The organism is Stenotrophomonas sp. TWI602 (assembly GCF_039674045.1).
Classification (GTDB): domain Bacteria; phylum Pseudomonadota; class Gammaproteobacteria; order Xanthomonadales; family Xanthomonadaceae; genus Stenotrophomonas.
This window is the reverse complement of the sequence record NZ_JBDJMT010000010.1, coordinates 1-57,671: the sequence shown is the minus strand read 5'-3', so window position 1 is coordinate 57,671 and position 57,671 is coordinate 1. Positions and strand designations below refer to the sequence as shown.

Annotated in this window: 48 protein-coding genes and 2 tRNA genes (1 of these 50 running past the window's edge); 25 read left to right on the top strand and 25 right to left on the bottom strand. The window is 67.1% G+C overall.

Annotated elements, in window-relative coordinates:
• The 9 genes from ccmC to ABE483_RS11325 all read left to right on the top strand — a co-directional run.
• Positions 1–486, top strand: partial view of a heme ABC transporter permease CcmC gene (ccmC, locus tag ABE483_RS11365; protein WP_346465968.1) — the 3' portion only. 279 nt of this gene lie to the left of the window's left edge; the window shows 486 of its 765 coding nt (coding positions 280–765); its start codon lies beyond the left edge, outside the window; the stop codon is at positions 484–486.
• Positions 483–668, top strand: coding sequence for a heme exporter protein CcmD (ccmD, locus tag ABE483_RS11360; RefSeq protein WP_313212254.1), 186 nt, complete (start codon positions 483–485; stop codon positions 666–668). The genes ccmC and ccmD overlap by 4 nt, the downstream gene beginning before the upstream one ends.
• Positions 665–1,126: a cytochrome c maturation protein CcmE gene (gene ccmE, locus ABE483_RS11355; RefSeq protein WP_121038127.1), complete on the top strand. Its 462-nt coding sequence runs from the start codon at positions 665–667 to the stop codon at positions 1,124–1,126. The genes ccmD and ccmE overlap by 4 nt, the downstream gene beginning before the upstream one ends.
• On the top strand, positions 1,127–3,040 hold the full coding sequence (locus ABE483_RS11350; RefSeq protein WP_313212256.1) for a heme lyase CcmF/NrfE family subunit: 1,914 nt from the start codon (positions 1,127–1,129) through the stop codon (positions 3,038–3,040).
• 9 nt (positions 3,041–3,049) lie between these two features.
• Positions 3,050–3,655 carry a DsbE family thiol:disulfide interchange protein gene (locus tag ABE483_RS11345; protein WP_313212257.1) on the top strand — a complete coding sequence of 202 codons (606 nt, stop codon included), beginning with the start codon at positions 3,050–3,052 and terminating at the stop codon, positions 3,653–3,655.
• A gap of 49 nt (positions 3,656–3,704) precedes the next feature.
• Positions 3,705–4,106, top strand: coding sequence for a cytochrome c-type biogenesis protein (locus ABE483_RS11340; protein WP_313212282.1), 402 nt, complete (start codon positions 3,705–3,707; stop codon positions 4,104–4,106).
• Positions 4,100–5,116 (top strand): tetratricopeptide repeat protein, encoded by a 1,017-nt coding sequence (locus ABE483_RS11335; protein ID WP_346464561.1) that lies wholly within the window; start codon positions 4,100–4,102, stop codon positions 5,114–5,116. The genes ABE483_RS11340 and ABE483_RS11335 overlap by 7 nt, the downstream gene beginning before the upstream one ends.
• Positions 5,117–5,189: 73 nt before the next feature.
• A complete protein-coding gene (locus tag ABE483_RS11330) occupies positions 5,190–6,302 on the top strand; it encodes a homoserine O-acetyltransferase (RefSeq protein ID WP_346464551.1) in 1,113 nt (370 codons plus the stop codon).
• An 8-nt stretch (positions 6,303–6,310) separates the two neighbouring features.
• A complete protein-coding gene (locus ABE483_RS11325; RefSeq protein ID WP_313212259.1) occupies positions 6,311–6,925 on the top strand; it encodes a cold shock and DUF1294 domain-containing protein in 615 nt (204 codons plus the stop codon).
• 52 nt (positions 6,926–6,977) lie between these two features.
• Here the strand turns inward: ABE483_RS11325 and cydC are convergent, their stop codons facing one another.
• On the bottom strand, positions 6,978–8,651 hold the full coding sequence (gene cydC, locus ABE483_RS11320; RefSeq protein ID WP_346481725.1) for a thiol reductant ABC exporter subunit CydC: 1,674 nt from the start codon (positions 8,649–8,651) through the stop codon (positions 6,978–6,980).
• Positions 8,648–10,378, bottom strand: coding sequence for a thiol reductant ABC exporter subunit CydD (gene cydD, locus ABE483_RS11315; protein WP_313212261.1), 1,731 nt, complete (start codon positions 10,376–10,378; stop codon positions 8,648–8,650). The genes cydC and cydD overlap by 4 nt, the downstream gene beginning before the upstream one ends.
• 226 nt (positions 10,379–10,604) lie before the next feature.
• Between cydD and ABE483_RS11310 the strand changes: the two genes are divergently transcribed.
• The 5 genes from ABE483_RS11310 (at position 10,605) to ABE483_RS11290 (ending at position 13,849) form a co-directional block, all read left to right on the top strand.
• The gene (locus ABE483_RS11310; protein ID WP_313212262.1) at positions 10,605–12,194 is read left to right on the top strand and encodes a cytochrome ubiquinol oxidase subunit I; all 1,590 of its coding nucleotides are present in this window, start codon (positions 10,605–10,607) and stop codon (positions 12,192–12,194) included.
• A gap of 15 nt (positions 12,195–12,209) precedes the next feature.
• Complete coding sequence (gene cydB / locus ABE483_RS11305; protein WP_313212263.1) at positions 12,210–13,364, top strand: cytochrome d ubiquinol oxidase subunit II; 1,155 nt, start codon at positions 12,210–12,212, stop codon at positions 13,362–13,364.
• A gap of 30 nt (positions 13,365–13,394) precedes the next feature.
• Positions 13,395–13,508: a cytochrome bd-I oxidase subunit CydX gene (gene cydX, locus ABE483_RS11300; protein ID WP_019182852.1), complete on the top strand. Its 114-nt coding sequence runs from the start codon at positions 13,395–13,397 to the stop codon at positions 13,506–13,508.
• A gap of 48 nt (positions 13,509–13,556) precedes the next feature.
• A tRNA-Pro gene (locus tag ABE483_RS11295) sits at positions 13,557–13,633 on the top strand.
• A gap of 139 nt (positions 13,634–13,772) precedes the next feature.
• A tRNA-Pro gene (locus tag ABE483_RS11290) sits at positions 13,773–13,849 on the top strand.
• Positions 13,850–13,879: 30 nt separating this feature from the next.
• Here the strand turns inward: ABE483_RS11290 and ABE483_RS11285 are convergent.
• Genes ABE483_RS11285 through ABE483_RS11255 form a run of 7 tightly spaced genes read right to left on the bottom strand, consistent with a single transcriptional unit; the run spans position 13,880 to position 26,774 of the window.
• Positions 13,880–14,275, bottom strand: a complete 396-nt coding sequence (locus tag ABE483_RS11285; RefSeq protein WP_346481724.1) for a hypothetical protein — start codon at positions 14,273–14,275, stop codon at positions 13,880–13,882.
• Entirely contained in the window at positions 14,268–14,786 is a 519-nt protein-coding gene (locus ABE483_RS11280; protein ID WP_346481723.1) for a hypothetical protein, read from the bottom strand. The genes ABE483_RS11285 and ABE483_RS11280 overlap by 8 nt, the downstream gene beginning before the upstream one ends.
• A 60-nt stretch (positions 14,787–14,846) precedes the next feature.
• Positions 14,847–15,278: a hypothetical protein gene (locus tag ABE483_RS11275; protein WP_313218882.1), complete on the bottom strand. Its 432-nt coding sequence runs from the start codon at positions 15,276–15,278 to the stop codon at positions 14,847–14,849.
• On the bottom strand, positions 15,271–15,699 hold the full coding sequence (locus ABE483_RS11270) for a hypothetical protein (RefSeq protein WP_346481722.1): 429 nt from the start codon (positions 15,697–15,699) through the stop codon (positions 15,271–15,273). Before ABE483_RS11270 ends, ABE483_RS11275 begins: the two co-directional genes overlap by 8 nt.
• Positions 15,700–15,713: 14 nt before the next feature.
• Positions 15,714–16,121: a hypothetical protein gene (locus ABE483_RS11265; RefSeq protein WP_019182850.1), complete on the bottom strand. Its 408-nt coding sequence runs from the start codon at positions 16,119–16,121 to the stop codon at positions 15,714–15,716.
• Positions 16,118–24,970, bottom strand: coding sequence for a hemagglutinin repeat-containing protein (locus ABE483_RS11260; RefSeq protein WP_346481721.1), 8,853 nt, complete (start codon positions 24,968–24,970; stop codon positions 16,118–16,120). Before ABE483_RS11260 ends, ABE483_RS11265 begins: the two co-directional genes overlap by 4 nt.
• 55 nt (positions 24,971–25,025) lie before the next feature.
• Positions 25,026–26,774, bottom strand: coding sequence for a ShlB/FhaC/HecB family hemolysin secretion/activation protein (locus tag ABE483_RS11255; RefSeq protein ID WP_346481720.1), 1,749 nt, complete (start codon positions 26,772–26,774; stop codon positions 25,026–25,028).
• A 466-nt stretch (positions 26,775–27,240) separates the two neighbouring features.
• Here ABE483_RS11255 and ABE483_RS11250 point away from each other — a divergent pair, with 466 nt between their 5' ends.
• The 5 genes from ABE483_RS11250 to pgaD all read left to right on the top strand — a co-directional run bounded on the left by ABE483_RS11250 (position 27,241) and on the right by pgaD (position 34,474).
• Positions 27,241–28,452 (top strand): MFS transporter, encoded by a 1,212-nt coding sequence (locus tag ABE483_RS11250; protein WP_070470219.1) that lies wholly within the window; start codon positions 27,241–27,243, stop codon positions 28,450–28,452.
• Between the two features lie 345 nt (positions 28,453–28,797).
• Positions 28,798–30,831 carry a poly-beta-1,6 N-acetyl-D-glucosamine export porin PgaA gene (pgaA, locus tag ABE483_RS11245; protein WP_346481719.1) on the top strand — a complete coding sequence of 678 codons (2,034 nt, stop codon included), beginning with the start codon at positions 28,798–28,800 and terminating at the stop codon, positions 30,829–30,831.
• A gap of 10 nt (positions 30,832–30,841) precedes the next feature.
• Positions 30,842–32,737 carry a poly-beta-1,6-N-acetyl-D-glucosamine N-deacetylase PgaB gene (gene pgaB, locus ABE483_RS11240; RefSeq protein WP_346481718.1) on the top strand — a complete coding sequence of 632 codons (1,896 nt, stop codon included), beginning with the start codon at positions 30,842–30,844 and terminating at the stop codon, positions 32,735–32,737.
• 7 nt (positions 32,738–32,744) lie between these two features.
• Entirely contained in the window at positions 32,745–33,992 is a 1,248-nt protein-coding gene (gene pgaC, locus ABE483_RS11235; RefSeq protein WP_313212276.1) for a poly-beta-1,6-N-acetyl-D-glucosamine synthase, read from the top strand.
• Positions 33,989–34,474: a poly-beta-1,6-N-acetyl-D-glucosamine biosynthesis protein PgaD gene (pgaD, locus tag ABE483_RS11230; RefSeq protein WP_346481717.1), complete on the top strand. Its 486-nt coding sequence runs from the start codon at positions 33,989–33,991 to the stop codon at positions 34,472–34,474. The genes pgaC and pgaD overlap by 4 nt, the downstream gene beginning before the upstream one ends.
• A 96-nt stretch (positions 34,475–34,570) precedes the next feature.
• On the opposite strand, the gene ABE483_RS11225 is transcribed toward pgaD, so the two are convergent.
• The 11 genes from ABE483_RS11225 to ABE483_RS11175 form a co-directional block, all read right to left on the bottom strand.
• Positions 34,571–35,833 (bottom strand): glutamate-5-semialdehyde dehydrogenase, encoded by a 1,263-nt coding sequence (locus ABE483_RS11225; RefSeq protein ID WP_346481716.1) that lies wholly within the window; start codon positions 35,831–35,833, stop codon positions 34,571–34,573.
• Between the two features lie 115 nt (positions 35,834–35,948).
• A complete protein-coding gene (gene proB / locus ABE483_RS11220; protein ID WP_121038175.1) occupies positions 35,949–37,097 on the bottom strand; it encodes a glutamate 5-kinase in 1,149 nt (382 codons plus the stop codon).
• Between the two features lie 13 nt (positions 37,098–37,110).
• Positions 37,111–37,371: a YciI family protein gene (locus tag ABE483_RS11215; protein ID WP_313218896.1), complete on the bottom strand. Its 261-nt coding sequence runs from the start codon at positions 37,369–37,371 to the stop codon at positions 37,111–37,113.
• A 69-nt stretch (positions 37,372–37,440) separates the two neighbouring features.
• Entirely contained in the window at positions 37,441–38,736 is a 1,296-nt protein-coding gene (gene argH, locus ABE483_RS11210) for an argininosuccinate lyase (protein ID WP_293981763.1), read from the bottom strand.
• A 75-nt stretch (positions 38,737–38,811) separates the two neighbouring features.
• Positions 38,812–39,765, bottom strand: coding sequence for an N-acetyl-gamma-glutamyl-phosphate reductase (argC, locus tag ABE483_RS11205; protein ID WP_346481715.1), 954 nt, complete (start codon positions 39,763–39,765; stop codon positions 38,812–38,814).
• Positions 39,762–40,361, bottom strand: a complete 600-nt coding sequence (locus tag ABE483_RS11200) for a GNAT family protein (RefSeq protein WP_259261505.1) — start codon at positions 40,359–40,361, stop codon at positions 39,762–39,764. The genes argC and ABE483_RS11200 overlap by 4 nt, the downstream gene beginning before the upstream one ends.
• Positions 40,362–40,366: 5 nt before the next feature.
• Positions 40,367–41,692: an acetylglutamate kinase gene (locus ABE483_RS11195; protein WP_313212351.1), complete on the bottom strand. Its 1,326-nt coding sequence runs from the start codon at positions 41,690–41,692 to the stop codon at positions 40,367–40,369.
• Positions 41,693–41,765: 73 nt separating this feature from the next.
• The gene (locus tag ABE483_RS11190) at positions 41,766–42,854 is read right to left on the bottom strand and encodes an acetylornithine deacetylase (RefSeq protein WP_313218901.1); all 1,089 of its coding nucleotides are present in this window, start codon (positions 42,852–42,854) and stop codon (positions 41,766–41,768) included.
• 198 nt (positions 42,855–43,052) lie between these two features.
• Complete coding sequence (locus tag ABE483_RS11185; RefSeq protein ID WP_313212353.1) at positions 43,053–44,246, bottom strand: argininosuccinate synthase; 1,194 nt, start codon at positions 44,244–44,246, stop codon at positions 43,053–43,055.
• Between the two features lie 80 nt (positions 44,247–44,326).
• Positions 44,327–45,337 (bottom strand): N-acetylornithine carbamoyltransferase, encoded by a 1,011-nt coding sequence (locus tag ABE483_RS11180; RefSeq protein WP_123730719.1) that lies wholly within the window; start codon positions 45,335–45,337, stop codon positions 44,327–44,329.
• A gap of 361 nt (positions 45,338–45,698) precedes the next feature.
• Complete coding sequence (locus ABE483_RS11175) at positions 45,699–46,271, bottom strand: hypothetical protein (protein ID WP_313212372.1); 573 nt, start codon at positions 46,269–46,271, stop codon at positions 45,699–45,701.
• 256 nt (positions 46,272–46,527) lie between these two features.
• Between ABE483_RS11175 and cysS the strand changes: the two genes are divergently transcribed.
• From cysS to ABE483_RS11160, 3 genes are all read left to right on the top strand, one after another.
• The gene (gene cysS / locus ABE483_RS11170; RefSeq protein ID WP_346481714.1) at positions 46,528–47,895 is read left to right on the top strand and encodes a cysteine--tRNA ligase; all 1,368 of its coding nucleotides are present in this window, start codon (positions 46,528–46,530) and stop codon (positions 47,893–47,895) included.
• A gap of 150 nt (positions 47,896–48,045) precedes the next feature.
• Positions 48,046–48,486 carry a SufE family protein gene (locus ABE483_RS11165; RefSeq protein ID WP_313212355.1) on the top strand — a complete coding sequence of 147 codons (441 nt, stop codon included), beginning with the start codon at positions 48,046–48,048 and terminating at the stop codon, positions 48,484–48,486.
• On the top strand, positions 48,483–49,736 hold the full coding sequence (locus tag ABE483_RS11160) for an MFS transporter (RefSeq protein ID WP_123730715.1): 1,254 nt from the start codon (positions 48,483–48,485) through the stop codon (positions 49,734–49,736). The genes ABE483_RS11165 and ABE483_RS11160 overlap by 4 nt, the downstream gene beginning before the upstream one ends.
• A gap of 296 nt (positions 49,737–50,032) precedes the next feature.
• Here ABE483_RS11160 and dksA read toward each other — a convergent pair whose 3' ends face one another.
• Complete coding sequence (gene dksA, locus ABE483_RS11155) at positions 50,033–51,304, bottom strand: RNA polymerase-binding protein DksA (protein ID WP_313218906.1); 1,272 nt, start codon at positions 51,302–51,304, stop codon at positions 50,033–50,035.
• Positions 51,305–51,576: 272 nt separating this feature from the next.
• Here dksA and yidD point away from each other — a divergent pair, with 272 nt between their 5' ends.
• From yidD to ABE483_RS11140, 3 genes are read left to right on the top strand one after another with little or no spacing between them, the layout of a single operon-like run.
• Positions 51,577–51,834: a membrane protein insertion efficiency factor YidD gene (yidD, locus tag ABE483_RS11150; protein WP_121038212.1), complete on the top strand. Its 258-nt coding sequence runs from the start codon at positions 51,577–51,579 to the stop codon at positions 51,832–51,834.
• Positions 51,835–53,181: a dihydroorotase gene (locus ABE483_RS11145; RefSeq protein WP_346463769.1), complete on the top strand. Its 1,347-nt coding sequence runs from the start codon at positions 51,835–51,837 to the stop codon at positions 53,179–53,181.
• The gene (locus ABE483_RS11140; RefSeq protein WP_346481713.1) at positions 53,181–54,026 is read left to right on the top strand and encodes a M23 family metallopeptidase; all 846 of its coding nucleotides are present in this window, start codon (positions 53,181–53,183) and stop codon (positions 54,024–54,026) included. The genes ABE483_RS11145 and ABE483_RS11140 overlap by 1 nt, the downstream gene beginning before the upstream one ends.
• A gap of 31 nt (positions 54,027–54,057) precedes the next feature.
• Here ABE483_RS11140 and ABE483_RS11135 read toward each other — a convergent pair whose 3' ends face one another.
• From ABE483_RS11135 to ABE483_RS11120, 4 genes are read right to left on the bottom strand one after another with little or no spacing between them, the layout of a single operon-like run.
• Positions 54,058–54,765, bottom strand: a complete 708-nt coding sequence (locus ABE483_RS11135; RefSeq protein WP_346481712.1) for a squalene/phytoene synthase family protein — start codon at positions 54,763–54,765, stop codon at positions 54,058–54,060.
• Positions 54,766–54,783: 18 nt separating this feature from the next.
• On the bottom strand, positions 54,784–55,467 hold the full coding sequence (locus ABE483_RS11130) for a phosphoglycolate phosphatase (protein WP_313212361.1): 684 nt from the start codon (positions 55,465–55,467) through the stop codon (positions 54,784–54,786).
• Entirely contained in the window at positions 55,460–56,191 is a 732-nt protein-coding gene (gene ubiG / locus ABE483_RS11125) for a bifunctional 2-polyprenyl-6-hydroxyphenol methylase/3-demethylubiquinol 3-O-methyltransferase UbiG (protein ID WP_346465980.1), read from the bottom strand. Before ubiG ends, ABE483_RS11130 begins: the two co-directional genes overlap by 8 nt.
• Before the next feature lie 16 nt (positions 56,192–56,207).
• On the bottom strand, positions 56,208–57,551 hold the full coding sequence (locus ABE483_RS11120; RefSeq protein ID WP_346463774.1) for a TRZ/ATZ family hydrolase: 1,344 nt from the start codon (positions 57,549–57,551) through the stop codon (positions 56,208–56,210).
• Between the last annotated feature and the right edge of the window lie 120 nt (positions 57,552–57,671).

Below are 57,671 nucleotides of genomic sequence, written 5' to 3'. Positions count from 1 at the left end.
ATCCTGGCGATGGCCTGTGCCCCGCTCGGCGCCGGCTTCACCCTGATCACCCTGCTCACCGGCAGCATCTGGGGCAAGCCGACCTGGGGCACCTGGTGGGACTGGGACCCGCGCATGACCACCGAGCTGATCCTGCTGTTCCTGTACCTGGGCGTGATCGGCCTGTACCACGCCATCGAGGACCGTCGCAGCGCCGCGCGCGCAGCGGGCCTGCTGTCCATCGTCGGGGTGAGCCTGCTGCCGGTGATCCGCTATTCCGTGGAATGGTGGGGCAGCCTGCACCAGGGCCAGACCATCCGCCTGTTCGGCGAGTCGACGCTGGATGCCAGCATGGCGCTGCCACTGTGGCTGATGGTGATCGGCACCAAGCTGTGGTTCGCCGGCTCGCTGCTGGCCAAGGCCCGCGCCGACAACCTGCTGCGCGAAGCCGGCAAGGCCTGGGTCGCCGCCGGCCCCCGTGCCCCACGGGAGGACAGCCGCCCATGACCCACCTGCCCTATGTGATTGCCGCCTATGCCGTGTTCGTGCTGGTGCTGGGCAGCGATGCCATCGGCTCCTGGCTGCGCCTGCGCTGGGCGCGCCGCCTGGCCGCGCGCCGCCAGCAGCGCCAGCAGGCCCGCGCTGCCGCCGGCAGCGCACCGCCGCTGGCACCGGAGCTGACCCGATGAATCCGGTCCGGCGTCGCCGCCTGCTCTGGGTGATGCTGCTCGTGCTGGCCTCCGGCCTGGCGACCGCGCTGGTCGCGATGGCCCTGCAGCGCAATATCGCCTACCTCTACACCCCCTCCGAAGTGCTGCGTGGCGATGCCGGCGATCACGCCCGGTTCCGTCTGGGCGGCATGGTGGTCAAAGGCTCGCTGCAGCGCGCACCCGGTTCGCTGGATGCGCACTTCGTGGTCACCGATGGTGACGCGACATTGCCGGTGATCACCTCGCGGATCCTGCCGGACCTATTCGCCGAGGGCACCGCCGTGGTCGCCACCGGACGCCTGCAGGACGGCCGTTTCGTTGCCGAAGAAGTGCTGGCCAAGCACGACGAGACCTACATGCCCAAGGAAGTGGCCGACAAGATGGGTCAGGCACATATCAAACACGATGTGCCCGTGCCGGCGCCGGAGACGTACTGAGTGCTGCCGGAACTGGGGCAGATCCTGCTGGTCACCGCACTGTTGATGGCCGTGCTGCAGACCGTGCTGCCGCTGTGGGGCGCCCATCGCGGCCGCGCCACGTGGATGGCGGTGGCGCGACCGGCGGCGTACGCGCAGCTGGCGCTCCTGCTTGGGGCATTCGGCGTGCTGACAGCGGCGTTCGTCACCCAGGATTTCTCGGTGCGCTATGTGGCGGAGAACTCCAACTCGCTGCTACCGCTGGCCTACCGCTATTCGGCGGTGTGGGGCGCGCATGAAGGCTCCCTGCTGCTGTGGGCGCTGGTGCTGGCGCTGTGGTGCGGCGCCGTGGCGCTGTGGTCCAAACGCCTGCCGGCCGAGGTGTCCGCCCGCGTGCTGGGCGTGCTCGGCATCATCAGCATCGGCTTCCTCGCCTTCCTGATCTTCACCTCCAACCCGTTCGCGCGGCTGCTCCCGGCGCCGCTGGAAGGGCGCGACCTCAATCCGCTGCTGCAGGATCCCGGGCTGATCATCCACCCGCCGATGCTGTACATCGGGTACGTGGGCTTTGCGGTGCCGTTCGCATTCGCGATCGCCGCCCTGCTGGAAGGCCGCGTGGATGCGCGCTGGCTGCGCTGGACGCGACCGTGGACCAACGTGGCCTGGGGCTTCCTGACCATCGGCATCGCACTGGGCAGCTGGTGGGCGTATTACGAACTGGGCTGGGGCGGCTGGTGGTTCTGGGATCCGGTCGAAAACGCCAGCTTCATGCCGTGGCTGGCCGGTGCGGCGCTGATCCACTCGCAGGCGGTCACTGAAAAGCGCGGCAGCTTCGCCAGCTGGACGCTGCTGCTGGCCATCGCCGCATTCGCGCTGTCACTGCTCGGCACCTTCCTGGTGCGCTCGGGCGTGCTGACCAGCGTGCATTCGTTCGCGGCCGATCCTTCGCGCGGCACCTTCATCCTGATTTTCCTGGCCCTGGTGATCGGCGGCGCGCTGCTGCTGTACGCGCTGCGGGCCGGCGCGCTGACCAGCGAGGATCCGCGCCGCGGCTTCCTGCCGACCTCGCGCGAGACCCTGCTGCTGGCCAACAACCTGCTGCTCGCCGCCGCCTGCGGCATGGTTCTGCTGGGCACGCTGTACCCGCTGCTGGCCGATGCCTTGGGCCTGGGCAAGGTCTCGGTCGGGCCGCCCTACTTCGGCACGCTGTTCGTGGTGCTGATGGCACCGCTGGTAGCACTGCTGCCGTTCGGGCCGCTGGTCAACTGGCAGCGCGACCAGGCCTCGCGGCGGTTGGCGATGCTGGCACCGTGGGCCGGGCTGGCCCTGCTGCTGGGCGTGATCGCGTACTTCATGGCGCCGCAGGGCGCGTTGAAGACCGCCGCCGGCGTGACCGGTGCGGCCTGGGTCGCGTTCGGTACCGGGCGTTTCGTCTGGACCCGCCTGCGCGGCAATGGCAGGTTCACTGCCGAGATGGTCGGCATGCTGCTGGCCCATGGTGGGGTGGCCGTGTTCCTGGCCGGCGCGCTGCTGGTCGAAGCCTTGAACGTGCAGCGCGAAGTCGCGCTCGCCCCCGGGCAGTCGCTGGTGGTGGGCACCTATGAAGTGCGCTTCGAAGGCGTGGACCATCAACAGGGCCCGAATTACGTCGCCGATCGCGGGCACCTGCGCGTGCTTCAGCACGACCGCGAACTGGCCCTGCTGCATCCGGAAAAACGCCTGTACGCCAGTGGCGGACAGGTGATGACCGAGGCCGGCATCCACGCCCGCCTCAACGGCGATGTTTACGTGGCACTCGGCGAGTCGCTGGGCAACAATGCATGGGCCGTGCGCGTGCACATCAAACCGTTCGTCCGCTGGATCTGGCTGGGCGCGCTGCTGATGGCACTGGGTGGCTTCGTCACCGCCGCCGATCGTCGTTTCCGTCGTCCCTAGGAGTTTCCCGTGTCCGATCCCCGCCCCGCCTCCCGTCCGCTGCCGCCCGTGGCCATCGTCATCGGGGTGCTGTTCTTCTTCGGGCTGTTGGGGCTGATGATCTACGGGGTGATGAAATCCGGTGCGCCGGACCGCGATGTCCTGCCCTCGGCACTGATCGGCAAGCCCGCACCGGCCTTCGAACTGCCGGTGCTGCACGATCCGCACATCAAGGTCAGCAGCACCGAACTGCGCGGCGCCCCCTACGTGCTCAACGTCTGGGGCAGCTGGTGCGCGGCCTGCCGCGACGAACATCCGATCCTGACCAGATTCGCCGAAACCAAGCGCGTGCGCGTGATCGGCTACAACTGGAAGGACGAGCCGGCCGATGCCCTGCGTTGGCTGGAACAACTTGGCAATCCGTTCGTGCTGGTGCTGAGCGACATCGAAGGCCGCACCGCGATCGACTGGGGCGTCACCGCCGCGCCGGAGACCTTCCTGGTTGACGCCAGTGGCGTGGTGCGCTGGAAGTACAGTGGCGCGCTCAGCCAGCGCGTCATCGATACCCAGCTGATTCCGGAACTGGAAAAGGTGGAGCGTGCGAATGCCCAGCCGCAGCTGCCGGCCTCGCCGTAACCGGATGCTCCGCCAGGTCGGCGTGGCGCTGATCGCGCTGACGCTGTCCATGGCCTCGCCGGTGATGGCGCAGGCCGTCTCCGACCCGACCCCGTTGCAGTATCGCGATGCCGCCGAGGAAGCCCGCTTCCACGCGCTGGCCGCCGAGCTGCGCTGCGTGCAATGCCAGAACCAGTCGCTGGCCGATTCCAATGCGCAGATCGCACATGACCTGCGCCGCGAGGTGCTGGTGCTGATGCAGCAGGGCAACAGCGACGCACAGATCAAGCAGTTCCTGGTCGACCGTTATGGCGAGTTCGTGCTGTACCGGCCACCGATGGAGGCACGCAATGCGCTGCTCTGGTTCGGCCCACCGGTGGCGCTGCTGCTCGGCGCGGGCGTGCTGATCTGGGTGGTGCGTCGGCGCAGCCGCGGGATCGAACCGATGGACAAGAGCGAGGAGCGCTGGTGAGCCTTTGGATGGCCCTGAGTGCCGCGGTGGTCGCGGCGGCCGTTGCGGCATGCGTACTGTGGCCGCTGCGTGCGGGCGGCCAACACCGTCCCTTCGCGATCGCGATGCTGGCCCTTGGGTTGGCCGGTGGCGCGTTGTACCTGCTGGTCGGCACGCCGGATGCCGCCGAGCGGACGGCGGCCAGTAACGAACCCGCCACACTGGAAGATGGCGTGCAGGCGCTGGAAGAGGCGCTGGCGAAAGACCCGCAACGCGCCGATGGCTGGGCCCTGCTCGGCCGCTCGCAACTGGCGCTGGGCAAGCTCGCCGAGGCCACGGCCGCGTTCGACCGCGCGGTGCAACTCGCCCCGGACGACCCCGGCGTGCTGGTCGAAGCGGCACAGGCGCGCGCCCAGGCCGCACCCGGCAAACAGTTCGACGACCAGGCCCTGCAATGGCTGCGCCACGCCAACGCACTCGCGCCGGAGAGCGAACGCGCCGGCTGGCTGATCGGCATTGCCCTGCGCCAGCGCGGGCAGGACGCCGAGGCGGTAGCCGCCTGGGAAGCACTGCTGCCCCGCCTGGAGCCGGGTGCGGCGCGCGCGTTGCGCGAGCAGATCGCCATCGCCCGCGGCGCTGCCGGTCTGCCGCCGCTGGTGGAAACGCCTGCCCCTGCGGCGGCTGGCGACCACGCCCTCGCCGTGCAGGTGCGCTTCGCGCCCGGAACCGCAATGGATCCGGCCTGGGCCAACGCCACGGTCTTCGTGATCGCACGCGCGCCGGACGGCCCGCCGATGCCGGTCGCGGTGCAGAAGCATCCGGCCAGCCGGCTGCCGCTGCTGGTGACGCTCGGCGATGGCGACAGCCCGATGCCAACCAGCACGCTGTCCCAGCTGCAGGAGGTCGAGGTAGTGGCACGGCTGTCGCGCTCGGGCCAGGCCAACCGCCAGCCGGACGATGTGGAAACCGCGCCGGTACGGGTGCGCCTGCCCCACGCCGGGCCGGTGTCCCTGGTGTTTGATCGCCCCTGACCGATGCGCGGCCGCGACGCAGCGTGCCGCTCACCACTACGGCGCCATCGCGGCGCCCGGCTAAACTGCGTGCATGACTGAATTCATTCCCCCCGGCACCCGTTATCACGCCCTGCCCTCGCCGTTCGCGTTCAAGCGCGGCGGTGAACTGCACGATGCGCACGTTGCCTACGAAACCTGGGGCACGCTCGCTGCCGATGCCGGCAATGCGGTATTGATCGTCACCGGGCTCTCGCCCGATGCGCATGCCGCGGCCAACGCCAACAACCCGGCCGCCGGCTGGTGGGAGGCGATGGTCGGCCCGGGCAAGCCGATCGATACGGATCGCTGGTTCGTGATCTGCGTGAACTCGCTGGGCAGCTGCAAGGGCTCGACCGGTCCGGCCAGCATCGACCCGGCCACCGGGGAGCTGTACGGCCTACGCTTCCCCGAACTGTCGATCGAAGATGGCGCACGCGCAGCGGTCGAGGTGGTGCGCGCATTGGGCGTGACCGAGCTGGCCTGCGTGATCGGCAACTCGATGGGCGGGATGACCGCGCTGGCGCTGCTGTTGCTGCACCCGGGCATCGCGCGCAGCCATATCAATATTTCCGGCAGTGCCCAGGCGTTGCCGTTCTCGATCGCGATCCGCTCGCTGCAACGCGAGGCGATCCGGCTTGATCCGCAGTGGAATGGCGGTCGCTACACCGACCAGGCCTATCCGGAATCGGGCATGCGCATGGCCCGCAAGCTCGGCGTGATCACCTATCGCTCCGCGTTGGAATGGGATGGCCGCTTTGGCCGCGTGCGCCTGGATTCGGATCAGGCCGATGACGATCCGTTCGGTCTGGAGTTCCAGGTCGAAAGCTATCTGGAAGGCCATGCCCGCCGCTTCGTGCGCTTCTTCGATCCCAACTGCTATCTGTACCTGAGCCGCTCGATGGACTGGTTCGACCTGGCCGAATATGCCGACGGCGACGTGATGGCCGGGCTGGCCCGCATCCAGGTGGGCAAGGCACTGGCGATCGGCGCCAACACCGACATCCTGTTCCCGGTGCAGCAGCAACAGCAGATCGCCGACGGTCTGCGCGCCGGCGGTGCCGATGCGCAGTTCATCGGGCTGGATTCACCGCAGGGGCACGATGCGTTCCTGGTGGATTTCGCACGGTTCGGGCCGGCGGTCAGCGGCTTCCTGTCCTCGCTCTGAGTTTACCCATGCGCCTTCAAGGAAAGATCAGCGAGTGGAACGACGCGCGCGGCTTCGGCTTCGTACAGCCTAATGGCGGTGGCGAGCGATGCTTCGTGCATATCCGCGCCTTCGCTGCACGTGATCGCCGCCCGGTGCTGGGCGATGTGATCACCTATGACGTGCAGGCGGATGCACAGGGACGCCGCAATGCGGTGGCGGTGCGGTTCGCGCTGGCTCGGGATGGTGGTCGTCCTGCTGCACGCACTGCGGTGCGTGGTGCGGGGCCGGATCGACTGCCGCGCACCGCCATCGCACTGGTGTTCCTCGCAGGCCTCATTGCCGTGGCGATGTGGCAGCACTGGCCGACGTGGGTACCGGGTGCGTACCTGGGCCTGAGCGTGGTGACCTTTGCCTGGTACTGGTATGACAAATCCGCCGCCCAGAATGATCGCCAGCGCACACCGGAAAGCACGCTGCAGGGCCTGGCCCTGCTCGGCGGTTGGCCGGGTGCGTTGATGGCACAGGCCATGCTGCGGCACAAGAACCGTAAAGCCGCCTTCCAGCAGGTGTTCTGGGCGGCCGTAGTGATCAACATCGTGGCGCTGGGAGGGTTGATCCGCGACGGCAGGTTCTTCGGGTAGATCCACGCCATGCGTGGATGCTGTGCACGTAGTGTGCGGATCGCCTTCGCCGCTACCCTTCCAACCTTCCATCCCGCAACCGGTAACTCCGATGCACGATGCCCTCGGGCAGTGCGTCGTGGGTGATCATCAACAGACTGCGATTGCCCAGCGCCGCCACCATGTCCTGCAGCAATGCATGCGCGGTATCCACATCCAGGCCTTCGGTGGGTTCATCCAGCAACAGGATCGGTGCGTCACGCAGCAGCGCGCGCGCCAGCGCCAGGCGCCGCGCCTGCCCGGCTGACATCGTGGCGCCGTTCTCGCCCACCCACGCCGCCAACCCGCCGATCTGCTCGGCCCAGGCATGCAGACGGACCTCCGCGAGCACCTGCCACAAGCGCGCATCGCTGGCCGCCATGTCGCCGAGCCGCAGGTTGTCCGCCACGGTGCCAGCAAACACCGGCGCATTCTGCGGCAGCCAGGCGATCTGACGGTGCCAGTCGGCCTGCGCGAAACTGCGGATATCGGCATCACCGTAACGCACGCTGCCGGCCTCCGGATCCCACAGCCGCAACAGCAGCGAGGACAGCGTGGTCTTGCCACTGCCGCTGTCACCGCGGATCGCAATCCGTTCGCCCGGCGCGAGTTCCAGTTGCACCTGGTCGAGCAACACACGGCCCTGGCCGGGCCAACGGAACACCACCTGATCGAACCGCAGCGTTGCAGGCACGGATGGCACGGTCACCGGCGCGGCGGCTTCCACCACGCCAGGCGCCTGGTCCACGATGGCCTCCAGCCGCACCGCGGCGACGCGGCCGGACAACCACGATTGCCAGGCCAAGCCGATCCCGGCCCACAGCTCCAGCAGTGCGACGGTCAGGAATACCAGTGCGGCCGCCAGCGCGGCATCCACGCTGCCGCGCTCAAAGGCATGCAGGGCCAGCCACAGCATCGCGACCAGGCCACCCGCGCCGCACAGACCGTGCAATGTATTGCCACTGATCAGCCGCCAGCGGCGACGCTTGTCACGCGACTTCAGCTGTTTGGCTGCCACCCGCACGCGCTGGTTCCAATGCTCACGTGCCTGCAGCGCGGCGAGGTCGGCCGCGCCTTCCAGCCCTTCGAAGGATTGGGTACGCAGCTGTGCCCGGTGCAGCGCGCGGTCGCGCTCCTGGTCGGCGGCGCCACGCACGGTCAGCCACGGTACCCCCAGCCCGATCAGCAAGGCGAGCACCGCCAGCAGAGCGGCCGCTGGCAGATAGATGATGCCCGCCGACACCACCGCGACCAGCGAGATGCCGCCCAGCGCCAACAGCGGGCCGATCGCGCGTACCAGCAGGCCATCGACCTCGCCGATATCCGACATCAGCCGCGCCAGCAGTTCACCGGTGCGTACACCGGCCAGACGGGCCGGTGCCAGCGGCAGCGCACGACGGAAGAACCACACGCGCAGGTCACGTGCGATGCGCAGGGTGACATCGTGGCCGACCAGCTTTTCGAAATAGCGCGACACGATGCGCGCCATGGTCAGCCCGCGGATGCCCGCCGAGGGCGAGAAAAAGTTGAACCCATTGCCGAGCCCGGCGGCACCGGCCAAGGCGGCGGCGGTGAGGAAACCACCGGACAAGCCGAGCAGCGCGGTGCCGGCCAGCATCGTCGTCCACAGCAGCAGCACGGTCAGCAGCAGCCGGCCACGGTGCCGGGCGAACACGCCCTTCAGCGAATCGATGTGCGCCGCCTTCATGGCGTTACCTCCGAGGCCAGGCGCGCACCACCGGCGGTCAGGGTCAGGCGGGTATCTGCCCAGCGCATCGCGGTCTCGCTGTGGGTGGCGATCACCACGCTGCGCCCGCGCGCGAACGCCGCCAGGGTACGCAGCAGATCGGCTTCGGTGTCCGGATCGAGGAAGGCGGTCGGCTCGTCGAGCAGCAGCAGCTGCGGATCGCGCAGCAGCAACCGGGCCAGGCCGATGCGGCGCGCTTCGCCACCGGACAATCCGAAGCCGCGCTCACCGATCACGGTGTCCAGCCCCTGTGGCAGTGCGGCAGCGAAGCGCATCACCTGGGCGGCCTCGGCCACGGCGCGCAGGTGCGCATCGGTCGCGCCCGGTGCGGCCAGGCGCAGGTTGTCGGCGATCGTGCCGTGGAACAGATAGGGGCGCTGCCCGGCGTAGCCCACGTCCAACCCCGGGCGCAGCACGATGCTGCCCTCGCGCGGGGGCAGCCACCCGGCCAGTGCTTCCAGCAACGTGCTTTTGCCACTGCCGCTGGGGCCGATCAGCGCCACGCGCTGCCCGGGCTCGATCTGGAATGAAAGCTGCTGCACCACATCGTGATGCGCACCCAGTGGTCGCAGGCTCACCCCACTTACGACGACCGGCGGGGCGTGCTGTTCGAGCAGTTCCGGAGCGCGCGCGGTGGCCGGCGATGCGTCCTCGGCCACGGGGGCGTCCGGCAACTCGCCAAGCAGGCGCTCCACTTCGGCCGCCGCGGCCAGCGCGTTGGCGCGGTCGTGGTAATGCGCGGCCAAGCGCCGCAGCGGTGCATAGAACTCCGGTGCCAGCAGCAGGCAGAACATGCCCACGCCGAGCGTCGGCACCTGTGCATGCAGCGACATCAGGCCGAGATAGCTCAGGCCCAGATAGAGCGCCACCATCGCCACGCTGACCGACGCGAAGAACTCCAGCACCGTCGAAGAGAGGAAGGCGATCCGCAGCACTTTCAAGGTGCGCTCGCGCACACCTTCTGCCGCCGTGGCCACACCGTCCAGCTCGGCCTCGCCTCGCCCGTACAGGCGCAGCAGGCCGAGCCCCTTGATGCGATCGGCGAAGTGGCCGCTCATCCGCGCCAGTTCGCCCAGCTGCGCACGGCCGGCGGCTTCCGCGCCCCAACCCACCAGCATCATGAAGAACGGCACCAGCGGCGCGGTGAACAAGAGAATCAGTGCGATCACCCAATCGGTCCAGGCCACGGCGATGGCGATCAGCAGCGGGACCACGACCACTTCGATGCGGACGGGCTGATAGCCGGCGTAATAATTCTCAATCGCATCGGCATGGGCGAGCATCAGTTCACCGAGTTCACCGGTGCGCTGCTGGCGCAGCCACAGCGGGCCACGCCCGAGCAGCCGCTGGTAAACCCGTTCACGCAGCGCCAGCCGCGCCGCATCGGCGACGTCACCGGCTGCCGCCTGGGTCGCGCTCCCCAGCAGGGTGCGGATGCCCAGCACCGCCAGCAAGCCCAGCAGCACGGGCGTGGCGTCGGCCAGTGGGCGGTGATCCACCAGCACCGCCTGGATCAACCAGGCGATGGCAGCCGCCTGCCCGATCAACAAGGCGCCGGACAGGCAGATGCAGATCGCCGCCAGCCGCTGCTTGCCGCGGGCGGCCGCCGCCAGCCCGCCCAGCCAGTGCAGGCGACGGCGGCGCAGGGCGGTTGTCTCAACAATGGACGCGTCGGGGGGTATGCTCAAAACAAGTCACTGGCGGCCACAGGGAGGTTCCGTCGATTGTAGTAGGTGCTGGCCCCGCCCCCGTGCGGCCAGCGGTCGCAGGGGTGGGATGCATACGATCCCCGCGCAGGTCTGTTTGTACATTGATCTGAATCAAGGCTGTTTGAAGTTGCTGGTCACAGAATTCACCCCGTAGACCCCCCTTCCCGCCACCTGAAACGGCAAAACCCAACGAGGTAGCCAGGCCATGATTGATCAGACAGTCGTAGAACTGTCGCGGCTGCAATTCGCTCTGACCGCGATGTACCACTTCCTTTTCGTTCCCCTCACGCTTGGCCTGTCCTTCATGGTGGCCATCATGGAGAGCGTCTACGTCATGACCCGCAAACAGGTCTGGCGCCAGATGACGCTGTTCTGGGGCACGTTGTTCGGCATCAACTTCGCCATCGGCGTCGCCACCGGCATCGTGATGGAATTCCAGTTCGGCATGAACTGGTCGTATTACAGCCACTACGTAGGGGACATCTTCGGCGCACCGCTGGCGATCGAAGGCCTGATGGCGTTCTTCCTGGAAGCGACCTTCATCGGTCTGTTCTTCTTCGGCTGGAAGCGCCTGAGCCCGGTCAAGCACCTCACCGTGACCTGGCTGATGGCCCTGGGCACCAACCTGTCGGCGGTGTGGATCCTGATCGCCAACGGCTGGATGCAGAATCCGACCGGCGCGATCTTCAACCCGGAAACGATGCGCATGGAGGTGGTGGATTTCGCCGCCGTGCTGTTCAACCCGGTGGCCCAGGCCAAGTTCGTGCATACGGTCAGTGCCGGTTACGTGACCGGTGCGGTGTTCGTGATGTCGATCAGCGCCCTGTTCCTGCTGCGCAACAAGCACAAGGACATGGCACGCCGTTCCTTCGCGGTGGCGGCCGCCTTCGGCCTGCTGTCCTCGCTGTCGGTGGTGGTGCTGGGTGATGAAAGCGGCTATGCCGCCAGCGAACACCAGAAGATGAAGCTGGCCGCGATCGAAGCGATGTGGGAAACCGAGCGTGCGCCGGCCGACTTCACCGCCTTCGGCATTCCCAACCAGACCACCCAGCAGAACGATTACGCGATCAAGATCCCGTACCTGATGGGCCTGATCGCCACCCGTTCGCTGGACCAGCCGATCCCGGGCATCCTGGAACTGGTGGGGCGCGCCGAGAACCGCATCCGCGGTGGCCAGCTGGCCTACGGTGCACTGGAACGCGTGCGCAAGGACAAGAACGACGTCGAAGCGCGCGAGATGTTCGACCGCCATTGGCAGGATCTGGGCCACGGCCTGCTGCTCAAGCGCTATCGCGAGGACATCCTCAACGCCACCCCGGAAGAAATCTCCAAGGCCGCGATGGATACCGTGCCGCGGGTCGCCCCGCTGTTCTGGACCTTCCGCATCATGGCCGGGCTGGGCTTCTACCTGATCGCCTTCTTCGCACTGGCCTTCTACTACTCGTGCCGCCACAACTTCCAGGACAAGCGCTGGTTCCTCAAGCTCGCCCTGTGGTCGCTGCCGGCGCCGTGGATCGCGATCGAATGCGGTTGGTTCGTGGCCGAGTACGGTCGCCAGCCGTGGGCGGTGGACGGCGTGCTGCCGACCTTCTACGCCGCCTCGGGCCTGGCCCTGCATGAAATCCTGACCACGCTGGCGGTATTTACCGCGCTGTACACGGTGCTGCTGGTCATCGAAGTGAAGCTGATGCTCAAGGCGATCCGCAAGGGCCCGGACGACATCCTGCCGTCGCTGCAGGCTGCAGCCACGTCCCTTTCCCCCAATGCCGCTGCGCCGACCCACGGTCGGGCGTAAGGCAGGAGAACCCAGATGGAATTCATTGGACTCGATTACACCACGCTCCGCGTGATCTGGTGGCTGCTGCTCGGCATCCTGCTGATCGCCTGGGCGGTGATGGACGGTTTCGACCTCGGCGTCGGCACGTTGCTGCCGTTCGTGGCCAGAACCGATGACGAACGCCGGCTGGTGATCAACACCGTCGGCCCGGTGTGGGAAGGCAACCAGGTGTGGCTGGTGCTCGGTGGCGGCGCGATCTTCGCCGCCTGGCCGCCGCTGTACGCGGTCAGCTTCTCCGGCTTCTACCTGGCGGTGTTCCTGATGCTGTTCGGGCTGATCCTGCGCCCGGTCGCCTTCAAGTACCGCAGCAAGATGCCCGGCAAGCGCTGGCGCGAGAACTGGGACCGTGCGCTGTTCGTCGGCGGCCTGCTGCCGGCACTGATCGCCGGCGTGGCGGTGGGCAACGTGCTGGTCGGCGTGCCGTTCCACTTCGATGACAGCATGCGCATCTTCTACACCGGCACCCTGATCGGCCTGCTCAACCCGTTCGCGCTGGTGGCTGGGTTGGTCAGCGTGGCGATGGTGGTCTCGCACGGTGCCGCGATGCTGGTGCTCAAGACCGATGGCCCGGTGGCCGAGCGCTCGGCCCGCTACGGCAGCGTCGCGGCAATGCTGACCTTCGTGCTGTTCGCCCTGGCCGGCGTCTGGGTGGCCTTTGGCCTGCCGGGCTACCAGATCACCTCCCAGGTGGTCACCGATGGCCCGACCAACCCGCTGCTCAAGACCGCTGCCGTCGGTGCGGTCGCCGGTGGCTGGCTGCGCAACTACCAGAGCATGCCGCTGACCCTGCTGGCCCCGATCCTCGGGCTGGTCGGTGCACTGGCCAGCGCGGTGCTGCTGCGGGCCCGCCGTGGTGGCCTGGCCTTCCTGGCCTCGGGGGCCTCGATCACCGGCATCATCCTGACCGTCGGCTTTGCGATCTTCCCGTTCCTGCTGCCCTCCTCCAGCCAGCCGGGCTCCAGCCTGACCGTCTGGGACAGCTCCTCCAGCCACCTGACCCTGGGGATCATGCTCATCGCCACGGCCATCTTCCTGCCGATCATCATCGCCTACACCTCCTGGGTCTACCGCGTGATGAAGGGCAAGACCACGGCCGAAGAGATGGGCGACAACCCCAACGCTTACTGACGCGCCCCACGGCGCCATAGGAGACTTACCATGTGGTACTTCGCTTGGATTCTGGGTGCAGGGCTGGCTTCGGTCGTGGCCATTCTCAACGGCATGTGGTTCGAAGCCCGCGAGCAGAGCCGTACGGATCACGAAGAAGGCTAAAAAAAGGTTGCCGATCGGGTCTTCACACCGTATCCTTGTCGGCTCCTTCGGGGTGTAGCTCAGTCTGGTAGAGCGCTACGTTCGGGACGTAGAGGTCGCAGGTTCGAATCCTGTCTCCCCGACCACTTCGGTGGTCGTATTGAAGCCTGGGAACACGTTTCCAGGCTTCTTTATCAAGGGCCGTGGCAACACGGCACCGAAGGTGAAAAACGCGATCCCCCCTTGCCGCCGACCGGCGGGATCGATACAATAGGCGGCTCCTTACGGGGTGTAGCTCAGTCTGGTAGAGCGCTACGTTCGGGACGTAGAGGTCGCAGGTTCGAATCCTGTCTCCCCGACCATTTAATGGTCACAATCAAGCCTGGAAGACGTCACTGTCCTCCGGGTTTTTTTGTGCCTGGCGATTGGCAGGCCGGGTAGCGGCTGCGGATCTCCCCTTCGCAGCTGCCGGTGTAGCGGTACCCGCTGCGCATCATGCAGTGCTGCAGATCATCGAACGTGCGGCCCAGGGCCTGCTGGATCACCGCCGCGCTGGACTTCTGAGGCGTGGAGACGTGGTAACCACCATTGGCGGCCCCACCACATTCGCGCCAGTCGGCATCGCGGGCCGCGCCGTCATCGCCCATCTTCTGCCAGGTGTCGCGTGGCGGCACGAGGGTACGGCTGACCGATGGATCGCCATTCATCCACATGCCGCCGATGCCGCAGGCGCCGAGGCTGAGGGCCAGGCACAGGGCGGTGACGGCGCGTGGGTGCAGCTCAATCACACACGCCCCGAAGATACGCATTCGCCCGTGCCTCGGGTGATGCGGCCGAGCGTTCAGGGGTCGCCGCGCGGAAAGTGATGCCAAGCTGCTCGGCGCTGCGTTGCAGCCCTTGCATCTTCGGCGACTGGCCTGCGACCGTGAGGGTCAGATAGGAAAGGCGCTGCTGCTTGAAGCTGCCGAGCGCCGACTGGACTGCTTTTCGTGTGACATCTTCGCTCTCACCGGCGACGACCAAGCGGGTCATCGGTGGCTCGGCACCCCGGGCCATGAGCGCCTTCAACTGATCCATCCATGCAGCCTTGCTCACCACCGAGCCCAGCATGAGGTTGGCCACGGGATTGCCTGCCGAGGGAACATCAATGTAGAAGGCCGCGCATCGCACCGCTTGTGCCGACTGCGGCGATTCGAGCAGCTCAGGATCAGCGCACGCTGCGCCGGCGATGCCCAGGAGAGTCAAACCAAGCGCGAGGCGGGCAGACGATCCAGATAGTGGACGAAAGAATGACTGCATGTTCTGGCTCCCGAGGATAGTGATACGCACTGGATGGAGGACCGCATACGCCTCGGCGCATCAGCGCTGCGACACGGACCCCTCCGCACGCTGGCATGCAGGGAAACGACTGGGAATCTCACCCTGGCAGGTACCGGTGTACTGATACTGTTTACCCATCATGCAACGTTGAATCTGATCGAATTTCGCACCGGAGCGCGCGGCCGTCTCAGCACCTGTAGTGCCTGGCAGCACCGCATAGTTCCCCTTCTCCGTACCCCCGCAGGACACCCAGTCGAGCTGACGCGCTTCAGGTGTATTGGACGGGTGCTGCCAGCTTTCCATCAATGAAGGTGGGTTGGCCAGCCGCTCATACGCCGCTTTATCGCAGTAGATCATCGGTGTCTGCGGCCCACAGATGCGGCCATTGCCAATCACGCAACCGGACAGCAACGCGACTGCCAATGCAGCTCCAGCCGCTCTGATCTGTCGTTGCGCAGACGGCTCAATCATGCAGCAATCTCCCCGAACCGGACTGGCAGGCGGGATAGCGGCCCGGAATATCGCCTTCGCAGGAACCGATGTAGTGATACTCCTTTCCCAACATGCAACGTTGCGCAGCGTAGAGTTTCTCGCGCGAAAGCTCGGCATCCTCTTGAGGAGTATCCCCTCGCCGGTCTGCCGAAATGTTCCCACTTCGTTGGCCACCGCACGCCTGCCAATCCAGGTCGCGTACCAGGACGCTCGCATCCGGCCGGGTCCACTCGTGGCCCGGCGGGCTGAGGTGCCGGGTCGCAGCGGGATTGCCGTTCATCCACAACCCGCCTGCACCGCAAGCGGTCACGCCCGACAGCACGGCCAGCACGGTCATTGTGCGACAAATGCGCAACGCGAAATGATTGCGGGAGATGAACGGCCTGGGGTAAAGCAGCATCCTGGTCACCGCACTCAGTCCACCGGGAACCCACCAGGCACGAACTCGAATCCTTTCCCGGTCATGCACGCATCACTCAGCTGACTCAGCCGCGTACCAATTTCCTTGCGCCGCTTTTTCTGCGCAGCGGTACGATCAGCGTGCCAGATCTTGGTAATCACCGAGCTCTCCTTCAACAGCCCGGCGTACTCTTCATTGTTCCGCAATTCCTGACTGCATTGCTGCCGAGCCTGGTCCGCGTCGGCTTTGCTGGCACCTGCCTTACGCCAGTGCTGTTTGGTGGGCATGACGCGAACGGAACCGGCCGGAACGGGTCCAATGTCCGTTGTGGCCACCCGGCCCGGCGCCGCAGGTGCCGTGGCACATCCGGCAACAGTGATAAGCGCGGCCGCCGCCAGCATCGAGGTGTACTTCCTGATCATCGTTTTTCAGCCTCACGTTTGGGGACCTGCCTGACAGGTTGATTGATCTTACCGATGCCCCACACCTTGTCCGTGATGGACCGCAGCTCCGTACCGTCCGCGGGCAGGTAACCCACGTAGGCACTGTGCGACCCCGGGAAGCTGCCCTGATTCTTCTCGGAGGTCGCCGGGTTTCCGCCAAGAATGACGCGCCAGCTGCCTACGATGTCCGTCGGATGAGTGTTCTGCCATACCTCTCCCCTGGCGTCACCAATCAACCCGACCAACCCCAGCGCTTGTTGTGCATTGGCTGCAGCCCCGTTGTAGAGGATGTAGCCGATGGGGAACATCTTCTGGTCGTCGCCTCGAAGCTGCAACATCGCATTGGTGAAGGTCATGCTGCCGCGGCTGTGATTGACGGCATTGAACTCCCATCCCTCCTCCCTGGCACGCTCCAACAGCGCAATGTTGGCCTGCGATGCGGCCGTCACAGGCAGCATGACGCCCGTAAGGCTGCCCAGGATGCCATTGGCTTTGTCGTACATCGCATACAGCCCTTCGGCCACCTTGTTGCCGGTGTAAGGGTTCAGGATGTAATACACCCCGGACGCGTTGGCTTCATTGGTGTTCTGCTTCGCGCCTGTGGCAAGCGCGTAGGGCTCAGCGTTGAAAATGCCGTTGTTGAAGATGTACAGCTTGCCGTCAATGGCCTGGACATCCTCCAACGCCAGTTCGGTCTGACGGCAGTTGGTCCCGCCCGCTTCACAGGTCTGCAGGACAATGCGACTTTGCTCCGTCGCTGCTTTATGCACAAGATCCGTCGTCCAGGCAGTGCCTTGGCGGAAGGCTTCGCCGGTGATCGCGTGCTCCGCAGCGGCACGCTCTTCGAGACGCTCAAGATCGATCAGCGCGGCAGATTGATGGGCGTTCAGCGTGTCGCGATTCAGCCCGGCCACCTGTTCTTCTGCCCCCTTGCCAGTCAGCGCGCGCTGGAGCTCATCATCCGTGATCAACACAGCGCCATCGCTGATCGCCGCACGGGTTGTCCCCTGCGAGCCGTCACTGGCGTCGCCATGGATCAGCTTGTTGCCGATGATCGTCTTGGTGGCGCCGTACAAGCCGGAGAAGGTTTCATCGGTGACACCGATTCCGCCGCTACTGGCCTTCGCGCTCGAAGCGTTCTCTATGTCGCTGACCACCAGTGCAGCTGTCTGAAGTCGATTCCTGCCGGCATCAATTGCTGCATCGCTGGAGCTGATCGCACCACCGACAAGCTGTGTCGTCCCATCCACATTGATCTGGAAGCCGCCGTCACCCGCACGAATGGCCGACTGCTCGGTGACACTGGCAAATTCACTGTCGCTCTTCTGGTTGAGCATGTAGGCACTGCCACTGAAACCCGCACCGAAAGTGACGCTGCCCCCGACGGTTCTGTCCTTGCTGTGGAAGCTGTGGGTATCCTGCAGACTCTCCACCGCCAGGTTGCCACCGACGTTCATTGCCACCTGCTCACCTGAAACTACCGCGCCACGCAGCGTGGTGTCGCCGCCCGATTCGATGACCAACGACTCTCCTGCAGTCAGGTGCGTCGTGTTCCAGTAGACGTCCTCGCCCTTGCCGCTGCCCCGCGAAGCACTGGCATTGGCCGTGATGCCGGCGCTGGCACCGCCCGAGCCCACAGCGATGGCCACGCCTACGCCGCCACTGGCGCTGCTGCTCTTGCGCTCCATCTCGATCACGTCACGGGACGCAAGAAGCGCGACGTCTCCGTCCGCCTTGAGGCGGATGTTGCCGTCTGCCGTTACGTCACTGCCCTGAATCGTAATATCCGACGCGTTGCCAGCGCCCGTGGCACTGATCCGGACGTCGCCGCCGGCCCGGATCGATGACGCTGCCGCCGTGTCGCTCTGCGTTGTCGTCCGGCTGTCGCTCTTGCTGGCCCCCACGGTGATGGAAATGTTCAACCCGCCAGCCGCGCCTGGATCCGCGCCGACCGCATCGACGCCTTCCTTCACCGCACCCGCTGCTGTCGCAGCACCCATCGCCTGCTTACGCCAGTCAGAGGTCTTGCTGGTCGCACTTGCCATGTTGCCGGCGGTCTGCAGTGCAGTGATCACCGGCGCAGTGACCGCAACAGTGAGACCGGCCTGCCTGAACTTGCTCTCCTGCGCCGTCGTCTGCGTTTCGCGGGCCTCCAGAATCGCGACCTCACGCGCGTGGATGTCCACATCGCCCTCCGGCGCGAGGACGTCACTGCCAATCTGGCGATACGCCCCGCCCGCCAGCAGCACGACATCGCCTGCGAGCGAGCCGACGGTCGACCCCGCCGCGGTGTTGCGCGTGGCCTTGTTGTCGTCGCTCTGCATCTGCGTGCCGGCCGTGATCGCAGCGCCACCGTTGTAGATCAGGCCACTCTGCTCCTTCTTCTTGAAGTGGCTTTCCGTCGCCGATTCGCGAGCGGCCTGGATCACCAGATCCTGGTCGGCGGCAATCGTGGTGCCGACATCGGAGATCACGTCGCTGCCGGTGATGGTGACGTTGCGTCCTTGGATGGCCACTGTGTTCCCGCCAACCGTGCTGCCCTGGGCAACGGTTTCATCGAGGCTGTCGCGGGTGGTGCGGGTCGTGGTGTTGAGCAGGCCGCTATGCCGGTGCTTTCGACCCTCGCTCCAGTTGTAACTGTCTTCGGACACCCCGATGTTGAGGTTGCCGGTCGCCACCGCGACCAGGGCACCCTCGGCGCTGTTGACCGTCGCTGCCTGCAACTCCATGTCCCGACCTGCCTGCAGCTGGACATCGCCGACAGTCCGGACATTGGTACCAACGCCACGGCTGTACCCGCTGCGCAGATAGTTGTCGGCATTGCGCACGTTGTTCTCCTGCCGCGCCTCCCGTACGGTGCCCAGTGACAGGTCGCGGCCGGCGGCGATCACGGTTTGCCCACCGGAGCCCGCGTTGACGATCTCGGCTCCGTCAAGACGAACATCACGCACCGCGCTCGCCAGCAGCGTGCCCCCAGCCTCACTCACGAACAACCCGGCCACGCGGTCGATGTTGGTCCGGCTGAAGTCGCTCAACCCCGCGGTGTTCTGACCGCTGCGGGTGGTGGTGACCAGGTTCAGATCACGGCCGGCGCTGGCGACCAGCACGCTGCGCGCATCGATCAGGCCGCCGAGGTTGTCCAGATCGGTACGCGCGTTGGCACTGACCGTGTCACCGCTGATGCGGCCGTCCAGGTTGCGCAGGTTCTGCGCGTCAATCTTCACCGCGGTACGGCCGGCGATGGTCCCGCTGTTGACCAGGTCGCCGCGCAGGTTCAGCTCCACCGAGCGGCCGGCCAGCAGCGTGCCGGTGCCGTCGATATCACCGGGGCGCACGCGAACGTACACCTGCGGAACCAGTGCGGTGGTGGTGCTGCCATCGGCCAGGGTCACGCGCTGCTCGACCAGCCAGACGATGTCGCTGGTGAGCTGGGCCATCTGTGCCGGGGTCAGCGCCACGCCGGGGCGCAGGCCCCAGGCGTCGGCGATGGTGGCCGCGTTGTCGAGCAGCGCGCGGTATTGCGCTTCATCGTCGGCATAGCCATCCAGGAAGCGGCGGCCGGTGAGCTGGGCGACCTGATCGCGGACCAGCTTCTGTTCGTAGAACCCATCGCCCAACCGCTTCTGCACGTTGGCCGGGTCCACGCCCATCTTCTGCAGCAGGTACTCCGAACCGAGCCAGTTGCGGTAATCGGCAAAACGCGGATCGGTTTCGACCAGGTATTGGCCGGCATTCGGCCCGCTCTGGAACAGGCTGGTCTGCGGCAGTTCGGCATCCACGCCGATGGTGCGGATCACGGTCGGCTGGTTGCCCGCCGCGCCCTGTGCGCCGGTGCCCGCCGTGCTGCCGGGACCGGCCAGCGAGGCGACGCTGGCGCTGACTTCGGTCACCTGGCGCTGTCCACCGATGGCGCCGGCGTCGGCTGCGCCGCCGACCTGCCCACCGACGGTACCGGTACTGACCCCGCCCACCTGGTAGCCGCTGCCACCATCGCGCGTGTTCTGTTCGGTGCGGGTCACGCCCAGATTGATGGTGCGCACTTCATCGGCCGGGCGATAGGCGATCTTCCGGTCCCACTTGCGCTCGTGATAGCGCTTGAAACCACCGCGCCAGCGGCTGTAGGTGTATTGGCTGGTGCCTTCCTCGTGCACGCGGTACTCGCCGAATGCATCGATGTTGCGCAGGTTGCCGAGATCGCCCAGCAACGCGCCGCCAGCCAGGATCTGGCTCTTGTCGTTGATCAGCTCATCGCCACGCAGCGTCATGTTACCGCCGGAAATGATGCGACCCGGCGCGCTGGAGGTGACCTGGGTTTCGTACTCGGTGTGGGTGACGTCGTACTGCGTCCAATCCTTGACGTCGCCGCTGCCGTTCTTCCACCAGTACTTGCCGGCACGGCTCCAGCTGGACCAGGTGAACTCGCTGGCATCATGCATGCCGGGCGTGCCCTTGGGCTGGATGTACAGCTTCTTGGTCGGGCCCACCACCATCACTTCGGTGGTGGCGAAATGCTCGTTGCTGTTGAGCAGGCGCGTGGCATCGATACTCAAGCCACCCAGCGACTCGATGGTCGCGCTGGCGTTGTGCACCGAGCCGGCGCGACCGACTGCATGGCCCTGCGCATCCAGCGCACCGCCGATGTTGAGTGCGCTCTCGCCACCGCCAGCACTGAAGATCAGCGCCTGCTCGCGGTTGACCACGGTGCCGGCGCCGATGTCCAGGCGCTCACGCGCAGCAATGGTGGCCGCGCGGGTGACGCCCTCCAGCGTTTCATCACTGTTGACCAGGGTCGTGGCACCGATCGACAGGCGGTCGCCATAGATGCGGCCGGTGCCAACATTGAGGATCACATCGGCATCGATGCGGGTATCCACGCCGTCGATCAGCCCCCGGTTGCCAAGCACGCCATCGGCGCGCACCTGGGTGCGGAGGCCGCTGATCTCGCCGGTGGCGAGGTTGTCGATCTGGCGTGCATGCAGGTCCAGATCGCCGGCCTGCACTTTGCCTGCATTGGTCCACAGCCCCTGCGTGGAGACCGTGGCCTTGCCATTGGCGGTGATCTGGCCATCGTTGCGGTAATCCTGCTGCAAGGCCAGCACCAGGTCGCCCTGCGACAACACCCGGCCCGTGCCATTGAGTGCGTTGGCATGCAGCGTCTGGTTGCCCGCGGACAGCAGCGTGCCGTCGGTGTTGCCGACCTGGCCGGCACGCACGTCCAGACTGCCCGCCGAGGACACCAGGCCTTGCTGGTTGAACAGTGCATCGGTCGCCTGCAGCGCGATGCGCTGGTCGGCAGCGATCATGCCGCTGCTGTTGTCGATCTGCGCGGCGGTGAGGTCCACGTTGCGACCCTGCAGGCCGAGCGCGGTGCCGCCGCCGCTCGTGGCGCGGTTGTCGATGCGCGCGGCATGGGCGACCAGATCGCCACCGGCCACGGCCAGCCCGGCCTGGTTGACCAGCTCACCGCTCAGAGCGAGGGTCAGATTCTGGGCAGCCTGCAGGCGGCCGCTGCTGTTATCCACGTGCTGCGCCTGCAGCAGCAGCGAGGAGCCGCTGCCGACCTGCCCGCCGCTGCGGTTGTCCAGCGAGGCCAGCCGCGCGTCCAGCGCCGTCTGCGCCTGGACAAGGCCGGCACGGTTGTCCAGTCCACCGGCACGCAGGGTCAGCCCGGCACCGCTGACGATGCCGCCACGCGCGCCCGCGTCGGTATTGCCCAGCCGCTGGCCGTGCGTATCGATGCTCATCCCACCACTGGACTGCAGCAGGCCCGCGCGGTTCTCCAGCGCGCCACTTCGGAGATCCAGGGTGCCGGCGGTGGCGGCGATGATGCCTTCACTGTTGTCCACGCCGCCCAGACGCGTATCCAAGGCGACGGAGGCGCCGGCCAGCGTGCCACGCACGTTGGTCAGCCCTTGGCTGGTCACCGACAGCGCACGCTCGGCCTGGATCACGCCGGCGCTGTTGTCGATGTCCGTCCCGCTGGCGAGGGTGACATCGCCCTCGACCGACGCCAGCGTGCCGGCATCGCGGTTGACGATGCGGCCGGCCTGCACGCGCAGCGCATCATTGGCGGCGATCGTGCCGGCACTGTTGTCCAGGGTCTGCGCGATCTCCACGTCGAGCATGTCGCCCGCGTTGACCGTACCGCCGCGGTTGTCGACGCTGCCCGCACGCAGCTGCTGCGCGCCACCGGAGGCGATCAGGCCGCCCTGGCGGTTGTCGAGCAGGCTACCCACGCCGAGTTGAAGCGCACTGTCGCCCGCCGCCTGGACGGTACCGGCCTGGTTGTCCAGCTGGCCTGCCTGCAGGTCCAGATCGCCCGCGCTGGCCAGCGTGCCGCGCTGGTTGTCGATCGTGCCGGTCACCTGCAGCGCGGAGGCCGCATCACCTGCTGCCAGAATCTTGCCGTCGCGGTTGGAAAGGTTGCCTGCCTGCACGGCCAGCGCGCCGTTGCCGACGATGCTGCCAGTGTCGTTGTACAGCGCGTTGGCCACGCGCAGGCCCAGCGCGTCGGAACCGGTGGCGATCAGTTCGCCACGGCGGTTGTCCAATTGGCCCGCATCGATCTCCATGCGGACGGCGGACGTCACACCACCGGAGACATCGAGGTTCTGGCCCTGCAGGTGCAGGGCGCCATTGCTGAGCAGCTTGCCGCCCGCGCCGGCCAGCGTCGCCGCGTTGATGTCCAGCCGCCCGCTGCCGGCCTGCTGCACCTGCCCGCCCGCGTTGTTCAACAGCGCTGTGGCGATCGCCAGGTCACCGTTGCTGGCGAGCGTGCCGCCACTGTTGTCGAGCGCGGTTGCCGCCCCGATCCGGTTGGCCTGGTTGCCGGTGGCCAGCACTTGGCCACCGCGGTTGTCCATCGTATCCACCTGGAGGTCGAGCGTGCCCGCCTGCAGATCGGCCTGGCGATGATCGACCTGGCCGGCGCGCAGAGTGAGCGTACCGGCGGTGGCGATCTCGCCGCGCTGGCCCTCCAGCGTGCCGGTGGTGAGCTGCAGCCCATCGCTGCCGGCGTGCAGCAGCGCGCCATCGGTGTTGACCAGCACCGCGCTGGCCAGCGCCAGCGATGCCGCGTTGCTGGCAAGACTGCCGCCGGTGTTGTCGAGCGTGCCTGCCACCTGCAGCTGGGCCGGCGCGCTGCCGCTGTGGGCGATCCTGCCGCCGTGGTTGGACAGCTGCGCCGCGCGCACATCAAGCGCACCGCCGACATTCAGCACCCCAGTGTCGTTGCGCAGTGCCTCGCCCTGCACGCGCAGGTCACGCTGCGTGGTCAGCTCGCCCTGCCGGTTGGAGAGCGTGCCACCCTCCACGGCCAGATCGCGCACCCCGAGGCGACCGCCGTCGTTGTCCAGGTCGCTGGCACGCAGGTCGATGTCGCCCCCGGCCAGCACGGCGCCGCCATCATTGTCGAGCAGTCCCGCGATCACCACGCGGCCCTGCGCGAGCGGCGCGGTCGTCGGTGGAGTGATGACGGGCGTGCCGCCGTCGGTGCCCCCCGTGCCGGTCCCGGGCGTGCCGGGGCCGCCCGGGCCCGCCCCTTCGCCCGGCGTGGTCGGCGCGGTGCCGTCCTGTTGGGCCAGCGCCCCGATACTGCCCTTGTCACGGTTCTGCAGCCGCGCGCTCTGTACCGCCAGTGCCTGCACGCCCGCCTGTTCGATGCGCCCGTCGCGGTTGGCCAGCGAGGCGGCCTCCACATCCAGGCGGGTGCCGTTGAGCTGGCCGCCGCTGTTGTCCACGTCCTGGCCGGTGCGCAGGTTCAGTTCACGCCCGGCGCTGACCAGCCCTTCGTTGCGTACACCGCCGGTGGCAGCGATGCGCGTATCGTCGCGCGCCTGCAGTTTGCCGGTGTTTTCCAGCCGGCCATCGACAGTCACGACCAGCTCCCCGGTCTGCGCCCCGAGGTTGCCCGCATTGCGCACGCCCACGCCGTGCTCGGTGCCCATGAGCAGGATCTTGTTGGCGTACATGCCGCCCAGCTGGGCCACATCGAGCGCGTACTGCGGCGCATTGCCTTCGGCGGCCTGCGCCTGCACACGGCTCAGATCGGCGCTCACCGTATTGGCGCCGGTGGTGACCTGCAGCTGCTGTGCCCACAGGCCCGCGTTGAGCTGCACCGAGCGCGCGATCAGATCGGTGTAGTCGACCCGGCTGGCATCCATGCCGGCGCCGAAGATATGGATCGCACCGCCTTGCACGCGGTATCCCTCCAGCGCGCCGCCGTTGAACATCGGGGTGCCGGTGGTCAGGGTGATGCGGTTGGCGTTGATGAAGCCGCAGCCGTCGCAATCGATACCAGCGGGGTTGGCGATCACCACCTGCGCACGGTCGCCGGCCACTTCCACGTAGCCGCGCAGCTGGCTCGGGTTGGCGCCATTGACCTCGTTGAGGATCACCCGCGCAGTGCCGCCGGCCAGCCACGGATTGCCCTGCACCCAGCCGCCGAGCTGGGACTGCGTGTTGCCGCGCGAATTGTTGAGGATGACGCCCTGCTGGTCGACGTCGAAGCGCTGGTAGGTATTGCGCGAGACACCGGCCGCACTCGGGGTCTGGATGTTGATCTGCGGCGTGCCGTTGGCGGTTTCCAGCACGGTCGGGCGCTGGTTGCCGGGCGCATTCGGATCGGCCACCACCTGCGCCGCGGCCAGGCCGCTCACGCCGACCCAGCCCAGCATCACCCACAGCGCGAACGCCATCGGGCGCAGTGCCGCCGTGCGATCGCCATCCTGCCCGGTACCGGCGCCGCCGGGGCGCGGCGTGATTTCCGCGGCGACCTGCCAGAGCATGAGGGCGTGGTTGAACACGAGGCGGTACAGATGCTTGTTCATGACAATTCCTTTGTGTGCGTGCGGTCGGTGCGGCGCGAACGCGCCCGCACTGAAATCAGAACGACCAGCTCAGGGTGAATCCGGTGACGGTATAGGCGTTCTGGAAACCAGAGGGCTTGTTCAACGGGGCGCCGACGAAGCCGTCCCAGTACAGGCCGCGATACGACCCGCGCAGGCCGATCACGCTGCCCGCCAGGTCATTGCCTACCTGCCATTGCGTGGCGCTGCCGCCGACATGGCCGTAATCGGCGCCAACGTAGAATTCCTGCCCGCCGCCCAGGGCCAGGCCGATGTCGTTGCGGATGAGCCAGCCGCGCTCACCCATCAAGGACATCTCGCCATCGAAGCCGCGCACGGTGTAGCGCCCGCCGATCGCGAAGCGGTCCTGCGGCACCAGCCCGCCACGGTTCCATTGCGCTCGCCAGCTGCCGGTGTAACGCAGGCGCTGCTGGCCGAGCTGGAACGGGACGCTCAGCTGTGCGTCGGCGAAGTAGATCTTCGGGTGCGAGGTGGCTTCACCGAACAGCTCCTCGGGCGCTGCGATCGAACCGAACGCCCCGGTGCCGCGGCGGAAGCCGACGGTGCCATCGAGCGTGGCCTGGCCGATGAAATGACGGTGGTTCAGGCCGAGCTCCCAGCCGCCCATGCGCCGGCGCTGGACCAGGATTTCGGTGTCGTCGATGAAGTTGCGCGAATCGCGCTCCCACGCACGCAGGTACATGCTGGTCTTGCTGTCCGCATTGCGGAACAGCAGGCGCGTGGCGCGCACTTCGGCGTTGTAACTCTCGCCGCTGTAGAGATACGACTGCTGGTTGCCGGCCACGGTCTGCTCGTACTCGTAGCCACTGCGCGTCGCGCCGAACAGCCAGTAGCCGACGGGAATCGAGTAGTGGAAGGTGAAGCCCTTGGTACCGCGCTTGCCGCCACTGAACACGTCGTGGTTGAGGTTGACGTAGAACAGGTCGTTCTGGCGCAGCGCGTGGTCCAGCGACATCGTCGCACCGGCCTGGGTCTTGCCGGTGGCCTTGCTGCCGGAATCGTCCAGGCTGAGGTTGAAACGGACCAGCCGCTGCTGCGACCACTGCACCACCAGGTCACTCTGGCCAGGTGCGGCGTCGTCACCTTCGGCCGGGCTGATCTGGATGTCGGCCTCGGCGGTCGGCACGCGCTTGAAATTCTCCAGCCCCTGTTCGATATCGCGCAGGTTGAGCAGGTCGCCACTGCGTGCCGGGATCGCGTTCCACAGGGTGGCGTCACGATGGGTGCCCTCGGCGAAACGGATCTGGCGGAGCGTGCCGGGCACCACGGTCAGTGCCAGGGTGCCGGTGGTGAGGTCCTGCGGCTGGGCCAACACGCGCGTGGTGACGAAGCCGCGCTCGACGATCGCGTTCTGTACCCGCGACATCACCACGTTGATACCGGCGGTGCCCAGGCAGCGGCCGAGCGCCGGATCGCCTTTGACGTTGGCTGCGGGCAACGCCCACTGGAAACGGTCGGCCTGCTCGCCCTCCAGGGTGATGCGGTCGATCACGAAGCAGGGTGCTTCGTCCTGGGGCAGCCGCTCCGGTGCGGCCACCGGCGCGTCCTGCAGACGTGCATCGGGCCGGGTTTCAAGCTGCTCGCGCAGGGCGCGTTCGCGCTCCTGCTGGCGGAGCAGCTCCTGATCCGGGGCGGGCAGCTGCTGGGCACTGGCCGGCAGATAGACCAGGGCCAGCGCGGCCGCCAGCGGGGCCAGAAGGAGGGTGCGCCGGGAAGCGCCATGGGAACCGGCGCGAGCCGGGGTGGGTAGTACGTTGTTTGGCATGCAGGATCTCGAACGTGGGCTGGCACGAACCATCGTTCGCTATAGACCGCCCCTATGGAGGCCCGCCAATTTAAGAGCTATTCGCGACATGAGAACCGTCAAAAACCCCACCCTTCCGGTAGGGCAACCACCCGCTCGCTTGTAGGAATTTTCCTAAATAGTCATTTTTTTGACGCAGCGCACATGGAACGGGACCGCCTGGCCCTTGTTGTGAAGGCGTTTTCACACGTAGCACGACGCGCGGCGGGGCATCGTGCCCGTGGCCGGTCCCCTCGCCTCCGAGCCGCACCACCGCGCCCCACCCCGCGCGACCAGCCGGGGTCTAACCCGTACAATGGCCGGTCCTGGCCCCGCCTTCGGCGGCGGCCAGTCCCCTACCCCGCAGACGCCGGCCACTGGCCGGTCTCTGCCGTTGCACCCGCGCGCCCGCATGGCCGCGGTGCGCCACCTGTCAGGAAACATGCTGATGACTCACCCCACCCCACCGTCCCAGTCCCTGCTGCACGGGCGCCTTCTCGCCTTCGCTGCGATCCTGCTGGCCGCGTTGAACCTGCGCACCGCGGTCACCTCGCTGACCCCGCTGCTGGATGTGCTCGGCCAGACCTTCGGCTTCGGCACCACCATGACGGGCGTACTCGGCATGCTGCCGACGGCGGCCTTCGCGTTGTTCGGGGTGACCACCCCGGCCGTCGCGCGTCGCCTGGGCCTGGAGCGCACCGCGCTGCTGGCGATGAGCCTGGCCACCGTGGGCCTGCTGCTGCGCTCGATGGCCGGCGGCGTGGGCAGCCTGCTGTTCGGCTCGGTGGTGGCGCTGGCGGGTATGGGCATCGGCAACGTGGTGGTGCCACCGCTGGTGAAGCGTTACTTCGCCAACCGCGTGGGCACCATGAGCACGCTCTACATCACGGTGCTGCAGATCGGCACTATGATGCCGGCCCTGTTGGCGGTGCCGGTCGCGCAGCAGGCGGGCTGGCGCGTATCGCTGGGCATCTGGGCGCTGATGTCGCTGGCTGCGGCACTGCCGTGGCTGATGCTCTCGCGCGCACGTCCGCACCCGGACACGATCAGCGCCGCCAACGATCCCTCCAGCGCGCCGCACGGCAAGGTCTGGAAGACGCCGCTGGCGTGGGGCATGACCCTGATGTTCGGCATGACCTCGTTGATGACCTATTCGATGTTCACCTGGCTGCCGCGGATCGTGGTCGAGGCCGGTGCAACACCGGCGTTCGGCGGCATCATGGTGGCGATCTTCGCGGCCTGCGGCCTGCTGCCATCGCTGACCATGCCGGCCCTGGCCGTGCGCCTGCGCAATCCCTTCGGGCTGGTGTTGATCGGCTTCAGCGCGTTCCTGATCGCCTTCGCCGGCCTGTTGTTCGCCCCGATGAAGGCCCCGTGGCTGTGGGCGGTGCTGCTCGGCATCGGGCCGTCCACGTTCCCGCTGGCCCTGACCCTGATCAACCTGCGGACCCGCACCCCCGCCGGTTCGGCCGCGTTGTCCGGCTTCATGCAGGGCGTGGGCTATGCCTTCAGCTGCCTGGGCCCGTTCCTGTTCGGCTGGCTGCACGCGGTCAGCGGCGGCTGGCACCTGCCGTTCGGCTTCCTGGTCCTGTGCGCGGTGGTGCTGTTGTGCGCCTCGTGGGTCGCCTGCAAACCGCAGAAGCTCGAAGACCAGTGGTAGGCGCCCCGCCGCGTCCATCTACACGCGTTGTGCGCAACTGCTGACGTAGCGTGTCGCTAACTGACCCGGTGGGCTGCACCGGGCAGCGTTCGGAGCCTCTGGCGTCGCCAGCCGGCTGAACAGCTTCATCGCGATGGAGTGCGCCGTCCTTGGCTGCGACATGGCCTGAATCTGTAGCGATTCAATGACTTGCCCCTCCCCTCCGGGTTCCACCCGGGGGCTGATGGGTCGTACCCGCGTCTTAACGATTTGGCAACAACTGCGCAGTCAGGCACGATTGGCATGTGATGTGCGTCACACTTTTGACGCAACACACCTTTGAAAGGATGCTCCAAGGGGGGTTCCATGTACGACCATCGGCCGCTGGCGCTCTGCGTCGGCCTGGCATGCGCGACACTCGCTTTTTCCGCTCCGGCGGCTGCAGCCACTGCGCGGGACAACGCATTGGCCGAGATCGGCCAGTTCCGGGACCATGCCCAATGGCTGGATGCACTGGCGGCGATCGAGCGGGCACGGGTGCAGTCGCCCGACGACGCATTGCTGTATCGCCTGCAGGTGCTGACCTTGGCGGACATCGGCAACGCGCACCGCGCCTGGCAGCTGTACCTGGCGCGCCCCACCCTGTTCGATGCGGCACAGAAAGAACGGCTGGAAGGCAATTATCTGGCCAAGCTGGTGGGCTGGAGCCTGGCGTATGGCCCCAGCGAGGACACCCGCCTGGATGAAGCCGATGCCGCGCTGGTGCAGATGCAGCAGTACCTCGAACGCGATGGCACCACCGTGCAGCAGGCGCCGCTGCGGATCCGCCATGACCGGCTGATCCTGCTCAACCGGCTGGGCCGCCATGCGCAGGTTCGCGAGGAGTACCGCACGCTGCTCGCCGAGGGCCACCCGGTGCCGAACTATCTGCTGGCCGCCGTCGGCGATTCGCTGATGGCCACGCAGCATCCGGCCGAGGCGATCCCGGTGCTGGAAGCCGCACTCAAGGCTGACCCGTCGCTGCCGCAGGCGCGTTCGGAACTGGCCTATGCGTATCTGGAGGACGAGCAGGCCGACACCGCGATCGCCCTGCTGAAGAAGTGGCAGGCCGATGAGCCCGCGTGGCGCTGGGCCAACGGTGCCAAGGCACCCTATCCGAACTGGCCGCGCTACGAGGCCGACCTCAACCTGGCCATGGTGCGTGCCTACAGTGGCGACCTGCCCACTGCGCAGCGCGATCTGGAGAAGATGGTCGAGATCGGGCCAGGCAATACCGGCTCGCAATCCTCGCTGGGCAACATCTACCTGATGCGTGGCTGGCCACGGCGGGCGCTGGAGCGCTACAGCATGGCCAACACGCTGGACCCGCGCGACGTACCGGCGCGGCTGGGCCAGTACGACGCCTACGTGCAGGTGCAGCGCGATGACCTCGCGCGCCCCATCCACGACACGCTGCTCGCTGCCTACCCCAACCAGCCCTCCGTGCAGCGCATGGACCGCAGCTGGCGCGCGCACCGTGGCTGGCAGTGGCATGCCTACGCCGAAGGCGGGCGCAGCTCCGGCGGTGGCGGTGCGTCACCGCTGGGCAACGATGACGGCCGCTACGGCGTTGAAGTGCAGTCGCCGGTGCTGGACGACCGCTGGCGCCTGGTCGCGTTCGCCGATCGGCGCAGTGTGGATTTCCAGGACCAGACCATCGACCCGCTGCGGATCGGCGTGGGCACCCGTTACCGCTACGGGCGTGCCGATGCCGAAGCCTTCGTCAACCGCGCCAACGACCACATCGGCGATACCGGCCTCAGTGCCGGGTTCGGCTGGCAGTTCAGCGATCAATGGCATGCCGGCATCACCGCCGCACGCAATGACCCGGATGCCTCGATGCAGGCGCGCGTCTCAGGCATCACCGCCGACAGCATTGCGCTGGCAGCCGACTATCGCCGCGATGAACGTACTCACTGGAGCCTGGGCGCCAGTCAGTTCCGCTACGACGACGGTAATCGCCGCGATACCGTCAGCACCGCCATCGAACAACGCCTGATGACCCGGCCGACCGTGTTCGTGGATGGCCTGGGCAGCCTGTACGCCAGCCGCGGCAGCCGCGACGACGTGCCCTACTTCAACCCATCCGAGGACCACTCGGTGGAGATCGGGCTGCGCGTGGACCAACAACTGTGGCGTCACTACGAACGCCACTTCCGCCATCGCCTGACGGTCTCGGTGGGGCAGTACTGGCAGCGGGGCTATGGCAGCGCGATCGTGCCTTCGGCCGAGTACCGCCACGAGTGGCAGCTCGGCGAAGGCCGCATTTTCGAGTACGGCATCCGCTGGTCGCGACCGGTCTATGACGGACAGCGTGAACGACATATCGGCCTGGATGCCGGCCTGCGGTGGGGAGAATGACATGCAGCACATGGACTTGAAGCGTTGGACCCACTGGCTGTTGCTGGCCCTGCTCACCGTGGTCCTGCCGGCCCAGGCACAGCAACCGCCGGCCGTACTTGATGCGGCCGACAACGGGCTGCTGGTGCTCAGCTACCACGACATCCGCGACGAGGTGGCCGAACGCGGCGACCCGGATGCCTATGCCGTCAGCACGCAGAACTTCGCCGCGCATCTGGACTGGCTGTCGGCCCACGGGTATCACCCGGTCTCGCTGTCGCAGCTGATCACCGCCTCGCAGGGCGGCACGCCGCTGCCGCCCAAGCCGGTGCTGCTTACCTTCGATGATGGCCTGCACAGCGTGTACAGCAAGGTGTTTCCGTTGCTGCGCGCCTACAACTATCCGGCGCTGGTGGCGGTGATCACCGACTACGTGGATATGCCGGCCGGGCGCCAGATCGATTACGGCTACCGCCCGTTCACCCGCGAGGATTTCCTCACCTGGGCGCAGCTGCGTGAGATGCAGAAAAGCGGACTGATCGAACTGGCCAGCCATACCGACAACCTGCACCACGGCGTACAGTCCAACCCACAGGGCAACTCGACGCCGGCGGTGATCACGCGCATCTACGATCCTGCCCGCAAGACCTATGAAACCGCAGGCGAGTACGAGGCCCGCCTGCGCGCCGATCTGGGCCGCAGCGTGGAGCGCATCCAGCGCAATGTCGGCGTCAGCCCCAAGGCGATCGTGTGGCCGTACGCCGCCTACAACGCGCTGAGCAACGACATCGCCGAGCAGCTGGGCATGCCGGTCTCGTTCGATCTGGAAGGCCGCAGCACGCCGGTCAAGCGTGATCTTCATGGCCTGGCGCGCCTGCTGGTGACCAACAACCCGACCGTGGTGCAGCTGGCCTACGAGCTGCGCCGCGATGTCGAGCGCGATGGCATGCGGGCGCTGCAGATCGACCTGGATGCGGTCTACGATGCCGACCCGGTGCAGCTGGCCAAGAACCTGGATGCGCTGATCGAGCGGGTCAAGAAGATCGGCCCCACCCACGTCTTCCTGCAGGCCTTCGCCGATCCGGACGGCAACGGCTCGGCCGACGCGCTGTACTTCCCCAACCGCCATCTGCCGATGCGTGCGGACCTGTTCAACCGGGTGGCGTGGCAGCTCAAGACGCGCGCCGGGGTGAAGGTGTTCGCGTGGCTGCCGGTGCTGGGCTACGAGCTCAAGGACCCGGCCATCCGCAAGGCGCTGGCCATCGAGAGCCCGGAAAGCGACGGCATCTTCCGGCTGGACTTCACCCGGCCGCAGGTCCGCAGGATCATCGATGACATCTACGAAGACCTGGCGATCAACGCCTACTTCGAGGGCCTGCTCTTCCACGATGACGCCTACCTGCGCGACACCGAGCTGACCCAGTTGCCGCCCGAAGACGATGACGGTGCACGCACCCAGGCGCTGATCGACTTCACCCTGGAGCTGCGCACCGCGGCGCAGCGCTGGCGGCCGAAGCTGGGCACCGTGCGTAACCTGTATGCCCAGCCCGTGCTGGAACCGCAGAGCGCGAGCTGGTTCGCCCAGCGTCTGGACCTGTTCAACAAGGCCTACGACCACACCGCCCTGATGGCGATGCCGTGGATGGAAGGCAGCCGCAGCCCGGAACGCTGGCTGGACCGGCTGGTGGTGGCAGTGAAGCAGCACGATCCGCAGTTGTCGCAGACGATGTTCGAGCTGCAGACGCTGGACTGGCGCACCGGCAAGCCGATCCCCGGCGACCGCCTGCGCGCGCAGATCCGCCGTCTACAGGCGCAGGGCGTGCGTCATTTCGCCTGGTATCCGGATGACTTCATCGCCGGACGTCCCTCCACGTATGACGCGCGCGCGGCCATGTCGGCCCGCAGCTTCCCGTACGAGGAAAAGTGAGGTCGCCATGCATCCTCTTCTCTACACCTTGTTCCAGTTCGCCTTCTTCTACCCGATGGTGATGGCGTTCTTCTGGATGTCCGGCGGCCTGTATTACTTCTTCCGGCGCGAACGCAAGGCACGCGACCGCGATGATCCGCCGCCGATGGCTGAGTATCCGTTCGCGTCGATCCTGATCCCGTGCCACAACGAAGCGGAGAACCTGGAAGACACCCTCGGTTCGGCGCTGAAGCAGAACTACCCGGACTTCGAAGTCATCGCCATCAACGATGGCAGCAGCGACGATACCGGGGCACGGCTGGATGCCCTGGCCGCCCTGCACCCACGCCTGCGCGTGGTGCATCTGGACCGCAACCTGGGCAAGGCCAATGCGCTGCGCATGGGCGCGCTGGCGGCACGCTCGGAGTTCCTGGTGTGCATCGATGGCGATGCGATGCTGGAGGAGTACGCCACCCACTGGATGGTCTGGCACCTCACCTCAGGCCCGCGCGTGGGCGCGGTCACCGGCAACCCGCGCATCCGCAACCGTTCCACCCTGCTGGGCCGGCTGCAGGTCGCCGAGTTCTCTTCGATCATCGGCATGATCAAGCGCGCGCAGCGGGTGTATGGGCGCATCTTCACCATCTCCGGGGTGATCGCCGCGTTCCGCCGTACTGCGCTGCATCGGATCGGGTACTGGTCCGACGACATGGTCACCGAGGACATCGACATCAGCTGGCGCCTGCAGATGGATCATTGGGACATCCGCTACGAGCCCAATGCGCTGTGCTTCATCCTGATGCCGGAAACGCTGAAGGGGCTGTGGCGGCAGCGCCTGCGCTGGGCCCAAGGGGGCGTGGAAGTGCTGCTGCGGCACGGTGGCTCGCTGTTCCATTGGCGCAAGCGCCGCATGTGGGGCGTGCTGCTGGAGTACATCCTCAGCGTGCTGTGGGCGTACACGATGCTGGCCATCATCGTGCTGTGGGCACTGGGCAAATTCATGACACTGCCGCCCGAGCTGTACATCGCCACGCTGCTGCCGCAGTGGCATGGCGTGATCCTGGCGCTGGTCTGCCTGCTGCAGTTCGCCAGCAGCCTGATCATCGACCGCCGTTACGAAACGCATATTGGACGTAATTACTTCTGGGTGATCTGGTACCCGATGGCGTACTGGCTCATCAGTCTGTTCACGACCCTGGTAGCGTTCCCCAAGACGATCTTCAAGCGTCGTGGCAAGCGCGCGGTCTGGGTCAGTCCTGACCGGGGTATCCGATGAACACTGTCAAATCCACCCGCCGCTTCGACTCGCGGCTGATCCAGAAACCGCGCCAGCAGCCACGCCTGCAGCGTACTGCCTGGGGCTTTGTGACCATCGCCTTCTGGGCGTTCTACTTCTACCTGTGGGCACCGTTGGTGACGCTGATCTCCTGGCTGCTCGGCGGGCGGATGGCCTGGGCGCAGCTGTACGAACAGAAGCAGACGGTGGATCCGTTCGTGGTGATCGCGCTGCCGGTGATGCTGCTCTGCTGCGCGGCGCTGCTGATCGCCTGGGCCGAGTACAACCGCATGCGCTTCACGGGCAAGGAACGTCGGCTGCCGCATGACGATGTGACCCGCGCCGAGATCGCGCACGACCTCGGCGCGAGTGCCTCAGTGGCCGCGTCGCTGGCCGATGGCAAGTCGGTGACCCTGCACATGGATGAGCACGCGCGGCCGGTACGGGTCACCGCGCAGGCATTGGCGGGCGCGTACAGGTAATCGCGCGGGTGTTGCCAGACCGGTAGTGCCGGCCGCTGGCCGGCTCCACGGGTTGCCACGATGGGAAGGAGCCGGCCAGCGGCCGGCTCTACCGGGTCACGCGCGCGTCTGGCCTTCGCCGCGGACGACGAAGCGCTCCACGGTGAGCGCTTCCAGCCCCATCGGGCCATAGGCGTGCAGGCGAGTGGTGGAGATGCCGATCTCCGCACCCAGGCCGAGCTCGCCACCATCGGAGAAGCGCGAGGAGGCGTTGACCATCACCACCGCCGAACGCAACGCGTGCACGAAGCGTTCGGCGGCGACCGCGTCCTCGGTGGCGATCACTTCGGTATGGTCCGAGCTGTACTGCTGGATATGCGCCAGGGCGGTGTCCAGGTCATCCACCACGCGCACGGCGATGATCAGATCCAGATACTCGGCGGCGTAATCGTCCTCGCTGGCCGCGTCAGCATCGGGCAGCCACTGGCGTGCCACCGCATCGGCGCGTAGCTGCACACCACGTTCGGCCAGCGCCTTCGCCGCCAAGGGCAGGAAGGTCGGCGCGAGGTCGGCATGCACCAGCAGCGTCTCCAGCGAGTTGCAGGCCGACGGCCGGCTGCACTTGCCGTCCACCAGCAGGCGCAGCGCCAGCGCAGGATCGGCGGCGCGGTCCACGTACAGATGGCAGACGCCTTTGTAATGCTTGATCACCGGTACGCGGGCATGCTCGGCCACGAACCGGATCAGCCCTTCCCCGCCGCGCGGAATCGCCAGGTCGATCAGGTCGTTGAGCTGCAGCAGCGCCAGCATGGTCTCGCGGCGCAGATCCTCGACCAGCGTCAGCGCTGCATCGGCAATGCCGGCCTCGCGCAGCGCCCGCTTGAGCGACGCGGCAATCGCGGCATTGGACTGGATCGCCTCCGAGCCACCGCGCAGGATCACGCCGTTGCCGGCCTTGATGCACAGCGCCGCCGCATCGGCGGTCACGTTCGGGCGCGCTTCGTAGATCATCGCGATCACGCCCAGCGGCACGCGCACCTTCTGCACGCGGATGCCATTCGGGCGCACGTCATCGCGGGTGACCTGCCCGACGGGATCGGGCAACGCGGCGACCTCGCGCAGCGCGGCGGCGATACCGGCCAGGCGCTGTGGGTTCAAGGCCAGGCGATCCAGCATCGCCGTGCCGACGCCCTTCTCCGTGGCGGCGGCCAGGTCGCGTGCGTTGGCGGCGAGAATCGCATCGGTATCCGCGTCCAGCGCCGCGGCCATCGCTTCGAGCAGATCGGCCTTGGCGGCGGAGGACAGCTGAGCAAGTTGCTGGGCAGCCTCGCGGCAGGCCAGCGCCTGGGTGCGGATGTCGGTAGTGGAACTGGCGACCATCTCAATATCCTTGAAAAAACACGGTAGAGCCACGCCATGCGTGGCTGGGGGAGGTCGAACGGCCCAGGCTGCGCAGCCACGCATGGCGTGGCTCTCCCGTGGATGTTCTTACGCTTTACAGCAACACCAGATCGTCACGGTGGATGACGTTGCCACCGTAGTTGTAGCCGAGCACGCTTTCGATGTCGCGCGAGTGGCGACCGGCGACGCGGCGGATGTCGCTGGCCGAGTACTGGCTGACACCACGGGCCAGGCAGACCTCGCCGGCCTCGGTGCGTTGCCGGATCTCGACCATGTCACCGCGTCGGAAGTCCCCTTCCGCGCCGACCACGCCGCCGGGCAGCAGCGAGGCGCCCTTGCCACGCAGCGCATCGGCCGCACCGGTATCGACCAGGATCGCGCCCGGTTCCAGCGGCGCGTGCCGCAGCCAGTACTTGCGCGCGGCCACGCGGGTCTGCGCGGCGTGGATGCGGGTGCCGAAGAGGCGGCCTTGGCTGAGCGCGCGCACCACCTCGGCGCTGCGCCCGTTGAACAGGCAGGTCTCGATGCCGACACGCCCGGCCTTGGCCGCGGCCTCCAGCTTGGTATGCATGCCGCCGGTGCCCGCGCCGCTGCCGGCCCCCCCGGCCATCGCCAGCACCTCGACGGTCAGCTCGGGCACATCGTGGATTGGCCGTGCCTGTGGATCACGCCGCGGATCGGCGCTGTACAGGCCGTCGATGTCGGTGGCGATGAACAGCACGTCGGCGTCGATCAGCGCAGCGACGGTCGCAGCCAGATTGTCGTTGTCGCCGAGCTTGAGCTCATCCACCGAAACGGTGTCGTTCTCGTTGACCACCGGCAGCGCGCCCAGCCGCAGCAGTTCGTTGAGCGTGGCGCGGGCATTGAGATAGCGGCGACGGTTGCGCAGGTCGTCATGGGTCAGCAGCACCTGCGCCACCGGGCGTTCGAAGAAGCGCTGCCACAGCCCGATCAACTGCGCCTGGCCCAGCGCCGCCAGTGCCTGCCGTGCGGCCATCGCCGCCCCGGCTTCCAGCGCGCGCGGCACGATCGCCCGACCCGCGGCAACCGCGCCGGAGGACACGATCACCACTTCACGCCCGGCCAGGACATTGGCCGAGACGAACTGGGCCAGCCCCAGTGCGTGGCGGGGCGAGAGGCCGCCGCCATCGGCCGCCAGCAGGCTGCTGCCCACTTTGAGGACGGCGCGTTTCCACTGCGGAACGGCTTGTTCGGTGAACGGCGAAGGCACGGACTGGTTCATGGGGTCGGTGCGCTCAGCGCGTACTCCATTCGTGGATACGGGCGGTGGCACTGCCCTGCACCAGCAGCGGATCGGTGTCGACCAGCGCCTGTGCAGCGGCCAGATCGGCGATGTCCTGCAGGACGTAGGCGCCACCGCTCTTGTCGGTGAAGCCACCGGTCAGCAGCAGCTGCCCGCGGGCCCGCACCTCATCGAGAAAGCGCACGTGCTCGGCACCGACCTCATCGCGGAAGTCCGGCGTGCGGGTGACCATCACCAGATAACAGATTTTCATGTGAGTCCTTTTCCCGGGCGCGCCCGGCAAGACGTTACAAAAACGGCGGCCTTGCGGCCGCCGTCGTGATCACACCAGTGCGGCCCAGCGGGCGCGCAGCTCATCCAGCCGCAGGTCGGCGGCCGCGCCGGGCGACACGCGCGCGGCCAGGCTACCTTCGGGGGTCCGCCCCTGCCCGGCCGTATCCGCCGCCGCGGCGGCGGCCTTGTAGGCCTCGCGGAACGGCACACCGGCCACCGCCGCTTCCACGGCGACATCGGTGGCGTACATGCCCGAATCGATCGCCGCACGCAGCTTGTCGTCGCGCCATTCCAGGTTGGCCAGCAGCGCCGGCAGCAGTTCCAGCGCGGCCAGACCGCGGCCGAAGCCATGGAAGATCGCGCCCTTGCTGCTCTGCAGATCGCGGTGATAGCCCGACGGCAGCGACAGCAGCTGCTCGATCTCGGTGCGGGCCGCGGCCACGCTGGCGTGGGTGGCCCGCATCAGTTCGATCACGTCCGGGTTGCGTTTGTTGGGCATGATCGAACTGCCGGTGGTGTACTGCGCCGGCAGCGCGACAAAGCCGAACTCGCCGCTGGTGAACAGCGACAGGTCCCAGGCGATGCGGCGCAGATCCAGCGTGGCGCCGCCAAGCGCTTCCAGGGCGGCCAGCTCGAACTTCCCGCGCGACAGCTGGGCATAGATCGGCGAGATCTGCATCCGCGCGAAACCGAGTGCCTCGGTGGTGTGCGCGCGGTCCAGCGGCAGGTTCACGCCATAACCGGCGGCCGTGCCGAGCGGATTGGCGTCGACCAGGTTGAAGGTGTCGTGCGCGCGGATCGCGTTGTCGATGAAGGCTTCGGCCCAGCCGGCCCACCACATGCCCGCCGAGGACACGACGGCGCGCTGGATGTGGGTATAGCCCGGCACCGGCAGGTCTTTTTCGGCCTCGGCACGATCCAGCGCCACCTTGGCGATCTCGCGGCTCAGCTCGGCCACGCGCAGCAGCTTGTCCTTCAGCCACAACCGGGTCGCCACCAGGATCTGGTCGTTGCGGCTGCGCCCGGTGTGGATCTTGCGACCGGCATCGCCGAGGCGCTCGGTCAGGCGCGCTTCGATCGCCGAGTGGCAATCTTCGAAGCGCTCATCCAGCACGAACGCACCACTGCGGAAATCCTCGGCCAGCACATCCAGCTCGCGCTGCAGGCCGACGCGTTCGTCGTTGCCGAGAATGCCGATGTTCTCCAGGCCCTGCGCATGCGCCTTGCTGGCTGCCACGTCGTACAGGAAGAACTCGCGGTCCAGGATCACATCATCGCCGGCCAGGAAGGTCTGGATCTTGGCGTCTACCGCCACGCCGGGCTTCTGCCACAGAAGGTCTGCCATGTCTTGCTCCGTAGGCGGATTCGCTCCGCCGGGTTGTCAGGGCGCGCGCAGGGGGCCGCGCGGCGCCGTGGGAATTCAGTGCGGGATCGAGGCCAGTTCGTCCAGGCCCAGTGCCAGGTTGAGGTTCTGCATCGCCTGGGTGGCCGCGCCCTTGAGGAGGTTGTCCAGGGTGGCCACCACCACCACGCGCTTGCCGCCCGGGGCCACGTCGAAGCCGCCGATCTGCACGCCGTGCCGGCCCGCAATCTGGCTTACCCAGGGCGCTTCGTCGATCACGTCGATCAACGCTTCGTTGGCGTAGTACTTCTGATAGAGCGCGATCACGTCCTCGCGCTTGACCACCGTGTTGAGCCACAGGTTCACGGTCATGGTGATGCCGCGGAAGTGCGGCGCCACATGCGGCATGAACTCGACCGGCACGCGCAGGTGCGCAGTGACTTCGCGCTCGTGCACATGGTTGGTCAGCGCATACGGCATGAGGTTGTCACGCAGCAGTTCCGGATTGTTCTTGTCCGAGGGCGTCGTGCCCGCGCCGGAGTAGCCGGAGACACCAAAACACTGCGGCGGGCCGGCCAGCTGCTGCAGCAGCGGGCTGATCGCCAGCTGCATCGCGGTGGCGTAGCAGCCCGGATTGCTGAAGTGCTTCTGGCCCAGGTAGTCGCCCCGGGTCAGCTCCGGCAGGCCGTAATACCAGCTCGGCTCGAAGCGGTGATCGGCCGACAGATCGACGATCACCGTGTCCGGCCTGGCCGCGTCCAGCGCGGTGACGAACGGCGCAGACAGGCCATTGGGCAGTGCCAGGATCACCGCATCCATGCCCTTGGCGGCGACAGCGTCGGCGTCGAGGTTCTCGAACTGCAGTTCACCGTGCCAGTCGCTGTGGTGATCGCTCACGCGCTGGCCGGCCAGTTCGCGCGAAGACACGAAGCCCAGCTGCAGGTGCGGGTGGGCGGCGATCAGCTTGATCAGCTCGGCGCCGGTGTGCCCGCGGGCGCCGACGATGCCGACGGTGAAGGTCTTGGTGCTCATGCGTGTGCGTCCAGGCGGTGCTGCAGGTGGCGTTTCACCCCCTGCCATTCCGCATCGATGATGGAGAAGATGACGGTGTCGCGCGGGGTGCCATCCGGGTGGCGTTTGTGGTTGCGCAGCACGCCGTCCTGCTTGGCCCCCAACCGCGCGATCGCGGTGCGCGAGGTGAGGTTGAACCAGCTGGTCTCGAACACCACGCTCAGGCATTCCAGCCGCTCGAAGGCATGTGTGAGCAGCATCAGCTTGGTTTCGGTATTGATGCCGGTGCGCTGGGCGGCCTCGCCGTACCAGGTGTAGCCGATGCTCAGGCGCGGCACCTCGGCGTCCAGATCGTAGTAGCGGGTGGTGCCGACCACTTCATCGGCCTCGTTGAGGACCGCGAACGGCAACACCTTGCCCTCCGCCTGCGCCTGCAGCGCGGCCTGGACGTAGGCGGTCATGGTCTTCGCACTGGGCACCTGGGTGTACCAGAGCTTGGACAAGGTGCCATCCCCCAGTGCACCGCGCAGGCCATCGATATGCGCCATCTGCAGCGGCTCCAGCCGGGCGTGTGTGCCGGCCAGTGTGGGGACCTTGGTCCAATCGGCGAGATTCATGAGGTTCAGCCCTCCAGGCTGGGGGTGCGTGCGGCGCAATGCTCGACGTACGCTTTGATGCGGTCGAAGCCATCGGCGCCGAACCAGAACACCTTCCAGTGGCCCTGCTTGTAGCAGCCATCGGATTCGGCGTAGTAGAAGTGATTGATCGGGTTGCCGTTGCGTGAGCGCCAGAACAGCTGCGGGGTTTCGTCCAGCATGACATTCCAGACCGCGCGGCCCAGGCCCTCGCCCTGCGCATCGTCGAGCACCGCGAACTTGTCCAGGTAGACGCCTTCGGGCTCGTCGGTGAGGATCACCGCGGTGCGATAGTTCTCGCTCACATAGGCGCGCAGCAGCTTGGTTTTCTGGAAATAGTCCGGCACCAGGGTGCGGCCGAAGCTGGATTCGATCAGCTGCTTCAGGCGCGGCAGGTCCAGTTCGTCCCAGGCGGTGGCGCGCAGCACTTTCTCGCCCTTGCGCACCAGCGTGCCCGAACCCTTGTGGGTGAACAGCTCCTTGGCCAGGTCCGCCGGGCGCGTGATCGACACCGAGGACTCCAGTGGCAGGCGATCCAGAAGGTCCTTGATCTGTTCGATCTTGACCCGCATGCCGCCATGGATCCACGGCTGCTGCATCAGCTGGTCGTACTCGGTGGACAGGTTGATAGAGTCGATCACCTTGCCCTCTTCGTCGAGCAGGCCGCCGGTGCCGGTCAGGAAGATGATCTTGTACGGCTGCAGTTCCTGCACCAGCTCGTTGGCGGCGAAATCGGCGTTGACGTTGAGGATCTGCCCGCAGCGGGTTTCGCCCAGGCTGGTGATCACCGGGATCGAGCCGGCGCGCAGGCTGGCTTCGATCGGAGCCAGGTTGACCTTCTTGACCTCACCGACCAGGCCGTAGGTGGCCTGGTCCAGATACTCGGCTTCGAACACGCCGCCGGTGATCGAGGTTGCGCGCGCACCGTTCTGCTGCAGGGCTTCGACCAGTTGCAGATTGGAGGCCTGGAACACCCGGCGCACGATCGCCAGCCCTTCGGCCGAGGTCACGCGCAGGCCGTTGACGGTCTGCTTCTCGATGCCGGCCGCCGACAGTTCGGCATCCAACTGCGGACCGGCGCCATGCAGCACGATCGGGGTCAGGCCGACTTCCTGCAGGAACGACAGTGAGGAGGTCAGCGCCTCCAGGTCATCGCGCAGCACCGCGCCGCCGACTTTGACCACGGCGAAGCGTTTGGCGTCCAGCTGCGAGAAACGCTTGAGGTACTGGCTGATCTCCTTGGCGCTGGCCATGCTCGAGAGCAGGCGCACGATGGTCTGACGGGTCTGGCGGTGGGGCTGGGAAGAAGGCATTTCGATATCGTCGCAGGCGGCCGGGGCCGCGATGGGAGTTCCGTCAGTGGGGGACCACGACGGCGTCATTCGATCAGGCGCCGTGCGCGATGATGCGGTGCACGGATTCGGCGTAACGCTGCAACTGCTCCAGCGTCACGAACTCATCGGCGGTGTGGGCCTGGGCGATGTCGCCCGGGCCATACACCAGCGTGGTGTAGCCGCCGGCCGAGAACAGTGACGCCTCGGTCCAGAAGTCCACCGCGTTGCCGATCGGAATATCCAGCGCATCGGCCACGTCGCGCGCGGCCAGGCGGCGGTTTTCCGCTTCGGCGATGTCGCCGGCCGGGAAACTGGGGCCCCGGAAGGTCTCGGTGAACTGCGCCGCGGCCGGTTCGGCAAAACCGGCGAAGGTCGCCAGCAGCGCATCGATATCCATCGACGGCAGCGGACGGAAGCCGAACCGCACTTCAGCAGCGGGCGCGATCATGTTGGCCTTGATGCCGCCTTCCACGCGCCCGATGTTGAAGCGCAGGCCGGTCAGCCCGCCAAAGCGCGCATGCGACAACGACTCGACATGGTCCAACGCGCGGTTGCCCCAGCGCATCGCCTGATGCAGTGCACTGGCCGCCGCGTCCTGCTTGCCCGAGGCATGCCCGGCGCGGCCGGTGAACTGCATCAGCACCGAGCTGATGCCACGGTGCGCGAGCACCGCTTCGCTCATGGTCGGCTCGGCCACCAGCACCGCTTCATACGGAATGCCACGGGCCAGGAAGGCGGCGATGCAACGCGGATCGTTGGCTTCCTCGTCGCTGGAGAACAGGAACGCGGCATCGCCATCGCTGGCGTTGGCAGCAGCCACCAAGGCCGCCGCAGCGCCCTTGATGTCACACACGCCCAGCCCGATCACGCGGTCCTCGGCGCGCCGCATCACGTGTGGGTCGGCCGTCCAATGCGGCGAGTCCGGCACGGTATCCAGGTGCACGTTGAACAGGTACTTCGGGGTGCCACGCACCGCATACAGGCTGACCGCACCGTCGCCATGGTCGATCACCTCCACGTTGAACCCGGGCAGGTTCGCACGCAGGTAATCGAAGATGCCGCCGGTGGTGATCGCCCGCGGCGGATTGCGCGTGTCGAAGGACACGAGCTGCTGCAGATGATCGAGTGTCTGTTCCAACATGTGTCTGAGTATCCGTAGGGTTCAAAATCGGTAGTGCCGGCCGCTGGCCGGCTCTGCAATGATCCGGCCGTTCCAGGAGCGGGGGGGGGGCGGGCCTTTATTTTCCCGGGCGTTCCCTGGCCCCGCCCCGCGCCCGCCACTACCCCTCCATCGGCTTTGCGAGGCGCCGGCCAGCGGCCGGCACCCCGGTGAATCGCCTTAGCGGTTGACCTGCGCGTACAAGGTCGAGCTCATACCAAACAGCTTGATGAAGCCTTCGGCCTCTTCCACGCCCCAGTCGGCCGACTGTGCATAGGTGGCGCCCTTGGCATTGAGCAGGTGCGGCGACTTCACGGCCACGGCATCGACACGGCCACCGCGGGTTTCCAGCACCACTTCACCGTTGACCTTGGCCTGCGAGGACTTCAGGAAGGCTTCGATGTCGGTCTTGAGCGGGTCGTGGTAGAAGCCTTCGTACACCAGCTCCACCCACTTGCGCGCCACGTCCGGCTTGAAGCGGTTCTGCTGCTTGGTCAGCACGGCGTCTTCCAGCGCGCGGTGCGCGGCCAGCAGCGAGACCAGGCCCGGCGCTTCGAACACGATGCGACCCTTCAGGCCGATCACGGTGTCACCGGTGTAGACGCCACGGCCCACGCCGTACGGAGCGAACAGCTTGTTGAGCTTGGCCAGGATCTGCTCACCCGGCAGCGCCTTGCCGTCCAGTTCGACGGCTTCGCCCTCGACGAACTTCAGGGTGACCGTCAGTGCCTGTTCCGGCCATTCGCTGCGCGGTGCGCACCAGCCGCGGGCACCTTCGCCCGGGGCTTCCCAACGGTCGATCTCGCCGCCGGACATGGTCAGGCCCAGCAGGTTCTCGTTGATGGTGTAGGCCTGCTGCTTGGCGCGCACGCCGAAGCCGCGCTCTTCCAGGTACTTCTGCTCGTAAGCGCGGGTCTGGGTGTGTTCCTTCTGGATTTCGCGGATCGGCGCGACGATCTGGTAGTCGCCCAGCGCCTTCACGGCCAGGTCGAAGCGGACCTGGTCATTGCCCATGCCGGTGCAACCGTGGGCGATGATGTTGGTACCCAGCTCGGCGGCGCGCTTGAGCGCGGCATCCACGATCAGGTAACGGTCGGACACCAGCAGCGGGTACTGGCCCTGGTAGCCCTCACCGGCCCACACGAACGGCTTGACGAAGCCGCTCCAGATCGCCGGGCCACCGTCGACGGTGACGTGGCTGGTGACGCCCAGTTCGGCCGCACGCTTCTCGATGAAATCGCGCTCCTCGTCATCCACGCCGCCGGTGTCGGCGAACACGGTATGCACGTTGTAGCCGCGCTCCTGCAGGTACGGCACGCAGAAGCTGGTGTCGAGTCCACCGGAGAAGGCCAGGACGATGTCTTTGTTGCTCATGGGGGTCAGGTCCAATAGGGAAAAAAGTTGGGTAGAGCCGACCGTTGGTCGGCTGCAATGTTCGATACCCGTTGATGGCGTTACCGGCCGATCAACGCCGACATGATCGCCTTCTGCACATGCAGGCGGTTTTCAGCTTCGTCGATCGCGATGCACTGCGCCGAGTCCATGACGCCGTCGGTGGCCTTCACGTTGCGGCGCAGCGGCAGGCAGTGGCTGAAGACGCCGTTGTTGGTCAGCGCCATCTTGGCTTCGTCCACGATGAAGTGCTTGTACTGGTCGCGGATCGGCTTTTCCGGTTCCCAGTTGCCGAAGAACGGCAGCGCGCCCCAGCTCTTGGCGTACACCACGTCCGCGCCGGCGTAGGCGCTGGCGATGTCATGGCTGACCTGCAGCGAACCGCCGCTCTCGGCCACGTTCTGCTCGGCCCAGCCCATGTAGCGCTCATCCAGGATGTAATCCGGGGTCGGGCACAGCAGGGTCACGTCCATGCCCATGCGGGTGGCGATGGTCAGCGCCGAGTTGGCCACCGCGGTGTTCAGCGGCTTGGGGTGATAGGTCCAGGTCAGCACGTACTTCTTGCCGCGCAGGTCCTGGGTACCGAAGTGTTCCTGCAGCGCCATCACGTGGGCCAGTTCCTGGCACGGGTGGGTGATGGTTTCCATGTTGATCACCGGCACCGGCGAGTACTTGGCGAAGCTCTTGAGCACTTCGTCTTCGCGATCCTTGGTCCAGTCGATGAACTTCGGGAAGGCACGCACGCCAATCAGGTCGACATAGCGGCCGAGCACTTTGGCCACTTCGGCGATGTGCTCCTCGGTGTCCCCGTCCATCACCGAGCCCAGGTTGAACTCGATCGGCCAGGCGTCCTTGCCCGGCTGCAGCACGATCGCGTGCCCGCCCAGCTGGAACGCACCCAGCTCGAAGCTGGTGCGGGTACGCATGGAGGGGTTGAAGAACACCAGGGCAATCGACTTGCCCTTGAGCTCGTCACCCAGTTTGTTGCGCTTGAACAACGCGGCCTGGGTCAACAGGGCATCCAGGTCGGTGCGGCTCCAATCCTGGGTGTTCAGGAAGTGCTTCAGGGACATCGATCGATCCTTTGCGGCTGGTTTTCCACCGTCACCGGCGGAGGTTGGGGGCGCCGGGGCGCGTTCAGGGCTCAACAAAACGTATACAGATGAAACTTTTCAGATCGTAGAAACGAAAAAACCCAGCGCGGGGGCTGGGTTTTCCAAACAGGCAGCACGAAGCTCCGGTTACCCAGCGAAAATGTGGGGTTCCGGTCGGCGGGCACGCGACGTCATGCCCGTAGCCATACGGGCGGCGCTGGTGTCGTGCTGGAAGTCGGTGAGTTTCATGGCCGCCCATCTTTGCATGCACCCGGAGTGCGTGCAAGGCCTGAATGACAATTCAGGTTGAAGGCATCCACGCCCGGGGCGATGCCGGGAGTCACGGGTTGGCGCCACCGGCCTGATCGTTGCCCACCCAGGGGGTGATCGAGACCCGGATCTTGAGGCGGTTGCCCGGGTCTTCCGGCAGGCGGGAACGGTACTTGGTGCCCTTGTAGACGTAGTCCACGTCGTAGGCGATCGGGCGGCGGAACTCACGGCCGACCGGGATGATCTTGCAGTCCCGGGTCAACAACGGCCCGGTGTTGGCCGGCGTGGCCTCGACCACCACCGTCTCGGCGTAGCCGCTTTCGTCGGTGCTGCCGTCTTCCCGGCGGAAGATCGAGCGTACCGAATCCATGAAGCGGCCGAAGCGGCCTTTGTCTTCCTGCGGCTCCTCGCCGGTGACATTGACCGGCGCGAGCGTGCGGGTGGAGACCGGCTCGCAGTGCTCTTCGGTGCGGGTGGCGCGCAGGGTCTGGAAGACCGGCTCGACGTTGAGCACCTGGGCGTAGTCGAACTTGACGTTCTCCACGATCACCACCCGGTTGCGCACCTCACCCTCCTGGGCGCACGCCCCGAAGGCGGCACTTCCGAGCAGGCAGACCAGCGTCAACAACGAAGCGGATTTCATTGGCAACAGGGAAAAGGACAAGAGGGATAGTTTAGGCAGTGGCAAGCACAAGGGGCTGAACATTACCCTTCCGTGACGTTTCTGCCCATAGGCCGACCCCACCCGCGGGGCAGGAAGCCCGCCACGACGGGCCGGAACGCCTGAAGCCTTCAGCCATACCGCCAGCGGCCGAGGCCGCCGGCCTGCCGTGCCCCACATCCCCCCAAAGCCCCCGACACGTTCTAAAATCGACCGCTTACCCCCGCTCCCGACCCCCATGACCCTGCGCCTGCACAACAACCTGACACGCCAGCTCGAACCGTTCACCCCGCTCGATCCGACCTGTCCGACCCTGTATGTGTGTGGCCCCACGGTCTACAACTACGTCCACATCGGCAATGCCCGTGGGCCGGTGGTGTTCGGCGTACTGGCCGACCTGCTGCGCCGCCGCTTCGGCGGCCTGCGCTATGCGCGCAACATCACCGACGTGGATGACAAGATCAACACGGCCGCGCGCGAGCAGAACGTGCCGATCAGCACCATTACCGACCGTTTCGCCGCCGCCTACCGCGAGGACATGGCCGCACTGGGCGTGGTGCCGCCGGATATCGAGCCGGAAGCCACCGCGCATATCCCCCAGATCGTGACCATGATCGAGCAGCTGATCGCCAACGGGCATGCCTATGCGGCCGAAGGCCACGTGCTGTTCTCGGTGAGCTCCTACACCGACTACGGCAAGCTCTCGCGCCGCGACCCGGACGAGATGCTGGCCGGTGCCCGCGTGGATGTCGCCCCGTACAAGCGCGACCCGGGCGATTTCGTGCTGTGGAAGCCCTCCAGCAACGACCTGCCGGGCTGGGCATCGCCGTGGGGCCGTGGCCGCCCGGGCTGGCACATCGAGTGCTCGGCGATGGCCGCCGCGCACCTGGGGCCGACCATCGATATCCATGCCGGCGGCGTGGACCTGCAGTTCCCGCACCACGAGAACGAGATCGCCCAGAGCGAGTGCGCGCACGGCGGGCAGACCTTCGCCCGGTTCTGGCTGCACAACGGCATGCTCAACTTCGGCGGCGCCAAGATGAGCAAGTCGATCGGCAACATCGAGCGCGTGCACGATCTGGTCCGCCAGCATGCCCCCGAGGCGCTGCGCTATGCGCTGCTGTCGGCCCACTACCGGCAGCCGCTGGACTGGTCCGATGCGCTGATCGAGCAGTCGGTGCGCACCCTGGACCGCCTGTACGGCACGCTGCGCGATCTGGTCGAGGTGGACGCCGCTGCGGTGATTCCGACCGAGATCGAGGCCGCACTGGATGACGACCTCAATACGCCGCAGGCGCTGGCCGAGCTGGCCCGTATCGCCGGTGAGGCACGCAAGGCTGCCGACGCCGACAAGGCGCACTGGAAGTCCGCGCTGCTCGGTGCCGGCCTGGCGCTGGGCCTGCTGCAGCAGGATCCCGCGGCCTGGTTTGGCACCGCAGGCGGCAACGACGACGATGCGGCCATCCAGGCCCTGATCGATGAACGCGCCGCGGCCAAGCAGGCCCGCGACTTCGCCCGCGCCGATGCGATCCGCGACCAGTTGGCCGCCGAGGGCATCGTGCTGGAAGACACCGCCCAGGGCGTGCGCTGGTCGCGCAAGCGCTGAAAGACCGCCCGGCTGACCGTCGGGCGCTACCGGACACCGCCCGATCCACTGGGCACTGCCATGACATCGCCCCGGCCACGGACGGCCGGGCTGCCTCCCCCCGCAACTGCACGGTCACCCACGGACGGCGAACACCGACCCGGAGCCCCCATGACCCCCACCTCCCCGTTCCCGCTCGAACCCACCGCTGCTGAAGCCCAGGCCGCCATCGCCGAGGAATTCGCCTTCTTCGGCGACTGGTCCGAGCGTTACCAGTACCTGATCGACCTCGGCCGCAAACTGCCCACCTTCCCGGAAGCGTGGAAGACCGAGGAGCATCGTCTGCTTGGCTGCCAGTCCATGGTCTGGATCGTGCCGGAGGGCAATGCCGAGGCGCTGCGCTTCCACGCCATCAGTGATTCGGCGATCGTCTCCGGGCTGATCTACCTGGCCCTGCGCGTCTATTCGGGCCGTTCGGCGGCCGAGATTCTGGCCACCGAGCCGAGCTACATCCAGGACATCGGGCTGTCGCGCCACCTGTCCCCGACCCGCAGCAACGGCGTGGCGGCAATGCTGGCCTTCATCCGCGACACTGCCCAAGCGCAGTCGTGACGCTCTCCGCCGATCCGCAGGAGCCGGACAGCGCCCTGCAGCTGCTGGCCCGCCCGGGCTTTTCGCTGGTGCTGGCCTACCGCATCTTCGCGATGCTCTCCTACCAGATCGTCGCGGTGACGGTCGGCTGGCATATCTACGAAGTCACCCGCAATCCGTTCTCGCTGGGCCTGGTCGGCTTGGCCGAAGTGCTCCCGTTCTTCTGCGTGGCGCCGTTTGCCGGCTATCTGGTCGACCACCTTCCCCGCCGCCGGCTGGGCATGGTCGCCTGCAGCGGGCTGGTGATGACCGCACTGGTGCTGACCGCGGTCGCCCAGGGCTGGCTGCCGTTCCACGGGGTGTGGCCGATCTATGCGGCGATCGCACTGACCGGCATGGTCCGCGCGTTCCTCTCGCCGATCTACAACGCACTGTTCGCCCGCGTGCTGGAGCGCACGCAGTACGCGCGTGGCGCGGGACTGGGCGCGGTGGTGTTCCAGACCGGCATGGTGGTCGGCCCGGCACTGGGCGGCGCCCTGGTGGCGTGGGGCGGCAAGGGCGTCGCCTATGGCGTGGCGGTCGGCGTGTCGCTGATCGCGCTGGGCTGCCTGGCCGCGCTGCGCGTCTCCGAGCCGGTGCATACGGGCCCGGCGGCGCCGATCTTCAAGAGCATCGCCGAGGGCGGCCGTTTCGTGCTCGGCAACAGGATCATGGTCGGGGCGATGGCGCTGGACATGTTCTCGGTGCTGCTCGGCGGCGTGGTGGCGATGCTGCCGGCGTTCCTGCACGAAATCCTGCACCACGGGCCGGAGGGGCTGGGCGTGCTGCGGGCGGCGCCGGCGCTGGGCTCGGTGTGCGTGGGGCTGTGGCTGGCGCGTCGGCCGTTGCAGCGCAATGCGGGGCGTGTGCTGTTGTTCGCGGTGGCCGGCTTTGGTCTGTGCGTGATCGGGTTCGGCCTGTCATCGAATTTCTGGCTGTCGGCGGCGATTCTGTTGTTCTACGGTGCGTTCGACGGTGTGTCGGTAGTGGTGCGTTCGACGATTCTGCAGTTGGCGACGCCGGAGGAGATGCGTGGTCGGGTGTCGTCGATCAATGGCATTTTCATCAGTTCGTCCAATGAGTTGGGCGCGTTCTATGCGGGCACGATGGCGAAGCTGTTGGGGCTGGTCCCGGCGGTGGTGCTGGGGGGCTTTGCGGTGTTGAGCGTGGCGGGCATTACGGCCTGGAAGAATCCGACGCTGCGACGGTTGAATCTGCGCGATCTGCATTGAGGATTTGGCCGGCTGGCCGCTTGGGGCTCCCCAGCTGGTCACCGGGCTGGTTGGCTCGCGCTGCGCGGCTGGGGCTGCCGGGGCCGCGGGTTCGGCGCCTGCTTGTTCCTGCGATTGGGCGGCCGGGCAGCGCAGTGCAGGACCCGGACCGGACTGCCCGACCCACTCGAGCACCAGACAGCAAGGCGCCAACGCCCTTCGCGACCAACGCGAACCCACCCGAACCAAAAACAGCCAGCCAAAAAAAACCCGGCCGAAGCCGGGTTTTCCGTAGAAGAGCAACACCAACAGCGCGATCAGTCGCCCTGCTGCTTCTGCAGATGCTCCCAACGCTCCTGCGCATCGATCGTGCGCTCAGCAGTCAGGCGGGCTTCCAGACGATCCAGGCCAATCTCTTCGCCCGTATCCACACAGAAACCGTAATCGCCATCTTCCAGACGCTTCAGCGTGCTGTTGATCTTGCCGATCAGCTTGCGATAACGATCGCGGGTACGCAGTTCCAGCGAGTTCTCGGTCTCGCGGGTGGCGCGCTCGGCCTCATCGCCGATATCACGCACTTCTTCCTGCAGGTTCGCGATGGTCTGCTTGGATTCCTCCACCAGATCATTGCGCCAGTGCTGCAGGCGCTGGCGGAAATACTCCAGCTGCAGCGGGCTCATGTATTCCTCTTCCGCGCTCGGCTTGTAACCGTCGGGCAGGATCGGACGACCGGTGGCTTCGTCAGTCTTGTATTCCACCACCTTCACCTTGGTGCGAGGGGCCGGGGCGGCCGAACGCGCTGCCACGGCAACGGCGACCTTGCCGACCGGACGGGACACGGGCTTGGGGGCGGACTCGGACTTGGCGGGGGTTTTTGCAGGCGATTTCGAAACGGGCACGGGATTCTTGTTTTGCGGGGCCTTGGAGGCGGCGACAGGGGCGACCGGCGCCGGCGTGGACGCCGGAGAAGGTGCCGCCTTGGCCGGGCTCTTGGCCGGGACAGACTTGGCCGGCGCCGGCGATGCCGGCTTCGGTGCGGACTTCACTACGGGTGCTGCAACCGGCTTGGTGGCCGGCTTGGATGCCACGGGCTTGCTGGCGGTCTTGCTGGCCTTTACCGGCGTGGCCGGTGCCTGCTTGACTGCGGTCTTCTTCGCCGGTGCCGGCTTGGACGCCGGTTTGGCGACAGCAGGCGTCACGGTCTTCTTGGCTGCCGTCTTGCTGGCAGCGGCTTTCTTGACGGGCGCCTTGCTCACCGGCTTGCCTGCCGCGCGCTTGGCGGGCTTGGCAACCGGCTTGGCGACCGTCGACTTCTTGGCAACGACCTTCTTGGCGACGGTCTTCTTGGCCACCACCGTCTTGGCAGCAGGCTTCTTGGCGACAGCCTTCTTGACGGTCTTGGCCGGCGACGTGCTGGTCGCCTTTTTAACGGGTGCCGTCCTGGCCGCCGGTTGTTTGGATGCAGGCTTGCCAGCCGGCTTGGCGGCCGGCTTCTTGGCAACGGACTTGGCCGCCAACTTCTTTACAACAGGCTTGGCGGTTTTCTTGGCGGCCTTGACGGCCTTCTTTGCAGTTTTTTTAGCAGCCACGAAACGCTCTTCCTTGGATTCCCCGGGGCCCGGGAAAGCGGGCCTTTATAGCCTACCCGACCAGCAGCAGCAACCACACCGCCTACTCCGTTCAGCCCCGGAGTCGCAAGGCGTGCGACCGGCCCGCCTGGCAGGCGGGCCAACGTGCGCAGTTCGGTACCTGACCCGGCAACACCGCCGGGGCGGCCCGTCGCGCGCGTGGGTGCGGACGGGTCCAACGCCCCATCCTGCGACAAATGCGCCCTTCATGCCAACTGGAATAAGATTGGGGGGTGATCTCACGCCTGCTCATCGCCCTGCTGCGCTTCTACAAGCGCTTCATCAGCCCGCTGCTGGGGCCGCGTTGCCGCTTCATGCCCAGCTGTTCTGAATACGCCATGCAAGCCATCGCCACCCATGGCCCCGCGCGCGGCAGCTGGCTGGCCGCGCGCCGGCTGGGCCGCTGCCATCCCTTCCATCCCGGTGGCATCGACGAGGTGCCCCCGCGCGCCGCGCACGACGCCACCTGCCGCTGCACAGGAAAACACTGAATGTCCTCCACGCTCATCGTCAACGCCCGCCTGGTCAACGAAGGCTCCGTCACCCAGGGTGACCTGCGCATCGAAGATGGCCGCATCGCGCAGATCGGCCCCGGCCTGGACGCCCGTCCCGGCGAAACCGTGGTCGACGCCGCCGGCCGCTGGCTGCTGCCGGGCATGATCGACGACCAGGTCCATTTCCGTGAGCCCGGCCTGACCCACAAGGGCGACATCGCGACCGAATCGGCCGCGGCCGTCGCCGGGGGCCTGACCAGCTTCATGGACATGCCCAACACCAACCCGCCCACGCTCAACGCCGAAATCCTGCAGGCCAAGTACGATGCCGCCGCCGGCCGCGCGCGCGCCAACTACGGCTTCTACATGGGCGCCAGCAACGACAACCTGGCCCACATCCAGTCGCTGGATCCCAAGACCGCGCCGGGCATCAAGGTGTTCATGGGCGCGTCCACCGGCAACATGCTGGTGGACAACCCGGAAACGCTCGATGCGATCTTCCGCGACGCGCCCACACCGATCATCACGCACTGCGAAGACACGCCGATGATCGATGCCAAGGCCAAGGAGTACGCCGAGAAATATGGCGATGCACTGAGTGCCGAGCAGCACCCGGACATCCGCTCGCGCGAGGCCTGTTTGAAGTCCTCCGAGCTGGCCGTGTCGCTGGCCAAAAAGCATGGCACCCGCCTGCACGTGCTGCATATCTCCACCGCCGATGAGCTGGCCCTGTTCGAACGCGGCCCGCTGATCCGCGCCGATGGCAGCCGCAAGCAGATCACCGCCGAAACCTGCATCCACTTCCTGCGTTTCGACCGCAGCGATTACGCGCGGCTGGGCAACCTGATCAAGTGCAACCCGGCGATCAAGGAAGCCAGCGACCGCGAAGCGCTGACCCGCGCCGTGGCCGATGACGTGATCGACGTGCTCGCCACCGATCATGCGCCGCACACCTGGGAAGAAAAGCAGAAGCCCTATGCACAGGCGCCGTCCGGCCTGCCGCTGGTGCAGTACGCACTGGTCGCCGCGCTGGAACTGGTGCACGAAGGCAAGCTGGAGATCACCCAGGTCGTGCAGAAGTTCGCGCACGCACCGGCGCAGCTGTTCGACGTGAGCCAGCGCGGCTACCTGCGCGAAGGCTACTTCGCCGATCTGGTGCTGGTCGAAGATGTGCCCTTCACCGTCAAGCGCGAAGACGTGCTGTCCAAGTGCGGCTGGTCGCCGTTTGAGGGCACCACCTTCCGTTCGCGCATCGCCTCGACCTGGGTCAACGGGCAGCTGGCGTGGGATGGCGAGAAACTGGTGGGTTCGCCGAACGGCCAGCGCATGAGCTTCGACCGCTGATGCGGGCACGGGTGTTGAGCGCGGCCCTGGCGGCCGCAGGCGTCGTAGCGATGGGCAGTCTGCTGCCCTCGCCCGCCGTGGCCCAGGCCGATGCGCGTGTGGTGTTTCCGGCCAGCGCCTCGCAGGGCGCGATGGTGATCGGCAAGGTGCCGGCCGGCAGCGTCGTGCAATACGGCGACCGCACCCTGCGCGTGAGCGGGTACGGCAGCGTGGTGTTCGGCATCGGCCGCGATGAGAAAGGTCCGCTGCAGGTGCAGGTGACGCGCCCGGACGGCGGCAGCGAAACGGCCAGCATCGCGGTCACCCCGCGTGACTGGCCGACCGAGCGCGTCAACGGCGTGCCCCCCAAGACGGTCAATCCGCCGCCGGCGATTGCCGAGCGGATCAAGCGTGAGCAGGCGCAGGTCACCGCCGCGCGTGCCCGCGATGACAATCGCGCCGGCTTCGCACAGGCCTTCATCTGGCCGGTGCAGGGCCGCATCAGCGGCCGCTTCGGCAATGCGCGCGTCTATAACGGCCAACCCGGTTCGGGCCACTCCGGCATGGACATCGCGGTGCCGACCGGCACCCCGGTGAAGGCACCGGCCGCAGGCGTGGTCACCTTTGCTGGCCCGGACCTGTACCTGACCGGCGGCACGCTGCTGCTGGATCACGGCTTCGGGATCAGTTCGAATTTCCTGCACCTGTCGCGCATCGACGTGAACGTCGGCGACCGCGTCGAGCAGGGTCAGGTGATCGCCGCCGTCGGTGCGACCGGTCGCGCGACCGGCCCGCATCTGCATTGGGGCATGAACTGGTTCGATACCCGCATCGACCCGCTGCTGGTGCTGGAACGCGGGAAATAACGAAGTGCCGGCTGCTGGCCGGCACGCACGCTCAGCCGCGCGCCGCCCACCAGGTCAGCCACAGCGTCCGCATCGGCGTGGCCTGGTACTGGCGGTCCTGCGCCCAGGTCTGCTGGCGGGCACGGGCCAACGCGGCGTACAGCCGGCGGGGCCGCGGGCCGGCAACCCGCGCCGGCCACTTCGCGAGCAGCTGCTGCGCCCACTTGCGCGGTGCCGCGGTGTCATCCTCGGCCAGCAGCGAACGCGGAATGGCGGCGACGCCACTCTCGTGCAGCCGCTGGGCCAGGGTCTGCACCAGCACCGGGGTGGCGACATCGCCACGCGCCGGGGTATCGAACATCACCGCCTCGACCGCGGCCACAGCGGCCGCATACGCCTGCAGCGAGCGCAGCGCCTGCGCCGGATCGACCGGCACCGCACGCGCGTCGATCAGATCCGGCAGCGTCTCGGCCATCTGCGCCCACGGCGCGCGCACCGGCTCGAGCACGCGGCCCAGCGGATGGCGCGAGCGCTGTGCGGACCAGCTGCGCAGCTCTTCGCCCCACCACGCCAGTTTGGCATCGGAGGGCATCGGGTCGCCGGCGGTATTGAGGATGTCGTCGAACTCCTGCAGCAGCGAGAACCACGCCACCACCAGGGTGCGCTGGTTCTCGGGCACGAAGCGTTCGGCCACCTGCCACTCGGGCCAGCGGGTCCGCCACTTGTCCAGGAAACTGTCCAGGGCGCTTGGAGTACTCACGGTGTATTCCTTGAAAGGCTAGAGCGTGCGCGGAAGCGGCCACGCCTTGGCATGTTGCAGGTGTTCGGGAAGTGCGATCAGCGTATCGGCGCCCCAGGCCACGGGATCGTCGGCGTCGAGCCGGTAACCCCACAGCGCGGCGACCGAGGCCATGCCGGCGGCGTTGGCGGCGACGATGTCGCGCTCGTCATCGCCCACGTAGATGCAGGTGCCCGGGGCGATGCCCATGCGCTCGGCGGCGGCCAACAGCGGCAGTGGATGCGGCTTGCGCTGGGCCAGGGTGTCGCCGCCGATCAGCACCTTGCAGCGCTGTTGCCAGCCCAGCTGCGGCACGATCAGCCGGGCCAGATACTCGGGCTTGTTGGTCACGATGCCCCACGCGCAGCCGGCCGCATCGAGCGCGTCGAGCATGCCGGCGATGCCATCGAACAGCACGGCATGCTGGCCGATCAGGCCTTCGTAGCGCGCCAGGAACTCCGGCACCAGCGCATCACGCTCGGCCTGCCCCAGCGCGGGAAAGGCCACCGATACCATCGCGCGCGAGCCCTTGGAGACCACCGGGCGCAACGCCCCCAGGGTGATCGGCGCGCGCCCGCGAGCGGCCAGCATCGCGTTGGCGGTGGCCAGCATGTCCGGTGCGCTGTCCAGCAGGGTGCCGTCCAGATCGAACAGCACCGCCGGCGGGAAACCGAACTCAGACACGTGCCGCGTCGTCCGGCTTGACCGCGTGGGCCAGGTAGTTGATGTCGGTGCGCATGCTCAGGCGGGCACGGTTGCGCCACGGCTCGTAGGCCATGCCGCTGACATCGCGCAGGTTGAAATCGGCCTCGCGCAGCCACTTGCCCAGCTCGGCCGGCTTGATGAAATCCTGGTAGTGATGCGTGCCCTTGGGCAGCAGCCGCGCCACGTACTCGGCACCGACGATCGCCACGGCGAACGCGGCCGGCGTGCGGTTCACGGTGGACAGGAACAGCTGCCCGCCCGGCTTGAGCAGACGGTGGCAGGCGGCGATGATCGCGCCCGGGTCCGGCACGTGCTCGAGCATTTCCATGCAGGTGACGACATCGAAGCTGCCCGGCTGTTCGGCGGCCAGGTCTTCAGCGGCCTGCACGCGGTAGTCGACCGTGACGCCCGACTCCAGCCCGTGCAGGCGGGCGACCTTGACCAGTTCCGGGGCCAGATCGATCGCGGTGACGTCCGCGCCTTCCTTGGCCAGCGCTTCGCTGAGCAGGCCGCCACCGCAGCCGATATCGAGCACGCGGGCGCCGCGCAGGGTGACGCGCTGGGCGACGTACTGCAGGCGCACCGGGTTCAACGCGTGCAGCGGCTTCTGCGGGCCATCGACGTCCCACCAGCGGTTGGCGAGCGCGGCGAACTTGTCCAGTTCGGCCTGATCGAAATTGGTGGAAGCATGGGGGGTGTTCATGGGGATCCTTGATGCATCAAGCACGGATGTGTCGGATACGCTCGCGCCACTGGCGGGCGTTGGCGACGATCGCGGCGGTGTCCATGCCGACCAGTTCGCGCTGGACCAGCTTGGGCTGGCCGGCGATCCAGACATCGCTGACCTGGTGGCGGCCGGCGGCGTAGACGAGCTGCGAAAGCACATGGTGCAGCGGTTGGGTTTCCAGCGCGGAGAGATCCACGCAGACCAGGTCGGCCTGCTTGCCGACCTCGATCGAGCCGATGCGGTCGCCGAAGCCCAGCGCGCGTGCGCCGCCCAGGGTGGCCGCACGCAACGTGGTGGCCGCGTCCAGCGCGGTGGCGTCATTGGCCACGGCCTTGGCCAGGATCGCCGCGGTGCGGTTCTCGCTGAACATGTCCAGGTCATTGTTGCTGGCGCAGCCGTCGGTGCCGATCGCCAGGTTCACACCGGCGCGCTGCAGCGCGCAGGCCGGACAGAACCCGGAGGCCAGCTTGAGGTTGGATTCCGGGCAGTGCACCACGCTGACGCCGCGCTCGGCGCACAGGTGGATTTCGGCCTCGGTCAGCTGGGTCATGTGCACCGCGATCAGGCGGTCGTTGACCAGGCCGAGCCGGTCCAGACGCGCCAGCGGACGCTGGCCATGCAGCTTGATCGAGTCGCTGATTTCCTGCGCGGTTTCATGCGTGTGCAGGTGCACCTGCATGTCCAGCTGGTCGGACAGCATGCGCACGCGTTCGAAGTTCGCGTCGTTGACGGTGTACGGCGCGTGCGGGGCGAACGAGGTGCCGATCAGCGGATCGTTGCGCCACTGGTCGTGCAGCTCGCCGGCCTTGGCGAAGTACTCGTCGTCGGTCTTGGCCCAGGCGGTCGGGAAATCGATGATCACCGCACCGACCAGCGCACGGAACCCGTGCTGCTTGTAGACGGCGGCCTGGACGTCGGAGAAGAAGTAGTTTTCGTTGGCGCAGGTGGTACCGCCGCGCAGCATCTCGGCGATCGCCAGGGTGGTGCCGTCGGCCACGAACTCCGGGCCGATCACCGCCGCTTCCACCGGCCAGATGTGCTGCTGCAGCCAGACCATCAGCGGCAGGTCGTCGGCGACGCCCCGCAGCAGGGTCATGGGATTGTGGGTATGCGCGTTGACCAGGCCCGGCATCAGGGCCGCGTCGGGGCGGGATACGGTCTGCTTGGGTGCAAAGCGCTCGCGCGCTTCGGCACGCGGCAGGATCGCGACGATCTCGCCGCCACGCACGGCCACGGCATGGTCTTCCAGCACCACCGCATGCGGCTCGATCGGGACCACGTAACCGGCTTCGATCAACAGGTCACAGGCTTCGGGAATGCGGGCGGTGTCGGTCATGCGGGCTCACTTGTCTGGGCGGACGACCCGAGGGTGTGGGCGACCGGGACGCTTGGAGGTGGAGCCGACCGTTGGTCGGCTCTACCGGGTGCGGTGTCGGCCGGTACCGCAGCCGACCAA

Coding starts and splice junctions, on each gene's coding strand:
- ABE483_RS11255 (WP_346481720.1), bottom strand. CDS start 26,774: ATGCCAAACAACGTACTACCCACCCCGGCTCGCGCCGGTTCCCATGGC.
- ABE483_RS11165 (WP_313212355.1), top strand. CDS start 48,046: ATGACCCCCACCTCCCCGTTCCCGCTCGAACCCACCGCTGCTGAAGCC.
- proB (WP_121038175.1), bottom strand. CDS start 37,097: ATGAACCAGTCCGTGCCTTCGCCGTTCACCGAACAAGCCGTTCCGCAG.
- ABE483_RS11270 (WP_346481722.1), bottom strand. CDS start 15,699: ATGCTGCTTTACCCCAGGCCGTTCATCTCCCGCAATCATTTCGCGTTG.
- ABE483_RS11175 (WP_313212372.1), bottom strand. CDS start 46,271: ATGAAATCCGCTTCGTTGTTGACGCTGGTCTGCCTGCTCGGAAGTGCC.
- argC (WP_346481715.1), bottom strand. CDS start 39,765: ATGAGCACCAAGACCTTCACCGTCGGCATCGTCGGCGCCCGCGGGCAC.
- ABE483_RS11180 (WP_123730719.1), bottom strand. CDS start 45,337: ATGTCCCTGAAGCACTTCCTGAACACCCAGGATTGGAGCCGCACCGAC.
- ABE483_RS11200 (WP_259261505.1), bottom strand. CDS start 40,361: ATGAATCTCGCCGATTGGACCAAGGTCCCCACACTGGCCGGCACACAC.
- cydB (WP_313212263.1), top strand. CDS start 12,210: ATGGAATTCATTGGACTCGATTACACCACGCTCCGCGTGATCTGGTGG.
- ABE483_RS11260 (WP_346481721.1), bottom strand. CDS start 24,970: ATGAACAAGCATCTGTACCGCCTCGTGTTCAACCACGCCCTCATGCTC.
- ABE483_RS11195 (WP_313212351.1), bottom strand. CDS start 41,692: ATGCCTTCTTCCCAGCCCCACCGCCAGACCCGTCAGACCATCGTGCGC.
- ABE483_RS11190 (WP_313218901.1), bottom strand. CDS start 42,854: ATGTTGGAACAGACACTCGATCATCTGCAGCAGCTCGTGTCCTTCGAC.
- ABE483_RS11340 (WP_313212282.1), top strand. CDS start 3,705: ATGGCCTCGCCGGTGATGGCGCAGGCCGTCTCCGACCCGACCCCGTTG.
- cydX (WP_019182852.1), top strand. CDS start 13,395: ATGTGGTACTTCGCTTGGATTCTGGGTGCAGGGCTGGCTTCGGTCGTG.
- ABE483_RS11250 (WP_070470219.1), top strand. CDS start 27,241: ATGACTCACCCCACCCCACCGTCCCAGTCCCTGCTGCACGGGCGCCTT.
- ABE483_RS11325 (WP_313212259.1), top strand. CDS start 6,311: ATGCGCCTTCAAGGAAAGATCAGCGAGTGGAACGACGCGCGCGGCTTC.
- ABE483_RS11310 (WP_313212262.1), top strand. CDS start 10,605: ATGATTGATCAGACAGTCGTAGAACTGTCGCGGCTGCAATTCGCTCTG.
- pgaD (WP_346481717.1), top strand. CDS start 33,989: ATGAACACTGTCAAATCCACCCGCCGCTTCGACTCGCGGCTGATCCAG.
- ABE483_RS11140 (WP_346481713.1), top strand. CDS start 53,181: ATGCGGGCACGGGTGTTGAGCGCGGCCCTGGCGGCCGCAGGCGTCGTA.
- cysS (WP_346481714.1), top strand. CDS start 46,528: ATGACCCTGCGCCTGCACAACAACCTGACACGCCAGCTCGAACCGTTC.
- pgaC (WP_313212276.1), top strand. CDS start 32,745: ATGCATCCTCTTCTCTACACCTTGTTCCAGTTCGCCTTCTTCTACCCG.
- ABE483_RS11280 (WP_346481723.1), bottom strand. CDS start 14,786: ATGCAGTCATTCTTTCGTCCACTATCTGGATCGTCTGCCCGCCTCGCG.
- pgaB (WP_346481718.1), top strand. CDS start 30,842: ATGGACTTGAAGCGTTGGACCCACTGGCTGTTGCTGGCCCTGCTCACC.
- ubiG (WP_346465980.1), bottom strand. CDS start 56,191: ATGAACACCCCCCATGCTTCCACCAATTTCGATCAGGCCGAACTGGAC.
- ABE483_RS11120 (WP_346463774.1), bottom strand. CDS start 57,551: ATGACCGACACCGCCCGCATTCCCGAAGCCTGTGACCTGTTGATCGAA.
- ABE483_RS11145 (WP_346463769.1), top strand. CDS start 51,835: ATGTCCTCCACGCTCATCGTCAACGCCCGCCTGGTCAACGAAGGCTCC.
- ABE483_RS11185 (WP_313212353.1), bottom strand. CDS start 44,246: ATGAGCAACAAAGACATCGTCCTGGCCTTCTCCGGTGGACTCGACACC.
- argH (WP_293981763.1), bottom strand. CDS start 38,736: ATGGCAGACCTTCTGTGGCAGAAGCCCGGCGTGGCGGTAGACGCCAAG.
- pgaA (WP_346481719.1), top strand. CDS start 28,798: ATGTACGACCATCGGCCGCTGGCGCTCTGCGTCGGCCTGGCATGCGCG.
- ccmE (WP_121038127.1), top strand. CDS start 665: ATGAATCCGGTCCGGCGTCGCCGCCTGCTCTGGGTGATGCTGCTCGTG.
- ccmD (WP_313212254.1), top strand. CDS start 483: ATGACCCACCTGCCCTATGTGATTGCCGCCTATGCCGTGTTCGTGCTG.
- ABE483_RS11225 (WP_346481716.1), bottom strand. CDS start 35,833: ATGGTCGCCAGTTCCACTACCGACATCCGCACCCAGGCGCTGGCCTGC.
- ABE483_RS11265 (WP_019182850.1), bottom strand. CDS start 16,121: ATGATCAGGAAGTACACCTCGATGCTGGCGGCGGCCGCGCTTATCACT.
- ABE483_RS11330 (WP_346464551.1), top strand. CDS start 5,190: ATGACTGAATTCATTCCCCCCGGCACCCGTTATCACGCCCTGCCCTCG.
- ABE483_RS11275 (WP_313218882.1), bottom strand. CDS start 15,278: ATGATTGAGCCGTCTGCGCAACGACAGATCAGAGCGGCTGGAGCTGCA.
- cydC (WP_346481725.1), bottom strand. CDS start 8,651: ATGAAGGCGGCGCACATCGATTCGCTGAAGGGCGTGTTCGCCCGGCAC.
- ABE483_RS11215 (WP_313218896.1), bottom strand. CDS start 37,371: ATGAAAATCTGTTATCTGGTGATGGTCACCCGCACGCCGGACTTCCGC.